Source organism: Murinocardiopsis flavida (genome assembly GCF_003014485.1).
GTDB lineage: Bacteria > Actinomycetota > Actinomycetes > Streptosporangiales > Streptosporangiaceae > Murinocardiopsis > Murinocardiopsis flavida.
In genome coordinates, this window is the sequence record NZ_PYGA01000009.1 from 1 (window position 1) to 57,671 (window position 57,671).

Consider the following 57,671-nt stretch of genomic DNA (forward strand, 5'->3'; position numbering starts at 1 on the left):
GGCAACAACGCCGAGCAGGGCCGGGCGATCCTGGCCGAGCGGGCGCATCCGGCGGTGCGCCGGGTGGACACGATGGACGGCGCCGCCGCGCAGGCCGCCGAACTCGCGGCCAAGTAGGGGACGGGACTCAATCATGTCGATTTTTCTGAACAAGGACAGCAAGGTGCTCGTCCAGGGCATGACCGGCTCTGAGGGCACCAAGCACACCCGCCGCATGCTGGCCTCGGGCACCGCCGTGGTGGGCGGGGTCAACCCGCGCAAGGCCGGCACGAGTGTGGACTTCGACGGCACCGAGGTGCCGGTGTTCGGGTCGGTGGCCGAGGGCATGTCCGCCACGGGCGCCGATGTCACGGTGATCTTCGTTCCGCCGAAGTTCAGCCGCGACGCGGTCGTGGAGGCGATCGATGCGGGGATCGGCCTGGCGGTGGTGATCACCGAGGGCATCCCGGTGCACGACACGGCCTACTTCTGGGCTTACGCCGGCCAGAAGGGCAACAAGACGCGCATCATCGGCCCCAACTGCCCGGGTCTGATCACCCCGGGGGAGTCCAACGCGGGCATCATCCCGGCCGACATCACCAAGCCGGGGCGGATCGGGCTGGTCTCGAAGTCGGGCACGCTGACCTATCAGATGATGTACGAGCTGCGCGACATCGGTTTCTCCACGGCGGTGGGCATCGGCGGGGACCCGGTGATCGGCACGACCCACATCGATGCCCTGGCGGCGTTCGAGGCCGATGCGGAGACCGACGCGATCGTGATGATCGGCGAGATCGGCGGCGACGCCGAGGAGCGGGCCGCGGAGTTCATCAAGGCCAACGTGACCAAGCCGGTGGTGGGCTACGTCGCGGGCTTCACCGCGCCGGAGGGCAAGACCATGGGCCACGCCGGCGCGATCGTGTCGGGCTCGGAGGGGACCGCCCAGGCCAAGAAGGAAGCCCTTGAAGCCGCCGGCGTCAAGGTCGGCAAGACTCCGAGCGAGACCGCCCAACTCGCACGCGAACTCTTCTGACGCCTCCCACGCGTCCGCGGCGAACGCACGGCATCGGGGCCGCCACCCGCACGGGTGGCGGCCCCGCGCCATGTCCGCACCCGCGCCCGGCACCCGCGCCGCACCGCCGCTACCACATCCGCCTCCCAAGCGCCCGGCGACACGCCCGTGTCAATCGGCGGTCCCAAGGGGTCGGACTGGGAGCATGGGGCGGGTGAGCGCCCCTACACGTCCCACCTCATCCCGAGGCCCCGCCGCCAAGAAGCCGGCCGGTGCGAAACCGCGGGGGCGCCGACCCCTCCCCTTGGGCCGCGACCCGCGCCCACCCGGCGACGCCCCCCGCCCGCTCTACACCGCGGGCGGGATCGCCGCGGCATGGGCCGCGGCGATCGGCCTCGCCGTCCTCATGACCATCGCACTCATCGGCTGGGTCGCCGCGCCGCACGCCACGTTCGGCGAGGACATCGGCGACGTGTTCCAGGTCGCCGTGCAGGGCTGGCTCGTGGGGCACCAGGTCGGCTTCGAGATCCCCGGCGGGCACGTCGGGATGCTGCCGCTCGGGCTCGTCGTCCTGCCGGGGATGCTGCTGTACCGGTCGGGGCGCTGGCTGGCGCGCAGCTGCGAGCCCACAGAGCGCCACCATCTGGTCCACGCGGCGCTGGCGCTCGCCGGGCCCTACGCCGCCATCTCCGGGACACTGGCGCTCCTCGGGCAGAACGACACCGTCCGCCCCGGCATGTTCCAGGCGCTGCTGGCGGGGTTCCTGCTCGCGTTCATCGCGGGCGGCCTCGGCGTGCTCCGCCAGGTCCTCAAGGACCGCGACATCGCGCGCCGGCGGCTGCTGCACGTCCTGTCGCCGCGCGTGCGCGCGCTCCTCCTCGGCACCATCGGCGCGACCGCGACCCTGCTCCTCACCGGCACACTGCTGTTCCTCACGGCGCTCATCCTGAACATGGGCGACGCCATCGCGCTGACCCGCGCCCTCTCGCCGGGGATCATCGGCGGCACACTGCTGATCGTCCTCCAGGCGCTGTACCTGCCCAACGCCGTGATCTTCGGCGCGTCCTACGCGGTCGGCCCCGGGTTCGCGGTCGGAGCGGACACCATGGTCGCGCCCACCGGGGTCGCACTGGGCCCGCTGCCGCAGCTGCCGATGCTCGCGGCGCTGCCCGACAACGGCCCGGCCCCGGTCCTGTCGCTGGCGGCCCTCGCCGCCCCGTTCCTGGCCGGCGCCATCGGGGGAGCGCTCACCCTGCGGCGCGCGCCGACACAGGTCAACGAGGCCGCCCCGATGTGGGGGTTCGCCTGCGGTGCCGCGACCGGGCTCGTGTGCGCCGCGCTCGCCCAACTGGCCGGCGGGCCCGTCGGGGCCCAGCGCCTCGCCGACGTCGGCCCGTCGGCCTGGCAGGTCGGCCTGGTCACCGCGCTCGAAGTCGGCCTGTCGGCGGCCGTCGTCGCATGGCTGGCGAACTGGTGGCACTTCCGCACGGCCCGGCGCGCGGCCGCCGCGGAGGCGAAGGCCGCGCGCGCCGCCGAAGCCGAGGCCGCCGCTGCCGAACGCGCCGAGGCGGGCGTCGAGGACGGCGAACCCGCCTCCCCCGCGCCGCGCAAGCGCGGGAAGCGCGGCGCGGGCACCGGCGAGCGCCCGCTCGCCGACGTGGTGTCGCTGCCGGATCGGCGCCCGGTCGCGGAGCGCACCGGGGCGACGTCATCGAGGGCCAAGGCGGCAGCGGCCAAGGCTGAAGCGAAGGCCGAGGCGAAGGCGGCGGCAGAGGCCGACGCGGCAGCCGAGTCGGCCGCGGTCGAAGACACCGCGGCCGAGGACGCCGGGACCGAAGGCGGAGGGGCGCCCGGCGGCACCGCCGCCGCGCGCCCGCGCCGCCGCTGGTGGCCCCGGCGCCGCCGCGCCGAGCAGGCGGCCGAGGAGTCGCACAACCGCGACGACGACGTCGAACTGTTCGGGATCACCTACGAGGCCGACGGCCCCCAAGACACCGAGGAACCCCGCTAGCAGTACTGCGCATCCCCCGCTGAGCTTGACGAACGGGTTCCCTCAATCACAGCGGTGAGGGAACACCTTCATTAAGATCAGCGGGGAAATATGGCGGAACCGGACATCGGGAAGGAGGTCACCGCCTCAGGGCTCGGGTCAGGGGGTGAGGTTCGCGGGGAGTTGGCCTTCGAGCATGGGGTAACGCTCGACGACCTGCTTCTCGAAGGCGGTGTCGCATTCGGTCTGCGAGATCTCGGTGTGGGCGCGCGCCGTGCACTGCTGGTACTCGGAGTACTCGTCCCAGAACATCCACTGCCCGAGGATCACCAGCAGCGAGAACAGCACGCCGATCCCGCCGAGGATCATGCTCAGCAGCGCGCCGGGCGCCTGGGCGTTGTTGGCCTTCGCGGCCTTGCGGGCGCGGCGCCCCTGGGCGATTCCGAAGATCGAGAGCAGCATGCCGTAGGGCGGCAGCAGCAGGCCCGCTGTGGAGAAGAAGAGCCCCCAGAGTCCGCCTCGTTCCACGGCGGGCCGCTGCCCTTCCGCGTTCGGTGTGGACGACGGCTCATTCGACACGTGCGTACTCCTTCGTGGCTCGGCGGGGCGGAGGACCGGGACGCCGGCGCGGCGGGGCCGCCCGCCGCGACACCGGATCCTCTTGGGGTAGACGCTACCTGGCGGGATAGGCTGTCCAGGCGAACGGGGCCGCATGCGTTCCCGTGCATCGCCCGCCGTCGGCGGGTGCGCCCTCCCGGATGCCGCGCGGTCCCCCCGCGCCCCCGGGTGCGGGCGGTCCCGTACTGCTGTCGAGGAGGGAACCATACTGCCGGCGCGAATAGTCGTCCTCATCTCGGGCGCTGGGAGCAACATGGCCGCGTTGGCCGACGCGGCCGCCGACCCCCGTTACGGCGCGCGCGTCGTCGCGGTCGGAGCGGACCGTGAGAGCGCGGCGGGTCTCGGAACCGCCGCCGCGGCAGGGATCCCCACGTTCGTCACCCCGTTCTCCGAGTTCCCCGACCGCGACCGGTGGAACGCCGCACTCGCCGAACGCCTCGATGAGCACCGGCCCGACCTCGTGGTCTCCGCCGGGTTCATGCGCATCCTGGGTTCGGCGGTGCTCGGCCGCCACACGGTCGTCAACATCCACCCCGCGCTGCTGCCCGCGTTCCCGGGGGCGCACGCCGTCCGCGACGCGCTGGCGTACGGGGTGCGGGTCAGCGGCGCCACGGCGCACTTCGTGGACGAGGGTGTCGACACCGGCCCCGTCATCGACCAGGTGACCGTCCGGGTCGAGCCCGGCGACACCACCGAGACCCTGCACGAACGCATCAAGACAGTGGAGCGCCGGATGCTCGTGGACGTCGTGGGGCGCCTGGCGCGCGACGGCTGGTCCCTGGAGGGGCGCCACGTGCAGCTCGGCCCGGGTGCGCCCGGTCCGGACCCCGCTGCGTCAGTCACTACAGAGGAGAACCGGTGAGCGAGCAGCCAATTCGCCGCGCGTTGATCAGCGTCTACGACAAGACCGGCCTGGCGGAGCTCGCCACGGGCCTGGCGGACGCCGGGGTGGAGATCGTCTCCACCGGCTCGACCGCGACGGCCATCACCGCGGCGGGGGCGCCCGTCACCCCGGTCGAGTCGGTCACCGGGTTCCCCGAGTGCCTGGACGGCAGGGTCAAGACCCTGCACCCCGGTATCCACGCCGGGCTGCTCGCCGACCGCTCCGACGCGGCGCACACCGCCACCCTGGCGGATCTGGACATCGCGCCGTTCGACCTGCTGGTGGTGAACCTGTACCCGTTCGCCGACACGGTCGCCTCGGGGGCGACCCCGGCCGAGTGCATAGAGAAGATCGACATCGGCGGCCCCGCCATGGTCCGCGCCGCGGCGAAGAACCACGGCAGCGTCGCGGTGGTGGTCGACCCCGCCGGCTACGGTGCCGTGCTCACCGCGGCGCGCCACGGCGGGTTCACCCTCGCGCAGCGCAAGCGGCTGGCCGCCGGCGCGTTCGCGCACACCGCCGCCTACGACGCGGCCGTCGCGTCCTGGTTCGCGTCCGCGCACGCGCCCGACGACACCGCCGAGGAGTCGGGCTGGCCCCTGTTCAAGGCCGCCGCGTACGAGCGGGCCGCCACCCTGCGCTACGGGGAGAACCCGCACCAGCGGGCCGCCCTGTACCGGCCGGCCGGCGCCGCGCCTGCGGGCCTGGCGGGCGCCGAGCAGGTGCACGGCAAGGAGATGTCGTACAACAACTACGTCGACGGCGACGCGGCGCTGCGCGCGGCCTTCGACTTCGACGAGCCGTGCGTCGCCATCATCAAGCACGCGAACCCGTGCGGGATCGCCGTGGGCGGCGACGTCGCCGAAGCGCACCGCAAGGCCCACGCGAGCGACCCCGTTTCGGCGTACGGCGGGGTCATCGCGGTGAACCGGCCGGTGTCGGTGGCAATGGCCGAGCAGGTCGCCGAGGTGTTCACCGAGGTCGTGGTGGCGCCGGGGTTCGAGCCGGGCGCCGTCGACATCCTCACCCGCAAGAAGAACCTGCGGCTGCTGCGGGTGGACCCGGTGCGGCGGGCGGTGGAGGAGCGCACGATCAGCGGCGGCGTGCTGTTCCAGGACGCCGACGCCATCGACGCGCCCGGCGACGCCCCCGACGCGTGGGAGCTGCGCGCGGGCCCGCCCGCCGACCCGGAGACCCGCGCCGACCTGGCGTTCGCGTGGCGGGCGGTGCGCGCGGTGAAGTCCAACGCGATCCTGCTCGCCGCCGACCGCGCGACCGTTGGTGTCGGCATGGGGCAGGTGAACCGGGTCGACTCCGCGCGGCTGGCCGTCAAGCGCTCGGGCGACCGGGTGGCGGGCTCGGTGGCGGCGAGCGACGCGTTCTTCCCGTTCGCCGACGGCCTCGACGTGCTCCTTGAGGCGGGGGTGCGCGCGGTGGTGCAGCCCGGCGGGTCGGTGCGCGACGAGGAGGTCATCGCCGCCGCGGAGCGCGCGGGGGTGTCCCTGTACTTCACCGGGACCCGGCACTTCTTCCACTGAGGGACGCCATGCCCGGCGCTGATCGGGGCGGCCGGCGCCGCCGGCCGCCCCGATCAGCGCCGGGATCCCCGATGCCTGGTGGGGGCTGGGGTGCGGATGGAACAATGGCGCGGTGAGCGCACAGATTCTTGATGGCAAGGCGACCGCCGCCGCGATCCGGGCGGAACTGAAGAACCGAGTGTCGGCACTGCGCGCCCGCGGCGTCGTGCCGGGCCTGGGCACGGTGCTGGTGGGCGACGACCCCGGGAGCAGCACCTACGTGGCGGGCAAGCACCGCGACTGCGCCGAGGTGGGAATCGAGAGCATCCGGCGCGACCTCCCCGCCACGGCGACCCAGGCCGAGGTCGAGGACGCCGTCGCCGGGCTCAACGCCGACCCCGCGTGCACCGGCTACATCGTGCAGCTCCCGCTGCCCAAGGGCCTCGATGAGAACCGGGTGCTGGGGCTCATCGACCCCGACAAGGACGCCGACGGCCTCCAGCCGGTCAACCTCGGCAAGCTCGTGCTGATGGAGGACGGCCCCCTGCCGTGCACCCCGCGCGGCATCGTGACGCTGCTGGAGCGCTACGGGGTGCCGATCAAGGGCGCCGAGGTGGTCGTCGTGGGCCGCGGTGTGACCGTGGGGCGCCCGCTGGGCCTGCTGCTCACCCGCCGCAGCGAGAACGCGACCGTGACCCTGTGCCACACCGGTACGCGCGATCTCGCCGCGCACACCCGCCGGGCCGACATCGTGGTCGCCGGTGCGGGGGTGCCGGGGCTGATCACCGCCGACATGGTGCGGCCGGGCGCCGCGGTCCTGGACGTCGGCGTGACCCGGACCGACGAGGGGCTCAAGGGTGATGTCGCGCTGGAGGTGCGCGAGGTCGCCGGGTTCTTCTCGCCCAACCCCGGGGGAGTGGGGCCCATGACCCGGGCCCAGCTGCTCGTCAACGTGGTCGAGGCGGCCGAGCGACGGCTCGGCTGACGGGGCGGGGCTGACTGGGCGAAAAGGTCGTCCGTTGAGGCCCGCCGAGGGGAAGGCAGGCCCCGTCCGGGATCAGCTCGCCTGGCGTTCGAGGTTCGGCAGTGGGCGTACCAGGCCCAGTGCGACGACCTCGTTCGCGAGGCGGGTGCGCCGGTTGACGCCCTCGGGAATGCGGAACTTCTGGTAGAGGCGCAGCAGGTGCTGCTTGACGGCGGCCTCGGTGACCACCAGGTCCTCGGCGATCTCGCGCGCGGTCGCGGGGGCGACGAACGCTTCGTCGGACAGTGCCGGGCGGCACAGCGAGGTGAGGACGTCGAGCTCGCGTCGGGTGAGTTCGGGTGCGGCACCCTTGCGGAGCTCGACCTCGGGGTTCAGCTCCTCGCGGGGCAGCCCGCCGACCTTGCATCGCGCGGCGCCGAAGCTGACGACGTCGCCTTCGCCGAGGACGCGGCGGGCGATCGGGCGCCCGTTGACCCGCGTGCCGTTGCGTGAGAGGCCGAGGTCGACGACGTAGAGGTAGGGGCCGCGCCGCACCAGTTCGGCGTGCAGTTGCGACACGCTGGGGTCGGCCAGCCTGATGTCGGCTCCCTGCCCGCGGCCAACGGTGGTGACGTCGGGGTTCAGCGGTGTTGTGTCACCGTTCTCCTCGACCCGTATGTAGGGCCCGTCCACGGTTGTTCCTCCCAACGTGGGGCGCGACCGATTCGAGTGCATGCGACGGGGCGGGGGTTGGCGCGCTGCCGCTGACACCGCTTCGCGGGTGGGGGCTGCTCGTCGAGTGGCGTTCATCAGGGGGTCTTCCTCGCTCACCGTGGCACTCATCTCATGACGGGTTACCCGGACCGCGGCGCTTCTACGCTCTTACTGACAGGTAAGGCGGGCATGACGGGTGGTTTCACGCATAGGTGCGGTATACGGTCGGGCCACTGCGAGGGGGAGGACCGTGGGTCGCGGGCGGCCGGGGCCGGTGCTCCTCGTTAGACTCGGCGGTGGCTGTGGCCAGTGGTGCGGGTGTCCGTGCGGGTGACTCCACCCGAACCTCCGGAGCGCCCCGCACCGCCGTTTCGGTCTCGGCATAATCGCTGATGGCCGGTCCGCGCCAGGACGGTCCGCAGTGTGCCTGCGGCCGCCCGGGTCAGTGGCCTGCCCCCAATCGGTGTGCGCTAGCGTGAGGTTACGGTGAGCCAGAAATTGGTGCGGGACCACGGAGGCGCCAACGGGCGCGCGGAACGGCTTCCCTCTGAAGCGGACGACGCCGACCCGCGGGCGGAGTCCCCCGGAGCGGCGGAAGCGGAACCGGCCGTCGCAGCGGAGGCAGCGGAACCGGTCGTGGCACCGGTCGGCGCCGAGGAAGCCGAGGAACCGGCCGCGCCCGAGCCGGACACCGGCGAGGAGCCGGCCGGCGCCGAGCGCGACCCCGCCGGCACGCCGCCGGCCTGGCTGGTGCAGGTGCCCTACTTCCTGGTCCTGGCGACCCTGGGCGCGGGGACCGTCGTGGTGGCCGCCGCCTACTTCAAGCGCGGACCGGCGCTGATCGCCATCGCGCTGCTGCTCGCCGCCGGGTTCCGGCTGTTCCTGCCACCGGAGCGCGTGGGGCTCCTCGCCGTCCGGGAGCGCTGGACCGACGTCGCCACGCTGGTCACGCTGGCGGTCCTGTTGATCGTGCTGGCTTGGGTCGCCCCCCAGCTCTGATTTTGCTCGCTTGAATTAAGCTTGACATCGAGATACCTGGAGAAGGGACAGCCACACAGCCATGGCCAAGATCAAGGTTGAGAATCCCGTCGTCGAACTCGACGGCGATGAGATGACCCGCATCATCTGGTCCTTCATCAAGGACCGGTTGATCCTGCCCTACCTCGACGTCGACCTGAAGTACTACGACCTCGGCATCGAGGAGCGCGACCGCACCGACGACCAGGTCACGGTCGACTCCGCCAACGCCATCAAGCAGTACGGCGTCGGCGTCAAGTGCGCCACCATCACCCCCGACGAGGCGCGGGTCGAGGAGTTCGGCCTGAAGAAGATGTGGCGCTCGCCCAACGGCACCATCCGCAACATCCTCGGCGGTGTGGTGTTCCGCGAGCCCATCATCTGTTCCAACGTCCCCCGGCTGGTACCGGGCTGGAGCAAGCCGATCATCATCGGCCGCCACGCCCACGGCGACCAGTACAAGGCCACCGACTTCAAGGTCCCCGGCCCCGGGACGGTCACCATGACCTACACCCCCGAGGACGGCGGTGAGCCGGTCGAGTTCGAGGTGGCGAACTTCCCCGAGGGCGGCGGGGTCGCCATGGGGATGTACAACTACCGCAAGTCCATCGAGGACTTCGCGCGCGCCAGCCTGAACTACGGGCTGGACCGCAACTACCCGGTGTACATGTCCACCAAGAACACCATCCTCAAGTCCTACGACGGCATGTTCAAGGACGTGTTCGCGGAGATCTTCGAGACCGAGTTCAAGGACCGGTTCGACGCCGCGGGCCTCACCTACGAGCACCGCCTCATCGACGACATGGTCGCCGCCGCGCTGAAGTGGGAGGGCGGCTACGTCTGGGCGTGCAAGAACTACGACGGCGACGTCCAGTCCGACACCGTCGCGCAGGGCTTCGGCTCGCTCGGCCTCATGACGTCGGTGCTGCGCACCGCCGACGGCCGCACGGTCGAGGCCGAGGCGGCGCACGGCACCGTCACCCGGCACTTCCGCCAGCACCAGCAGGGCAAGCCCACCTCCACCAACCCCATCGCGTCCATCTACGCCTGGACCCGCGGGCTGGAGCACCGCGGCAAGCTCGACAACACCCCCGCGGTCGTCGAGTTCGCCGACACCCTTGAGGACGTCGTCGTCAAGACCGTCGAAGGCGGCCAGATGACGAAGGACCTCGCCATGCTCGTCGGCGGCGACCAGGGCTACCTCACGACCGAGGAGTTCCTCGCCGCGCTGGACGAGAACCTCTCCAAGCGCCTGGCCTGAGCGCCCGGCCCGAGCCCGCGGCCGGCACCGCCCGGTCGCGGCGCCGGGGCCCGGTGAATATTGCCCGGCCTTGGGACTGTCGGGGCGGTGTTCTTTACCCGGCGGTCCGTAGTGTCGTCAGTGGAGGTCAGCGGGGTCGGGAACGACTCGTCGCTGCTCCGCGGACCAATTGCCGACGTACCGGAGGCGCGCCCGCTGGGGGGTAGGTCGCGCCGCACGGAACGTCACGAAGGGCCCGCATGCCCGCTCAGCGAGCATGCGGGCCCTTCGTTCTGCGCGGGGCTCCCAGCGCCCATGACATCCGTCATGGCGGGCCGGGGTGAACTTCACGGGTCTGCGATGACAGCGCCCTCTACAGCGGCCGCGGCCCGGACCGGCAGGCTTGTCGCATGGCCACCGCACCGACCGCACCGACGCCCCCGACCGCACCGCCCCGCGCCCCGCGCGCCTCCGGGCGCGCCTGGCTCCTGGCGCTCCTCGTGGGGCTGCTCACCGCGGCCCTCGCCTACGCGCTCATGCCCGTCGGCTCCCGCGGGCCGCTGGAGTTCACCGGGCCGGAGGCCGTGGCCGAACCGGTGCGCGCGTCACTGGACGGCGTCGAACACCAGGTGCAGGCGCTGGAGGTGGGCCGCGACACCGGCACCGGACGCGAGTACGTGGCCGCCGGCGAGGTCGGCGGGCCGGGCGGCACGGCGGCGCCGGGCCCCGTCACCCACTTCGAGACCGGGTCGGTCTTCAAGGTGTTCACCGCCATGACGCTGGCCGACATGGTCGACAAGGGCGAGCTGGAGCTGGACACCACTCTCGGGGAGGTGTTCGACGAGGTCGAATTCGCAGACCCCCGCATGGCCGGCGTCACCCTCGAAGAGCTGGCCACCCACCGCTCCGGGATGCCCGCCGTGCCGACCGGCTACGAGGCGGCGGGGACGGGGTCGATGACGATGGGCATGGACCCCTACCGCGCGATGCCCTCGGCGGAGGAGGGGCTCGCGGTGACGCGCCTGGGCGCGCGGGACGAGTTCGCCTACTCCAACCTCGGGTTCATGGTGCTCGGCCGGGCCTTGGCGCGCGTCAGCGGCACCGACTTCCCCGACCTGGTCCGCGAGCGGATCTTCGACCCGGTGAAAATGGACGACACCTTCGTCCTCGGCGCCGACCGGGCCGAGGTGCCCGAGGACACCGCGCTGCCGCACCGGGAGATGGGCCAGCGGGTGCAGACCTGGCGCGCCCCGGACTGGGCCCCTGCCGGGGTCGGCACCTTCACGACAGCGGACGACCTGCTGCGCTTCGGTGCGGCCGTGCGCGACGGCGAGGCGCCGGGGATGGCGGCGGTCGAGCCGCGCGCCGAGGCCGGGGGCAAGGTGCGCATCGGGTTGGCGTGGTTCACCGCGAAATCGCCGGGCGGCGCCGTCCGCACCCTGCACGACGGGAAGACGGGCGGCTCCTCCAGCCTGCTCGCCTTCGACGACGACCAGGTCGTCGTCGCGCTGTCCAACAGCGGGCAGGTGTCGGCGGGGCAGGCCGCACTCGCCGCGCTGGGCGAGCAGGACATCCCCTTGGCGTCCGAGGACCCGTTCGTCGTGGACACAGGGACGGCGGCGGCGTCGACCCTGCCGCTGGTCGTGCTCCCTCCGCTGTTCGCACTGGCGCTGATGCTACGGCGCCGGACCCTCGTCGGGCAGCGCCACCTGGACCGGCTGCGGGTCGTCTCGATGCCGCTGGGCGCGTTCGCGCTCGTCCTGAGCGGGCTGACCGGGTTCGGCTGGGCGATCTTCCCGCACGCGCTGTGGGCGGGCGCCGTCGGCGCGGTGGCGGCGGCCCTGACCGTCGGGCTGTCCCTCGCCCCGGCGCTACCGACGGTACGGGCCCGCTGGGCGTGGCTGCGTGTCGCGTTCTTCGCGGTGTCGGTGACGGCGTCGCTGCTGCTGATCGCCTTCACCGGCTGGACGCTCGCCGTCCTCGACTCCTGAGGCCCGACGCTCCCGCGTCGGACCGTGCCGCGCGGCTGGGTCCGGTGTCGCCGCCGGGCGGCCGCAGCGGAGGGCGCGCGGCACGGCCCCGTCGTTCTGCGTGTCGGCGTACGGCGGTACGCGCGCGCCTCCGTACCGCCGCGTCGCCGTCCCCGGTCCGCTCCCGGTGCGGCCATGGGCGTCCGCCGCGCGGGGGCGCCGCCACGATGCGCGATAATGCGGGCGTCACGCCGCTCGGGATCACGCGTCGAGGGGCAGGGGCCGCGACGGCGCCCCTCCCTGCCGTCGGCGCGGTCCGCTTTCATCGGGGAGGGGCCGGTGCACGCCGACGACGGTTACGCGCATCGCGTCGTGCTGGGCCGGGCCGCGCTGAACGACGCGCGTCTCACGGAGGCCGTGCGGCTGCTGGAGCAGGCGGTGGAGCTGAGCCCGCACCAAGCCGACGCCTACCTGCACCTGGGCGCGGCCCTGCGAGGGCTTGGACAGGCCGAACGCGCGCGACTGGCCTACGCCCGCGCGCTGGCCACCGCCCCCGAGGGCCACGCGACCGCCGACGCCGTGGACGAGGGGCTGCGCGCGCTGCGTCCGGTGCGCACGGACCGGCGGGAGCGCGGCAACTTCCGTCGCGGGCAGCTCGTGGAGAGCGAGCGCAACGGACCGTGCACGGTGCTGGAGGTGCGCAAGGGCGGGTTCGGCGTCGTGTACGTCGTCCGGGTGGAGTCGAGTGGGGCCCGGATGGCGTTCAAGACCCTGGACGCCCGGCTGGTGTGGAGCGACGAGGACCAGGACCGGTTCGCCCGCGAGGCGCTGACCTGGGTGCGGCTGGACCCGCATCCCAACGTCGCGCAGGCGGAGGGGGTGGAGTGGATCGAGGGGATGCCGTGCGTGATCACGGCCTACGCCGAAGGCGGCGACCTGATGCACCTGCTGGCCCGGAGCGGGCCGCTGATGCTCCGCGGGGCCCTGCGCCACGCCCGGCAGTTGTGCGACGGGCTGCGGCACGCGCACGAACAACTCGGCATCGTGCACCGCGACGTGAAACCGGCGAACTGCCTCCTGGACGCGGACGGCACCCTCCGCGTGACCGACTTCGGGCTCGCCCGCGTCTTCGACGGCGTGCATGAGACCGGCGCGGCACCCGGCCGGGGGCGGTCCGCGCCGTCGCCGGGCACGGCGGCGCTCCTCACCAGTGTCGCGGGGACACCGCCCTACATGGCGCCCGAGCAGTTCGTCCCGGGTGCCGTGCTCGACACCCGGGCGGACGTGTACGCGTTCGGTGTCGTGCTCTTCCAGATGATCACCGGCCGGATCCCGCCCGGCGACGGCCGAGCCCGCGCCCACATCGACCGGGCCACACCCCGTAGGGAGCGCCGCACCGCGCTCTACCGCCTCATCCGGGGCTGCACCGCGCCGGACCGCGCGGACCGCCCCCCGGACTTCGCAGCAGTGCGCGAACTGCTGGACACGGCGCACCGCGAGCTGACCGGCGCCCCCTCTCCCGCCCCGGCGCGGGCGCAGCGGGCCCGCGCCGAGGACCGGCTGTCCCAGGCGTTGTCCCTGCGCCACCTCGGACGGAACGACGAGGCGCTGGCGGCCGTGCGGGAGGGGCAGGAGCTCGCCGAGCGGAACCGGGACGGGGACGTTGCCTTGGGGCGGCTGTGGCAGGTGCGCGGCATGGTGTTGGAGTCGCTGCGGCGTTACGACGACGCCCTGGCCGCGCACGACCGCGCGGTGGAGCTGAACCCGGACGAGGCCACCGCCTGGCTGGCCCGGGGAACGGTGCTGCGGACATTGGGGCGCGGCGACGACGCCATGGAGAGCTTCGACCGCACACTCGCCCTGAAACCCGGGGAGGAGTTCGCATGGAGCAACAAGGCGGAGGTGCTGGGGGGCCTGGGGCGGGACGAGGAGGCGGAGGAGGCGTTCACCCGTTCCCTGGAGCTGAACCCGCGCCGCCACGGCGTCCTGTGTGATCGGGCGGAGCTGCGCCACCGCGCGGGTCGGTCGACCGAGGCGCTGGCCGACCTCGACCGCGCCCTGGAGATCTCGCCGCGCGACTTCGGAACGCTTGTCGCCAAAGCGAAACTGCTGCGCGACTTGATGCACTACACCGAGGCGCTGGAGGTGCTGCGCCATGCCGCTGAGATCGAACCCGACGACCCCGTGCTCTGGGGGCTCAGGATGCACGTCCACGGCGAACTCGGGCAGCACGAGCAGGCACTGGAGTGCATGGAGACGGCGCTGCGCCAGCGGGAGGCGCTGACGGGCCGCGATGATGGTGACCAGGGCCGGAACAGCCTGGGACGCGCGCACCTCTGGCGGTACAGGGGCACCGTGCTGGCCCGGCTCGGCCGTCCCTCCGAGGACGTCCTGGCCTGCTGTGACCGGGCCGTCGGCCTGGCGCCGGAGGTGGCCGAGTTCCGGCTGCACCGGGCGGCCGTCCTGGGAGAGCTCGGCCGGATCGAGGAGGAGCTGGCCGACTGCGAGCAGGCGTTCGCCCTCGAACCGGACGAGCCCCGCTCCTGGCGCCGCACGGCCAACACCCTGCGCCGGATGGGCCGTATGGAGGACGCGCTGGCGTGGTGCGAGGAGGCCGTCGCGGCGTTCCCCGGCCACAACGGCATCCTGAACGAGACGTGCGCCGCACTGATCGGACTGGGGCGCCTTGACGACGCGTTGCTCTGCGCACAGGAGTGGCGCGAGCGGCACCCCATGGACGCTGACGCGTGGATGCAGTTCTCCTTCGTCCTGTGGCGGCTGGGCCGCGACGAGGAATCGCTCGCGTGGGCCGATGAGGCGCTGGAGACCTGGCCCGACGAGCCCTACCTCTGGTACCGCCGGGGTCACGCACTGGAGCCGTTGGGTCGGACGGAGGAGGCCGCCGCCGCCCTTGAGCGGTCGGCGGCGCTGAAGAACGCCGACTGAGTCCCGGTGTCCGCCGGCCCGGGTGTCCGCCCGTGCGACCGCGACCGCACCCCCGCGGCGGCCGCGCCGATGCGGGCCGCCAGCACGGCCCCGCTGACCACAGCGGTGACGGCGACGGCGACCAGCAGGGTAGGGGCGTAGTAGCCGACCTGGAGCCAGGTGATGTCGCGCCCGGCGGCCGGCAGCCCCAGCAGCTCGGTGACGCCCAGGCACACCGCCACGGCGGCGACGCGGGGGAGGCAGCGGACGAAGGCCCGCCACACGGGACGCCCGGTCCGGAGATCTCGTACTGGCTGAGCTGGCCGTGGTGCGTCCGGACCCTGTCGGGGCCGAGAAACCAGTTGCAGCGGCCGGACGCGGTCTGCTGCACTTGGCCGCGACACCAGGCCGACCAGAGGAGAACGTCAATGCGCCGAGCGCTCATGTCCAACCACGCGGAAATCTCCACCCTTCCGAAGGACATGACGCTTCGTGCCTACGCTGAACTTGGGAATCCTGGCGCACATCGACGCCGGTAAGACGAGCCTGACCGAGCGGCTGCTGTACTCCGCCGGTGTCATCGACCGCATCGGTCGGGTCGATGACGGCAGCACCCAGACCGACTCGCTGGCGCTGGAGCGCCAGCGAGGCATCACCATCAAGTCGGCGGTCGTCTCGTTCGCCGTCGGCGACACCACCGTGAACCTGATCGACACCCCCGGCCACCCGGACTTCATCGCCGAGGTCGAGCGGGTGCTCAGCGTGCTCGACGGCGCCGTGCTCGTCGTTTCCGCCGTCGAGGGCGTGCAGGCGCAGACCCGCGTGCTGATGCGGACGCTGCGGCGGCTGCGCATCCCGACGCTGATCTTCGTCAACAAGATCGACCGGCGCGGCGCGCAGTACGAGGCGCTGTTGCGGAGCATGGCCGAGAAGCTGACTCCGGCCGTCGTCGCCATGACGTCCGTCGCGCGTGCCGGAACCCGTGAAGCGTCCGCCGAACCGTTCGGCGCGGCGGACCCCGCGTTCACCTCCCGGCTCGTGGACCTGCTCGCCGAACGGGACGACGCGCTCCTCGCCCACTACGTCGAGAACGAGGCGGCGGTCGGCCACGCCCGGCTCCGCGCGGAGCTGGCGGCGCAGACCGGCCGGGCGCTGGTGAGCCCGGTGTACTTCGGCTCGGCGGTCACCGGCGCGGGGACCGACGCCCTGATCGGCGGGATCAGGGGACTGCTGCCCCCGGCCGCAGGCGACGCCGACGGTCCGGTGTCGGGCACCGTGTTCAAGGTCGAGCGCGGCGCGGCGGGGGAGAAGCTGGCCTACGTCCGTATGCGGTCGGGGACGGTGCGGCTCCGGGACCACGTGCCGCTCGGTAGCGGCGGCACCGCTGAGGGCGGTGCGAGCGACGAGGCCAGGATCACCGGAATCGAGGTCTTCGCCGACGCCAGCGCATCGCGGAGCAACGCGGTGGCCGCCGGGCAGATCGGCAGGTTGGGGGGCCTGGGCGCGGTCCGGATCGGGGACAGGATCGGGGAGTCCGCCGGTGCCGTGGCGGCGGACGGGCACTTCGCGCCGCCGACCCTGGAGACCGTGGTCGTCCCGTGCCGCGCATCCGACAAGGCCGCGCTGCATCTCGCACTCAGTCAGCTCGCGGAGCAGGACCCGCTGATCGACCTGCGGCAGGACGACGTTCGCCGCGAGATATCGGTCTCGCTCTACGGCGAGGTACAGAAGGAGGTCATCCAGGCGACGCTGGCGGCCGACTTCGGGCTCGACGTCACGTTCCGGGAGACGACGACGATCTGCCTGGAGCGGCCGGTGGGCACCGGGGAGGCCGTCGAGATCATCGACAAGGACCCGAATCCTTTCCTTGCCACCGTGGGCTTGCGCGTGGAGCCGGTGCCCGTGGGCAGCGGGGTGGAGTTCCGGTTGGGCGTCGAGCTCGGATCGATGCCGTCCGCGTTCATCAAGGCGGTCGAGGAGACCGTGTACGCGACCCTGGGCCAGGGGGTCCACGGGTGGCAGGTCACCGACTGCACGGTGACCATGACGCACTCCGGCTACTGGGCGCGGCAGAGCCACGCGCACGGGACCTTTGACAAGAGCATGTCGAGTACGGCGGGTGATTTCCGCTCGCTGACACCGCTGGTCCTGATGAGCGCGCTGATGCGGGCCGGGACCCGGGTGTACGAGCCGCTGCACGGCTTCCACCTGGAGATCCCGGCCGACACCTTCGGCACGGTGCTCCCGGCGCTGGCGCGGCTGGGCGCCGTCCCGCACGAGCCGTCCCTTCGCGGCACGACGTGCACGCTGACGGGGGAGGTTCCGGCGGCGTCGGTGCATGAGCTCGGGCAGCGCGTGCCCGGTCTCACCCGTGGTGAGGGGATGCTCGAATCCGCCTTCGAGAGCTACCGGGAGGTCCGGGGCCCGGTCCCGGACCGCGAGCGCACCGACCACGACCCGCGCGACCGCAGGGCCTACCTGCTGCGCATCGGCCGGACGCTCGACCGCTCGACGGGGTGAGGCGACGGGCCGCACCGCTGTGCGGAACGGCTCGTCCGCTCACCCCCGTGCGCGAGCATCGGGCACCCGGCGTCCGTCGCGGCGCGGAGTCCGCGCGGGCGCCGCCGTCAATCCTGCATGGCCGACTTGGGGATGGCCTTGCCCTGCTTCATCGCGTCGAACATCTGGCCCGAGCGGGTCTCGTCCCACACCACGACGTCGCCGATGCTGCCGCCGACGTTGGGCAGCGAGCCGATGGGGATGCCGGTGGTCTGCGGGTTCTCGCGCATGGCCAGCGCCATGCCGGCGAGGTCGGTCAGGTGGTCGCCCTCGTCGACGGTGAACGTGTCGGTGCCGTTGATGACCAGCGGCACCGAGCGGAACGGGTTGGCGAGGGTCCCGGCCGCGGTGGACTGCTCGACCAGCGCGCCGAAGAACTCCCGCTGCCGCTTGATGCGGTCGAGGTCGGAGCGGCCGCCCTCGCGGGTGCGCACGTAGCCCAGCGCCGTGGGGCCGTCCATGTCCTGGCAGCCGGCCTTGATGTCGAGCCCGGCCTTGGGGTCCTTCATGTCCTCCTTGGGGCAGAGCTCGACGCCGCCGACGGCGTCGACGATGCCGACGAACCCGGAGAACCCGACCTCGATGTAGTGGTCGATGCGGACGCCGCTCTTCTGCTCGAAGGCCTGCACGAGGGTCGAGGGGCCGCCGCCGAGTTCGCTGGAGAACGCCGCGTTGATCTTGTTCTCGCCGATCTCGGGGATGTTCACGTAGGAGTCGCGGGGCACGCTGATGATGGAGGGTCGGCCGCCGTCGTCGGGGACGTAGAGCACCATGATGGTGTCGGTGCGCTTGCCTTCGGCCTTGCCGGTGCGCAGGTTGTCCATGTCGCCGTCGGTGAGGCCCTCGCGGCTGTCGGAGCCGACGATCAGGTAGGTGGAGCCCGGCTGGTCGTCGGGCCGCCCCTCGTAGTCGGGCAGCGCGGCGACCCGGTTCAGCCGGGAGTCGGCCCAGAAGTAGAACACGACGGGCACGAGCAGCAGGACCACCAGGACCACCGCGAAGATGCGGCGGCGCCGCTTGCGGCGTTCGCGCAGCCGCCGCTGCGAGGAGCCCTTGCCGCCGCCGTACTCGCGGCCGGGCGAGCGGCCGCCGGAGTCGCGGCGCCCGCCGCCGCTGCGCGACTCGCCGGCTTCGTCGGCCGCCGGCATGCGGCGGGTCGCCGACTCGGAGCGGCCCCCGGAGCGCGATTCGCCTTCGCGCGGCCGGTAGAGGCTGTCGAGCTTGTCGGGCTCGGGGAGCCCGCCGCCGGGGTCGCGGCGGAACACCGCTGTGCGGTCCTGGTCGCCGGAGTCCCTCCCGCGCCCTTGGCCGCGGTCTGCTGACCTGTCACCCATCGTTGTCGCCCATCCGTCGCGGAAGCATGCCCCGGTACCCTATGACTGATTCGACGTGACTCATGCCATTTCGGTTCGGCCTTCCGGTCCGGTTGGCGGGCCTCCGTGCGCGCGGTGGTGCTCCGGCGCCACCGGCCGAACCGGGCCCGTCTGCGGCAACCTGCGCCGCCGTCGCAGGTCAGCGCAGGCGCTCGGCGCCCTGCGACGGAACGGCGTCGCGGAACTCCGGTGCGGTCAGGCCCTTGGCGGCGAACGCGTCGGCGACGGCGTCGCGGACCCGGTCGACGCGGTCCTCGGCGATCAGGGCGACGGCGCTGCCGCCGAACCCGCCGCCGGTCATCCGGGCGCCGCGGGCGCCGGCCCGGCAGGCGGTCTCCACGGCGAGGTCGAGTTCGGGGCAGGAGATCTCGAAGTCGTCCTTCATGGACAGGTGCGAGGCGGTGAACAGCGCACCCAGTTCGCCCGGCTGTCCGGCGCGCAGCAGGCCGACGGCGGCGTTGACGCGGTGGATCTCGGTGACGATGTGCTTGACCCTGCGGCGCAGGACGGGGTCGCCGCCCAGCGTCTCCAGCGCCGCTGCGAGGTCCTCGACGTCGCGCAGCGCGTCGACACCGAGCAGTTCGGCGGCCTTCTCGCACTCGGCGCGGCGCTGGGCGTAGCCGCCGCCCGCGGCGAGCCGGTGCTGGACGCGGGTGTCGATGATCAGCAGCCGCAGCCCCGCGTCGTCCAATCCGAGCGCGACGTTGCGGCCGCCCTCGCTGCGGCAGTCGAGGTACAGCGCATGGCCCTCCTTGCAGCGCAGGGACGCGCTCTGGTCCATGATCCCGGTGGGCGCGCCGACGTAGGCGTTCTCGGCGCGCCGCGCGATGCGCGCCATGGCCGGCCGGTCGGCGGCGAGCGCGCCGAGCTCGAACGTCTCGGCCGCGGCGAGGAGCACCGCGCATTCCAGTGCGGCGGAGGACGACAGCGCCGCGCCGACGGGGAGGTCGGAGTCGACGCGGATGCGCGCGCCCGCCGTCCCGTCGGCGAGGTGGCCGGCCTCGCGCAGCGCCCAGAACACGCCGGCGACGTAGGCGGCCCAGCCCGGTACCGAAGGGCGGTCGGCGTCGAGCGACGCGGGGCGGAACCGCACGGTGCCGTCCTCGGGCCGCTGGGCGCTGGACACCTCGACCACGCCGTCGTCGGTCGGGGTGAACGCCGCCGTCACCCCCCACGGCAGCGCCATGGGCAGCACGAGGCCGTCGTTGTAGTCGGTGTGCTCGCCCATCAGGTTCACTCTGCCGGGGGCGCGCCACACGCCGTCGGGGGCGACGCCGTGGTCGTCGCCGAACGACGACACGAGTTGTCCGGTGATGACGCCTTCACTCACGTTCCACTCCAGTTCCGGTGCGCCGGCTGCTGTTGCGCGGCGCCTGCCGAAGAGCCTGCGCAGCGCGTTCACGCCCGGCCTCCCTCTGCCGCCGCGACTCCGCTGTGGAAGGACCAGGCGTCGGCGACGATGCGGCGCAGCCCGGTGTATTGCGGGGTCCAGCCCAGTTCGGTGCGGGCGCGTTCGCTGGAGGCGACCAGGGTGCCGGGGTCGCCGGGCCGCCGCGGCGCGGCGACGGCGGGGATGGGGTGCCCGGTGACCTCGCGGCAGACGCCGATGACGTCGCGGACCGAGAATCCCGCGCCGTTGCCGAGGTTGTAGACGCGGTGCCGGCCCGGTGTGCACGCCTCGAGCGCGCGCAGGTGGGCGTCGGCGAGGTCGGTGACGTGGATGTAGTCGCGCACGCAGGTGCCGTCGGGGGTCGCGTAGTCGTCGCCGTAGACCGCGACCGAGGGGCGTTCGCCCAGGGCGACGCCGAGCACGATCGGGATGAGGTGGGTCTCGGTGGTGTGCCGCTCGCCGTGGGGGCCGTAGGCGCCGGCGACGTTGAAGTAGCGCAGGCTCACCGCCGCCAGGCCGTGCATCCGGGCGTGCTCGGCGAGGGCGGCGTCGATGGCGGCCTTGGTCGCGCCGTAGGGGTTGCCCGGCCGGACCGGGGCGTCCTCGGTGATGGGGACGGTCTCGGGCTCGCCGTAGACCGCCGCGGTGGAGGAGAACACCAGCGTGCGCACGCCGGTGGCGCGCATGGCCTCCAGGAGCGCCAGGGACGCGCCGACGTTGCCGTCCCAGTACCGCTCGGGGTGCGCGACCGATTCCGGGACGACGGACTTCGCGGCGAAGTGCAGAACGGCGTCGACGCCGGTGGAGAGGACCTCGTGGGCGCGGTCGCGGATGCCGCCCTCGACGAACGCGCAGCCGTCGGGTACGGCGTCGCGGTGCCCGGTCGACAGGTCGTCCAGGACGACGACGTCGTGCCCCGCGTCGCGGAGCCGCGCGGTGGTGGCGCCGCCGATGTACCCGGCGCCGCCGGTGACCAGTATCCGCACTGTCTCAGGTGTCCTTCCGCTCGGTCGGCCGTGCGGTCGAGTCTGCCAGGGGCCGCGGCCGGTTCACGGCGCCCCCGCGGCTTCGCGGAGCCGCTGCGCGGCGTCCTCGGGTGCGATGTCGTTGATCCAGGCGGCCATGCCCGACTCCGAGCCGGCGAGGTGCTTGAGCTTGTGCTCGGCGCGGCGCAGGGTGAACAGTTGGAGGTGCAGGCCGAAGTCGGGGTCAGGGCGGCCGGCCTCGTCCACGGGCGACTGGTTCCACGCGGAGATGTAGGGCGCCGGGGTGTCGAACAGCCGGTCGAAGGCGCGCAGCAGGGCGAGGTAGACGTCGGCGAGGTCGGCGCGCTGGGCGTCGTCGAGCGCGGGCAGGTCGGGGACCCGGCGCAGTGGGGACAGCTGGACCTCGTAGGGCCAGCGCGCGGCGGAGGGGACGAACGCGGTCCAGTGCTCGGTCTCGGTGACGATGCGGACGCCCGCCTTGCGCTCGGCGGCGACGACGTCGTCGAACAGGTTGGCGCCGGTGCGGGCGCGGTGGCGTTCGGCGCTCTGGCGGATCCGCGCGATCCGCGGGGGGACGAACGGGTAGCCGTAGATCTGGCCGTGGGGGTGGCCGAGGGTGACGCCGATCTCCTCGCCGCGGTTCTCGAACGGGTACACCGACTGGACCTCGGGCATGCGGTTGAGGGCGGTGGTGCGGTCGGCCCACGCCTCGATGACGGTGCGCGCGCGGTGCGGTGTGAGCGTGCCGAACGAGGCGTCGTGGTCGGCGGTGAAGCAGACCACCTCGCAGCGGCCCACGCCGGGCCGAGAGACGAGGCCGGGGTCGCCGGGGTCGGCCGCCGGGGCACCGCCGCGGGGGGTCGCCAGGGATGGGAAGCGGTTCTCGAACACCACGACGTCGTAGTCCGCTGCGGGGATCTCGGTGCGGCGCCCGTCGCGCGAGGGGTCGAGGGGGCATTCGTCGGGCGGCGGCAGGAAGGTCCGGTCCTGCCGGTGCGCGGCGATGGTCACCCATTCGTCGAGCAGGGGGTCGTGGCGGAGCCGGGCGGACGGCGAGAACGGGTCGAGCGGGCGGTGGTCGGCCGCCGCGCCGCGCCGCTGGTCCGGGGACTCGTCGTAGTAGAAGATCTCACGGCCATCGGCGAGCCGGCCGACTGATCGCCACACCTGGTGTTTACGCACCTTTTCAATCTAAACCATAAGCAATAGAGCTTTCGAGTAGTCGCATTCGATCTTTTTCGATCAAGCGGGGGATGTTCGTCACTTTGCGCCGGGTCCGGGGCCGCGCCGCCGCCCGCGCACGATCGGGAAACACCGGGCGTGGCCTCCGCTCCGCCGCGGCAGCGGGGGGTTACGCTCGGTCGGCCGCCCCCCGCGGCGCGCACGGCACCCGCACCCCCGGGGAGAGCGAGGACCCGACATGGCAGCCGCAGGACGGGTCAAGGACCGGATCCGGCACTACGGCCGCGTGGCCATGGAGACGTACTGGTCAATGCGCCGCCGCCGCCCGTGGTTCGACCACGTGGTGCGCTCCTACGAGCGCTACGCCGACCGGCGCGGCGACCAGCTGGCCGCCTCCGTCACCTACTTCGCGTTCCTGTCCTTCTTCCCGCTGCTCGCGCTCGCGTTCTCCGTCCTCGGCTACATCGCGGCGTTCGACCTCGACGCCCGCGCGTCCATGGAGGAGGCGATCGACTCGGTCCTGCCGGGGATCGGCGCCCAGCTCCCGCTGGACGAGGTCGCCAACGCGCGGACCGGCGCGGGGATCATCGGCCTGCTGGGCCTGCTCTACACCGGGCTCGGCGCGATCGGGGCCCTGCGCGAGGCGCTGCACGTCATCTGGATGAAGAGCGTCACCGACGGCCCCAACTTCCTCGTCGCCAAGCTCCTCGACGTCGTCATCGTCGCGGTGCTCGGGCTGGGCCTGCTCGGCTCGGTGGCGCTCACCAGCGTCGCGCAGGCCGCCACCGGGTGGCTGCTGGCGTGGGTGGGGCTGGACGGCTCGCTGGTGGCGGTCGGCGCGACCCGGCTGCTGGGCCTCGCCATCGCCATCGGCGTCGACATGGCCATCTTCCTGGTGCTGTTCAGCCGCCTGTCGGGGTCGCGTCGGCCGTGGCGGCTGATGTGGCGCGGCGCGCTGCTCGGCGCGGTCGGGTTCGAGGTCCTGAAGTCGGTGGGGGCGCTGCTCATCGGCAGCACGCTCAGCAACCCGGTGTACGCGTCCTTCGCCGTCGTCGTCGGGCTGCTCGTCTGGATCAACATCGTCATGCGGTTCGTGCTGTTCAGCGCGGCGTGGACGGCCACATGGCTGCCGGTGCCGCCGCCCTACGAAGGGTCGGTGCCGCTGAACGTCCCCGTCACCACCACCCGCGACGAACCCGCGCGGCTGGGCGTGCGCGACGAGTACGGCGCGCGCGGCGCCGCGACGCTGCCCGCGCGGCCCACCGGCGCGATGGTGGCGGCGTCGCGGGCGCGGGCCCGCCGCGGCGCGCGGGCGGCCGCGCTGCGCCGCTGGGCGCCGGCCGCGGCAGCGGGCGCCGGCGCTGTCGCGCTCGCCCTTTGGCTGCGGTCCCGGAAATCGCGAATCGGCGCGGGAGTCATTACGTGATGGTCACAGTGGCTCCGCGCGGCGGTGTATTGGGTACCGTGGCGGCACTCCGATAACCGGGGTGTGCGGGCGGGGAATGAGTCGGCGTATTGCACGGGCATTCGCCATCGTGACCTCTGGGCTATGAACCAGAAGCGCGCATGGTCCTTTCGGATCATGCTTCACCGTTTTCCGGCGCGATCGGCGTGATGTCTGTAATCCTCAGCGGGTAGCTGTACCTCTGTAGGGCCACATGGGCACGCCTCGTGCATCTGAATATGCATCGGGACATGCATCCGACAGTGCAGCACGTGGCCCGCACCGCCCTGGAAAGGAGGGTCGCTCCCGAAATGTCTGCCATCCGGTATTCGGGCGCCGCCTCGCCTAGGGTGCGGCTGTGGACGGTCGAGCGACCGTCCGGCGAACAGCGCGGAGGTTGATCGTGGCCATCGAATTCAACACCTCGGAGCGAGCCACCCTCGGTGTGGAGTGGGAGCTCCAACTCGTCGACACCGGTACCCGCCACCTGCGGCAGGAGGCCCAGCAGGTGCTGAACGAGCTGCCGGAGCTCAGCGGCTCCGGCAACCCGCCGCTGCGGCACGAGCTCATGCAGTGCCAGGTCGAGGTCGTCACGGGAATCTGCGAGACCGTCGAGGAGGCTCGCGCCGACCTCGCCGGGAACACCAGGCGCCTCACAGAGGTGCTCGAACCCCGCCAGGCGATGCTCATGTGCGCCGGCACGCACCCCCTCGACGACTGGCGCGACCAGACCCTGTCGCCGGTGCAGCGCTACGGCGAGCTCATCGACCAGATGCAGTGGCTGGCCCGCCGCATCCTCACCTTCGGCGTGCACGTCCACGTCGGCGTCCGGTCCCAGGACAACGTGATCCCGGTGGTCAACGCCCTGGCGAACTACCTGCCGCATTTCCTCGGGCTGACGGCGTCGAGTCCTTTCTGGAACGGGCACGACACCGGGCTCGCGTCGAGCCGGTCGATCGTATTCGGCGCCCTGCCCACATCGGGGCCCCCGCCGAACCTCCCGCATTGGCGCGCGTTCGAGGAATACATGGAGACCCTGCTGCGCGCCGGAACGATCTCCACCATCAAAGAGGTGTGGTGGGACGTCCGGCCGCACGCCGACTTCGGCACCGTCGAGATCCGGATGTTCGACGGAATTCCCACATTGCGGGAAGTGGGAATGGCGGCGGCGATGTCGCAGTGCCTTGTCCATATGTTCGAATCGCGTATCGAGCGCGGATATTCCTTGCCGAGCCCGCCGACGTGGGTCGTCAACGACAACAAATGGCGTGCCACCCGCTACGGCCTCGACGCCCGCGTCATCACCGACGAGCGCGGCACCACCATGCCGCTGCGCGACGACCTGTACGAACTGGTCCGCGAACTCGCGCCGATCGCCGACCGCCTCGGCTGCGCCGAGGACCTCGACGTGGTGACCGAGGTGCTGGAGAAGGGCGCGTCCTACGAGCGGCAGCGGGCCGTCATCGACCAGGGCGGCACCCTGAACGACGTCATCGACCTGCTGGGGGCCGAGTTCCGGGCGGGCGGGTTCGGTTCGGACGCGCTGGGGGCCGCCGTTCAGCCGTCCCGCGACAGGGGCCGCGCGAACGGCGCTCCGACGGGCGGCGCGGGCACCATCACCCGAGAACAGACATGAGGGGGGACTTTGCATGCAAGGTCGTGACCTGCGGGAGCAGTTGACCGTTTTTCTGGCGCGCAGGGAGCGGGAGTTCGTCGAATTCCGGCGTGACCTCCACCGGCACCCCGAACTGGCGTTCGCCGAGCACCGCACCACCCAGCGGGTGGCGGACCGGTTGCGCGGTTTCGGGTTGGATCCCGCGCTTCTTCCCCAAGGGACCGGACTCACCTGCGACATCGGCTCCGGGGACGGTCCCGTGGTGGCGCTGCGCGCCGACATCGACGCGCTGCCCCTCGCCGACGAGAAGGACGTCGACTACCGCTCCACCGTCCCCGGCATCGCGCACGCCTGCGGCCACGACGCGCACACCGCCATCCTGCTCGCCACCGGACTCTTCCTCGCCCAGCAGGACAAGGCCGGTGTGCTGCCGGGGCGGGTCCGGCTGATCTTCCAGCCGGCCGAGGAGCTGCCCGGCGGCGCCAGGGAGGTCATCGACGCAGGGCGGCTCGACGGGGTCGACCGCATCTTCGCGCTGCACTGCGATCCCCGGCTGCCGATCGGGCAGGTGGGGCTGCGCAGCGGGCCCATCACCGCGGCCTGCGACCGCCTCATGGTGCGGCTGTCGGGCCCCGGCGGCCACACGGCACGCCCGCATCTGACCGCCGACCTGGTCTACGCACTCGGCAAGGTCGTCACGGAGCTGCCCGCTGCGCTGTCGCGCCGGGTCGACCCCCGCGCGGGCCTGAGCCTGGCATGGGGCCGGATCAGCGCGGGCACGGCGCCCAACGCCATCCCGGACGACGGCGTGGCCGAGGGGACGGTCCGCTGCCTGGACGACGCCGCGTGGCACGCGGCCCCCGAGCTGATCAGGGAGCTGCTCGACACCGTCGTCGGCGCCTACGGGGCCCGCGCCGAACTGAGCTACGTGCGTGGGGTCCCGCCGACCGTCAACGAGGTGACCAGCGTGCAGGTCCTGCGCGACGCGTGCTCCGGTGTCCTGGGCCCGGACGCGATCGCGTCCACGCCGCAGAGCCTCGGCGGCGAGGACTTCGCCTGGTACCTGGAGCGGGTGCCCGGTGCGCTGGCGCGGCTGGGCACCTACAACCCGGAGTCCGGCACCCCGCCGCTGGACCTGCACCGGGGCACCTTCGACATTGACGAGCGCGCCATCGGCATCGGCGTGCAGCTGATGGCGGCCACGGCGCTCACCGCCCTGTGGGACGTCCGCCGCGCCGGCAGCGGGGACCCCCGCCAGGACCCGGCCCTCGCCTGATTCCGGGTTTCCCCATCCAGCCCCCGTGGGGACCTCGGAACCACGATCAAGCAAACCCAGCCCCGCCCCGGGGAGCTTTGACCTCGCCCCCAGGGTTTTGAACCCCTGCCCCGGGGAGCTTTGACCTCGTCCCCAGGGGGTCTTGAACCCCCGCCCCGGGAGTTTGTGCCCCCGCCCGAGGGGGTGTTTCCGGGAGTCGCGGTGGAGGGGCGCGCCGGTGTCTGGACTGAGGAGCGGGGTGCGACCGAGGTACGAGGGAGCGCCACGCGACGAGGGAAGGCATCGGCCTGAAGCGCCCCGGAACCGCGACGACCAAGCAAGCACAGGAGTCGCGATTGGGGGCGCGCCGGTGTCTGGACTGAGGAGCGGGGTGCGACCGAGGTACGAGGGAGCGCCACGCGACGAGGGAAGGCATCGGCCTGAAGCGCCCCGGAACCGCGACGACCCAGCAAGCAGAGCGCGACGACCCAGCAAGCACGAAGTGGCATGCTGATTCTCATGGACCACTCGCTTAATCTCGACCGGATCCGGGTCGCGCCCAAGGTGCTGTTGCACGATCATCTCGACGGCGGACTGCGGCCGCAGACCATTGTCGACCTTGCCGCGGAGACCGGGTATGACCGGTTGCCCGCCGATGAGCCCGAGCGGCTCGGTGCGTGGTTCCGCGACGCCTCCGATTCCGGTTCGCTCGAACGCTATCTGGAGACTTTCGCGCACACGGTCGCGGTGATGCAGACCCGCGACGCGCTGGTGCGGGTCGCCGCCGAATGCGCCGAGGATCTCGCCGCTGACGGTGTCGTGTACGCGGAGGTCCGCTATGCCCCGGAGCAGCACCTCGAGGCGGGTCTCAGCCTGGTCGAGGTGATCGAGGCCGTGCAGGAGGGGTTCCGTGTCGGGCAGCGCCGGGCGGCAGCGGCGGGTTTCGCGATCCGGGTGGGCACTCTGCTCACGGCCATGCGGCACGCCGCCCGTTCCAGGGAGATCGCGGAGCTCGCGGTGCGCTACCGGGACGACGGGGTGGTGGGTTTCGACATCGCGGGGGCCGAGGCGGGGTACCCGCCGACCCGGCACCTCGACGCGTTCGAGTACATGCGGCGGGAGAACGCGCATTTCACCATCCACGCCGGCGAGGCGTTCGGGCTGCCGTCCATCTGGGAGGCCATGCAGTGGTGCGGCGCCGACCGGTTGGGCCACGGGGTGCGCATCGTCGACGACATCGAGACCCCTGCCGACGGCGGCAAGGCGCGGTTGGGGCGGCTCGCGAACTATGTGCGCGACACCCGGCTGCCGCTGGAGATGTGCCCGAGTTCCAATGTGCAGACCGGCGCGGTCGAGTCGATCGCGGCGCACCCCATCGGCCTGCTGCGGCGGTTGAACTTCCGGGTGACGGTGAACACCGACAACAGGCTCCAGAGCCACACGTCGCTGTCGTTGGAGTTCGCCAAGCTCGCCGAGGCGTTCGACTACGGCTGGGACGACATCCAGTGGTTCACGGTCAACGCCATGAAGTCGGCGTTCCTGCCGTTCGACGAGCGGTTGGCGCTCATCAACGGGCAGATCAAGCCGGGGTTCGCGCAACTCAAGTGGGCGGAGTGATGAAGCCGCTCTTCGCGCCGTTCTCCCGGGTCCTGGGCTGGGTGTGGGTCGTGGTGGCGGCGCTGCTGCTCATCGACGTGTTGCTCAACGGCCGCGACCACGCGTCCGTCATCGCCGCGGCCGTGCTGCTGGTCACGCTCGGCGGCGACTACGTCCTCTGGCTGCGCCCGCGGGTCGTGCCGACCGAGGCGGGGGTGCGCATCATCAACCCGATGCGCGAGGCGTTCGTCCCGTGGTCGGCGTTCACCTGGGCCGACGTCACCGATGTGCTGCGCGTGCATGCGGGCGACCAGGTGTTCCGGTCGTGGCCGCTGCGGGAGACCAAGCGCGCCAAGGTCCGCGAGAACCTGCGCCGCGCCGACGGGCCCATCGACCTCGGCGCCGACACCGACGTCCGGGACCTGCGGCCGGTGGAGCTGGCGGCCCGGCAGCTGCGCGAGGAGGCCGAGCGCCGCAAGGCCCGGTCGGCGCCGCCCGCGGGGGAGGGCGGCGTCGCGACGGCGGAGGGTGCCGTCGCGGGGGAGCCCGCGGTGCTGTGGTCACCCGACGCCGTCGTCGCGGTCGGTGTCCCGCTGCTGCTGCTGGTGGCGGCGATCCTGCTCGGTTGATGCGGGCGCATGGGTGGATCCCCTTGATCCGCTTGATCCGCGCCCGGGGCTTGACCGCCCACCGCCTGTTTGATTAGGTTAGGCACGCCTAAGGAAAAGTGGGAACGGCGGCTGCGCGGATCGCCGGCTCCCGCACCGAAGGCGCGAAGGGTCAACTGAATAGCGGGCGCGCCCGGAGCCCTGATCGCCACTCGCGGTCTCCCGGCGCGCAGCACCTTCACACGCGGCACACGCCGAAGTCCGGTCTGCGGGGACCGGGGCGGAGCCGCACGAGGGCGCCGGCCGCCGCCGGACCCCGCGGCGCGAACCATCCCTGGCCTCGGGATGCTGCTCGCCACGCACGCGCCGCGGGCCGACGGCGGCGGCCGACCGCCGCCACGGGCCGGGGCGGAGCGCACGGACTCCCGACGCGGACGGGAGCGGCGCTCCCCCCGGACCCGAGGGCCGTCAGATCCGCAGCAGGATGCGGTGCAGCAGGCCGCCCAGCTCCGAGGCCTTGTCGTGCACCACCCCGAGCATCGCGTCGCCGTTCACCGGCCCCCGGCCGGGGTCGACGGCGTCGTTGGTGACCAGCGCGAGCGCGAGCACCTCCGCCTCCAGGCGGGCCGCCGCGATCGTCTCCAGCGCCACCGACGTCCCCACCAGGTCGGCGCCGCTCATGCGCACCATCCGCAGTTCGGCGGGTGTCAGGTGCTGGGGCCCGGGGACCGAGGCGTACACGCCTTCGGCGAGCGCGGGGCCGGCCTCGCGCGCGACCTCGCGCAGCCGCGGGCTGTAGGCGGCCGTGAGATCGACGAAATCCGGGCCGACCAGCGGCGAGGTCCCCGTCAGGTTGATGTGGTCGCGGACGATCACGGGCTGCCCGACCGCGAAGTCAGCGCGCAGCGAGCCCGCACCGCTGGTCAGGACCACCCGCTTGGCGCCGGCGGCGATCCCCGTGCGCACCGCGTGGACCACCTCTGCCGCAGTGCGCCCCTCGTAGAGGTGGGTCCGCCCGTGGAACACGGCGACCCGGTGGGACCCCGCCCACAACGACGTCACCTTCGTCGAATGCCCGGAGGCGGTGGGCGGGGCGAAGCCGGGGAGCTCCGCGACGTCGGTCTCTGCGTCGGGTGTGCCGAGTGCGTCGGCACCGGCGGACCAGCCGGAGCCGAGGACCACAACGGCGTCGTAGGTGTCTGCGCCGGTCCGCGACCGCAACTCGTCGGCCGCCGCGGATGCGCGCTCGCTTGCTTCGGCGGTCGCCTCGATCGGGCGATCGTGCGTGGATTCGCTCACAGTTCCGGAGGCTACCCCGATGTAACCGGAATGCCCTCGACCGCAACGCTGCGTGTCCGAAAACGGCGTTCAGGTATCGGGGTCGCGTTCCGCCGCGCATTCCGGGCATCGGACCCGCCGGTGGGACACCGCCCGCCGCGCCGCTCCGCGCGCGGCCCCGCCCCCGCCATGCGGATGCGCACTGGCCGGATGGACCACAATGGGAGGTGGAAGAGGGCTGTGGACGACGCCGGCGGGCCGTCCCGGCAGAGCGGTGCCCGTACCGGCGCCGGCGACGCGGAACCGCCGAAGGAGTGGATGTAGACGTGACCAAGGTCGTGATCATCGGTGGCGGTCCAGGGGGCTACGAACCCGCGCTCGTCGCCGCCCAGCTCGGGGCCGACGTGACCGTGGTGGAGCGCGAGGGCATCGGCGGGGCCTGCGTGCTGACCGACTGCGTGCCGTCCAAGACCCTCATCGCGACCTCGACGCGCATGACCTATGTCACCGACGCCGCCAAGCTCGGCATCCGGGTGGGCGACGAACCCGAGGTCGACAAGGACATCGTCGACATCGACCTGCACATGGTCAACCAACGGGTCAACAGGCTCGCCGACAAGCAGTCGGAGGACACCGCCGCGCGCCTGGTCAGCGAGGGCGTGGAGATCATCGAGGGCGAGGCGCGGCTGGTCGACCCGCACATCGTCGCAGTGGGCGACCGGCGGCTGCGCGCCGACGTCGTCCTCGTCGCCACCGGTGCGCACCCCCGCGAACTGCCCTCGGCCGTGCCCGACGGCGAGCGGATCCTCACCTGGCGCCAGCTCTACGACCTCCCCGCGCTGCCCGAACGCCTCATCGTGGTGGGCTCCGGTGTCACGGGCGCCGAGTTCGCCAACGCCTACCAGGCGCTGGGCTCCCAGGTCACCCTGGTTTCCTCGCGCGACAAGGTGCTGCCGACCCAGGACCAGGACGCCGCCGGGGTGCTGGAGGACGTGTTCCGCCGCCGCGGCATGACCGTGCTGAGCAACTCCCGTGCGGAGTCCGTGACCCGCGTCGGCGACGGCGTGCGGGTCGAACTCGCCGACGGGCGCACCGTCGAGGGCAGCCACTGCCTGATGACGGTCGGCATGATCCCCAACACCGCCGGCCTCGGCCTCTCCGAGATCGGGGTGAACCTCGACAACGCCGGGTTCATCCAGGTCGACCGGGTGTCGCGGACCTCGGCCGGCGGCGTGTACGCCGCGGGCGACTGCACCGGCGTGAACATGCTCGCGTCGGTCGCGGCCATGCAGGGGCGCATCGCCATGTGGCACGCCCTCGGCGAGGCGGTGTCGCCGCTGAAGCTGTCCACCGTGTCCTCCACGGTGTTCACCAACCCCGAACTGGCGGCGGTCGGGTGCAGCGAAGCCGACGTGCGCAGCGGCAAGGTCGACGCCCGCGTGGTGAAGCTGCCGCTGAACACGAACCCGCGCGCCAAGATGCACGGCACCAAGGAGGGCTTCGTAAAGCTCATCTGCCGGCAGCACACCGGGATCGTCCTCGGCGGGGTCATCGTCGGCCCGCGCGCCAGCGAACTCATGCTCGCCGTCTCGCTGGCGGTCCAGCAGCGCCTCACGGTCGACGAGATCGCGCACACCTTCGCGGTGTACCCGTCGCTGTCGGGCAGTGTGACCGAGGCGGCACGCTCCCTCATGCAGGCGTCGCCCGAGTAGCGCAACGGAAGCCGCCCGAGCAGCGCAACGCAAAAAGGACCCCCGGCCCGAAGGCCGGGGGTCCTCTGCTGCGCTGGGAGTGCGGTCAGAAGTCGCCGAAGCCGCCGAAGTCGCCGCCGCCGAAATCGCCGCCGCCGAAGTCGCCGAACCCGCCGCCGCCACCGAAGTCGCCGCCGCCGAAGTCGCCGCCCCCGGCGTCGCCACCGCCCATGTCGCCGCCGCCGAGCATGCCGCCGCCCATCATGGACCCCATCATCGAGCCCATCATCATGCCGGTGAACATGCCCATCATCATGTCGCCGCCGAAGTAGCCGCCGGCGTAGGGCGAGTACGCCGGGCCGGCGTCGTAGTACGGCCGCCGCTGGCCGTCGACCTCGACCATGCGGACGTCGGGGTCGTGGCCGGAGAGGACGGCCTGCGCGCAGGTGCGGCACGCCGTGACCGAGCGGGGGGTGCCGCCGGGAGGCGCCCACTCGACGTCCTGCTCAGAGGGGCCGTGCTGCGGGTTGAAGAAGCAGGGGCCGCGCCGTTCGGGCACCTCTTGGCCGTCGATGCGCGCCCGGGTGGCGGTCATGTAATAGCGGCCGTCTTCGAGCGAGGTCGTGATCTTCTTGACGTCCTCGGCCCGCTGGATGGTGTCGAGCTCGACCTTCGCGCGGTCGTAGGAGTCCATGGCGTGGGTGTAGTCGACCCGGGTGGGGTCGTCGACGGCGGTGAGGTCGATCTCCAGGCGTGCGATGTCCTCGCCCAGCCGGACGACGTCCTCGGTGGCCATCTGCTTGATCTCGGCGAGCTCCTTGGCCCGCTGCGCCTCGCGCTTCTTCTTGGAGTTGTACAGGAAGAAGCCGCCCCCGACGACGGCGAGCGCCAGCACGCCGAGGAGCACCATGCCGAACATGCCGGAGGTCTCGGCAGCGGACGCCTCACTGTCGGCGGTCTGCACGAACGCGACGAGGCCGTCGGTGGGGTTGGTCTGCTCCTTCGCCGCCGCGTCGACGGCGTCGGTGGCGCTGTCGCTCAGCACGGTGGAGTCGATGGCGAGGGAGTCGCCCTGGACGAGGGCGTAGGTGCCTTCGCCGACGTCCTGCTGGATCTCGCCCATGTAGGTGCCGGCCTCGGCGCGGGAGCCGAAGGCGTCATCGGGCACGATCACCACGTAGATCGGGGTCTCGGCCTGCTCGATCTGGCCCTTGACCACGTCGGTCTCGGACGCGTCGAGGACGTCGGACGCCGGGTCGACGAAGATGCTCTCGCTCTTCAGGTCGTCGGCGACGCCGTTCGCCGGGGGCGCCTGAGCGACGGCCGGTGCGGCTCCCATTGCGGTGAAAATCCCTGCGGTGAGCAGGGCCGGAATTACCAAGCGGCGCAACATATCGGTTCCTCTCGCCTCCCTCACCCGTGTAGGACGAACGGCCCTGGCCGAGGGTTCCCGGGTGGTGTCCGACAGCCTAAGGGCGGACCGCCGCTCCGGCCGTCCGCCCTCAGAACCGTTTCCGAATCCTCCGTCCGGAGGGTGCCCGGCTACGCCGAGCCGCTCGCCGAGGAGGCGCCGGCCTTCGCGTCGCGGGAATCGTCGTCGCCGTCGGCCGATTCGCCCGCCTCGCCGGTGCCGTACACGGCGGCGTCGGCGTCGGACGGCGGCTCGTCGGCGACGAAGCCGTCGAGTCCGCGCGGCGCGTTGTAGCGGGCCATGTCGATGATCTTCTCGCGCTTGGACACGATCGCCGGGACGAGCGCCTGGCCGGCGACGTTCACGGCGGTGCGGCCCATGTCGAGGATGGGGTCGACCGCGAGGAGCAGGCCGACACCCGCGAGGGGCAGCCCGAGCGTCGACAGGGTGAGCGTGAGCATCACCGTGGCGCCGGTGGTGCCGGCGGTCGCGGCCGAGCCGATGACGCTGACGAACACGATCAGCAGGTAGTCGGTGATCCCGAGGTTCACGTCGAAGAACTGGGCCACGAAGATCGCCGAGATCGCCGGGTAGATGGCGGCGCAGCCGTCCATCTTCGTGGTGGCGCCGAACGGCACGGCGAAGCTGGCGAAGTGCCGCGGCACGCCGAAGTTGGTCTCGGCGACCCGCTGGGTGACCGGCATGGTGCCCATCGATGAGCGCGACACGAAGCCCAGCTGGACCGCCGGCCACACGCCACTGAAGAACTTGGAGATCGACAGGCCGTGCATCAGGGCGAGCAGCGGGTACACGACGAACAGCACCAGCGCCAGGCCGATGTAGATGGCGAGGGTGAACTTGCCGAGGGCGCCGATGGTCGTCCAGCCGTAGCTGTAGACCGCGTTGCCGAGCAGCCCGACGGTGCCCAGCGGCGCGAGGCGGATGACCCACCACAGGACCTTGAGCACGATGTCGAGCGCGGATCGAGTGAAGGCGAGGAACGGCTCGGCCTGCTTGCCGACCTTGACCGCCGCGACGCCGATGGCGATCGCGATGACGATGAGCTGGAGCGCGTTGAAGTCCAGCGACGTGGCCAGCGCACCCTCCTCCTCGCCGGTGCTCGCCGTGAGGCCGAGGAAGTTCGAGGGGACGATGCTCTCCAGGAACGCCATCCACGACCCGGTCTCGTCCGGCCGCTCGGCCGTGCCCGGGTCGACGCCGCTGTTGATGCCGGGCTGGATGAACGAGCCGAGGCCGATGCCGATGGCGACGGCGATCAGGGCGGTGATCGCGAACCACAGCAGGGTCTGGCCGGCGAGGCGGGCCGCGTTGGTGACCTGGCGCAGGCTCGCGATCGAGGTGATGACGGCGAGCAGGATCAGCGGCGGCACGATCGTCGTCAGCAGCGTGACGAACGTCGAACCGATGGTGTCGAGCGCGGTGGCGAGCCAGTTCGGGTTGTCGGCGTCGCCACCGAGTTGGCGGGCGACGACACCGAGGGCGATACCGACGAACAGCGCCGCGATGACCTGCGCGGCGAAGGGGATACGCCTGAGTGCGGACAGCACGAGGTGACTCCTGTGGTCAGGGCGGGAAACGGCCGCCTGCTGCGGCGCGTTCCGGGAGATGGGGCGGTGCACCGTGCGGGTGCGCGGGTGCGTGCGATGCCCGTGACGGGCGCGCGGGGTCGTCGGACTGCGGGGTCAACGACGACAGGCGTGGCTGGCGAAACGGCACAGGTCCACGTGCCACCGCCGAGTCAGGCCCCAAACATTCGTCACAAAGAGAGACAATAACTGACACGCGGCTTTTATTCCCGACCGCCCCCGCGTCAATCGGGCCACTGCGCAGACGGCGGCCGTGGTCCCGTCGCGGATCTGCGTGCCGAGCCCGGAGGCGAGCAGGCCGGTGAGGATGGCGGCGACGAGCACGATGGCGGCGCCGTACTCGACGAGCAGCAGCGCGGTCCCGTGTCGTAAGCCCGGGGGCTCAGCGGGGGTCCCGTTCACGGTGCGCGAGCGCGTTGCCACGGCGGCCGCGCAGCGCCCGCCGTGGCAACGCGTGGGGGTTCCCCACACGCCGCCGGGGCTCAACCGGCCGCGGCCCGCTCGGGGTCGCCTGCCCCGTCAACGGGGGCGGACCCGTCCGGCGGCGGGGCGGCCCGCAGCATCGTCGCCGCGAGTACCGCGGCCCCGGCGAGCAGTGCCGCGCTCAGCCACGCCGCGGCCTGCATGCCGTCGGCGAAGGCGTGCCGGGCCGCCGCCAGCAGGGCGGCCCCCGCCTGGTCGGGCAGGCGCGCCGCGACGTCCGCCGCCGCGCCGATCGTCCCCTGGGCCTGCTCGAGCCGGTCCGCGGTGACGCCCGCCGGCGCCGCCTCGGCGAGCCGACCCTGGTAGACCGCCATGGCGATGCTGCCGAGGATCGCCATGCCCCCTGCCAGGCCGAGTTCCGCGCCGCTCTGGGCGACGCCCGACGCGAGCCCGGCGCGCCGCGGCGGCGCGGCACCGACGATCGAGTCCGTGGTGAGCGCGAGCGTGGGGGTCACACCGGTGTACAGGACCGTGAAGCCCGCCACCGTCCAGAACAGGTCGGCCTGCGGCGCCGTCAGCGCGACCGTCGCCGCGCCGGCGGCCGCGACCGCCAGCCCGCAGCCGATGACGATCGCGGGGCGGACACGGCGGACGATCCGGGGCGCCAGCAGGGTGGCGCCGATGCCGAAGACGACCGATGGGACCGTCCACAGCCCGGCCGCCAGCGGCGACAGCCCGAGGACCCCTTGGAGGTACTGGGTCAGCAGTAGCTGCGTGCCCGCCATCGCGAACACGGCGGTGGTCTGCGTCCCGAGCCCCGCCGTGAAGGCGCGGAGCCGGAAGAGGCCCAGGTCCACCATCGGCTCGTCCAGCCGCCGCTGGCGCCGCAGGAACACGGCGCCGATGGCGGCCCCCGCCAGGACCCAGGCCAGGGGGGCCGCGCCGAGCCCAGACTCCGCCGCCCGCTTGATCCCGTACACGATGGACAGCACCGCCGCCAGCGACATCACGGCGCTCGGCAGGTCGAACCGGCCGGAGAGGCGGTCCCGGTGCTCCGGCAGCAGGAACGGCCCGGCGGCGAGCAGCAGGAGCATCACCGGGACGCCGATCAGGAAGACGGCGCCCCACCAGGTGAACTGGAGGAGGGCGCCGCCGACCAGTGGGCCGATCGCCTCGCCCACCGTGAAGAACGTCATCCACACCGCGATCGCGAACGTGCGCTGGGCCGAGTCGGTGAACATGGTGGCGAGGAGCGCCAGCGTGGACGGCATCAGCGTCGCCCCCGCCACGCCGAGGACCGCGCGCGCGGCGATCAGCAGCTCCGCCGTCGGCGCGAACGCGGCGGCAACGGATGCCGCCGCGAACGCCGCGGCGCCGATCAGCAGCAGCTGGCGCCGCCCGATCCGGTCGCCGAGGGTGCCCATGGTCATCAGGAAGCCGGCGACGAAGAACCCGTAGACGTCGAGGATCCACAGCAGCTGGCCGCCGGTGGGCGCGAGGTCGGCGCTGATGCTCGGCGCGGCCAGATGCAGCACGGTCAGGTCCATGGACAGGACCATGGTGGGCAGGGTAAGGACGCCCAAGGCGATCCATTCGCGTCGGCCGGCGCGCCCGGTGCCGGCCGGTGCACTGGTGTTCACGGCACACTCCTCCACACTGCGGATGATGGGATGGGTGCGGCCCGGCAACGCGGAGCGTCGTCACGGGGGCCGCGCGCCGACCACGCTAAACTCTGACATCGGTGTGAGAGTCAATTCCCGGGAGGCGAGCGGCGTGCGCATCGGAGAACTGTCCAGGCGGACCGGCGTCAGCGTGCGGCTGCTGCGGTACTACGAGGAGCAGGGGCTGCTCCGGCCCGAGCGGCAGCCGAGCGGGTACCGCGAGTTCCGCGAGGCCGACGTCGCGACGGTCGGCCGGATCAGGAGCCTGCTCGGCGCCGGGCTCGGCACGGCGGAGATCAGCGGGGTGCTGGACTGCTTCGTCGAGGACTGCGAGCGCCTCGTGCCGACCTGCGCCGAGATGCTGGGCGACCTCGAACGCGCCCGCGAACGGATGACGGGCATGATCGACGACCTCCAGGAGTCGCGGCGCATGCTCGACGCCGTCATCGCCGCCGGCCCCAGCGAGGAGCCCGAGCGGGCCATGCTGTACCGCCCTTGAGTGATGGGGGTCGGCTGCCGTCGCGGCTGCGAAGCACCCGCGACGGCAGCCCACCCCCTTCTCGCCACATCGCGTGAACCGCACGCCCCTGCTGTGTCCGCTTCGCGGAGTACCGCGCAGCGGGGGCCCGCGGCGGCAGCCTTCCAGGTGCCCGGGGTCTGGCGATCGAGGCGGGCCGTGGAGTTTCGTGCCGCTCGCGCTTCGCGCGGAGCGGCAGCCCGCCCTCTCGTTCACGGCTTCTTCGAACGCAGCCCGGGGTCAACCGGTCGTGTCGTCCTCTTTGTCGTCCTTGATCTCGCAGAGGACGGCGCCGTTGGCGATGGTGTCGCCGGCGGTGGCGGACAGGCCCGTGACCGTGCCCGCCTTGTGCGCGGTGAGGGGCTGCTCCATCTTCATCGCCTCGATGACCACGACCGGGTCGCCCTCGTCGACGTGGTCGCCGTCGCCCGCCACCACCGTGACCACCGTGCCCTGCATGGGGCTGACGAGGGCGTCGCCGCTGACCGCGGCCTTGGCGCGGCCGCCGCGCCGCGCGGGCCTGCGCGCCGCGGGCGCCCCGCCGAGGCCGGCCGGCAGCACGACCTCGATCCGGCGGCCGCCGACCTCGACGGTGATGTGCTCGCGCTCCCCGTTCCCGGTGTCACCGGCCTGCCCGGTGTCGCCGCCGTAGGGCTCCACGGTGTTCGCGAACTCGGTCTCGATCCACCGGGTGTGCACGTCGAAGGGGCGCTCGGGGTCGGCCGGCGCGAACGCGGGGTCGGCGGTCACGAGCCGGTGGAAGGGGATGACGGTGGGCATGCCGCCGACCTCGAACTCGGCGAGGGCACGGCGCGACCGCTCCAGGGCCTCGGTGCGGGTGCGGCCCGTGACGACGAGCTTGGCGACCATCGAGTCGAACGCCTGCGGGACGGTGAACCCGACCTCGCACCCGGTGTCGACCCGGACGCCCGGCCCACCCGGCAGGGTGAGCGAGGTGATGGTGCCGGGTGCGGGGAGGAAGCCGCGCCCGGCGTCCTCGGCGTTGATGCGGAACTCGAAGGAGTGCCCGCGCAGCTCGGGGTCGGTGTAGTCGAGCCGCCCGCCCTCGGCGATCCGGAACATCTCGCGTACCAGGTCGACGCCTGCGACCTCCTCGGTCACGGGGTGCTCCACCTGGAGGCGGGTGTTGACCTCGAGGAAGGAGACGGTGCCGTCGGTGCCGACCAGGAACTCGCAGGTGCCGGCGCCGACGTAGCCCGCCTCGCGCAGGATCGCCTTGGAGGAGTCGCGCAGCAGCCGCTCCTGCTCCGCCGACAGGAACGGCGCGGGGGCCTCCTCGACCAGTTTCTGGTGGCGGCGCTGGAGCGAGCAGTCGCGGGTCGACACCACCACGACGTTGCCGTGCTCATCGGCCAGGCACTGGGTCTCGACGTGCCGGGGGCGGTCGAGGTAGCGCTCGACGAAGCACTCGCCGCGGCCGAACGCCGCGACCGCCTCGCGCACAGCGGAGTCGTAGGCGTCGGGGACCTCGTCCAGGGTCCTGGCGACCTTCATGCCCCTGCCGCCGCCGCCGAACGCGGCCTTGACCGCGATGGGCAGGCCGTGCTCCGCCGCGAACGCCGCGGCCTCATCAGCCCCCGACACCGGGTCGGCGGTGCCGGCGACCAGGGGCGCGCCGACCTTCTGCGCGATGTGGCGCGCCTGCACCTTGTCGCCGAGCGCGGTGATCGCGGTCGGCGGCGGGCCGATCCACGTCAGCCCGGCGTCGAGAACGGCCTGCGCGAAGTCGGCGTTCTCGGCGAGGAAGCCGTAGCCGGGGTGGACGGCGTCGGCCCCGGTGCGGGCCGCCACCGCGAGGATGCGCTCGATGTGCAGGTAGCTGTCGGCGGGGGTGGCGCCGCCGAGGGAATGGGCCTCGTCGGCGATCTTGACGTGCAGGGCGTCGCGGTCGGGCTCGGCGTAGACGGCCACGCTCGCGAGGCCGGCGTCGCGGCAGGCGCGCGCCACCCGGACCGCGATCTCGCCCCGGTTGGCGATCAGAACTTTACGCACGGTCGTACAACTCCTCCTGCCGCGCCGGAACGGCGCCGGCTGGGTCGAAACGATACGGTTCGGCGGCCCCTGGCCGCCGGCCGGGTCAGCGGGTGCTCATGCGCCAGGCCCCCGGGCCGGGCCGCAGCGGTGCGCGGACCAGGCGCGCGCGGTCGCGCCACGCCGACCGCGGGGCGTGCGCCCCGCCGCCGCGCCCGGCGCGGGCCGCCCTGGCGCGCGCGGCGAGCACGGCGACCAGGGCCGCGACCTCGTCGGCCGTCGGCTCGCCCCGCACCACGCGCAGGAACGGCGCGCCGCCCCCAACGTCCGATCCGCCGGGGCCTTCGGTTCCGCTCACCGTTCCTCGCTCTCCGCGCGGCCGTGCCGCGCCGGACCGTCGGCGCTCACAGGGGGATGTTCCCGTGCTTCTTCGGCGGGAGCTGCGTGCGCTTGCCGCTGAGCGAGCGCAGGGCCCGCGCAACGGACTCGCGGGTCTCCGACGGCAGGATGACGCCGTCGACGTAGCCGCGCTCGGCCGCGGCGTACGGGTTCAGCAGCTGGTCCTCGTACTCGCCGACGAGCCGGGTGCGCTCGGCCTCGACGTCGTCGGCCGCCGCGAGGGCGCGACGGTGCAGGATGTTCACCGCGCCCTGGGCGCCCATGACGGCGATCTGCGCGGTGGGCCAGGCGAGGTTGACGTCGGCGCCGAGGTGCTTGGAGCCCATGACGTCGTAGGCGCCGCCGAACGCCTTGCGGGTGATGACCGTGATGAGCGGCACCGTGGCCTCGGCGTAGGCGTAGATGAGCTTGGCGCCGCGCCGGATGATCCCGTTCCACTCCTGGTCGGTGCCCGGCAGGAAACCGGGCACGTCCACGAAGGTGAGGACGGGGACGTTGAACGCGTCGCAGGTCCGCACGAACCGGGCGGCCTTCTCGGCCGCGTCGATGTCGAGGCACCCGGCGAAGCTCATGGGCTGGTTGGCGACCACGCCGACCGGCCGCCCCTCGACCCGCCCGTAGCCCACCACGATGTTCGGCGCGAACTGCGCGTGCACTTCGAGGAAGTCGCCGTCGTCGAGGACGCGCTCCACGACCTGGTGCATGTCGTAGGGCTGGTTGGCCGAGTCGGGGATGAAGGTGTCGAGGCCGAGGTCGTCGTCCGAGGCTTCGGTGGCGTCGGGGGCGTCGAGCACGGGCGGGTCGGTCAGGTTGTTGTCGGGCAGGAACGACAGCAGCGACTTGACGTAGTCGAGCGCGTCGTGCTCGTCGGCGCCCATGTAGTGGGCGACACCGGACTTGGTGTTGTGCGCGCGCGCTCCGCCGAGGTCCTCCATCGACACGTCCTCGCCGGTGACGGTCTTGATGACGTCGGGGCCGGTGATGAACATCTGCGAGGTCTGGTCGACCATGACGACGAAGTCGGTGAGCGCGGGGGAGTACACGTGGCCGCCGGCCGCCGCGCCCATGATCAGCGAGATCTGCGGGATGACCCCGGATGCGTGGGTGTTGCGCTTGAAGATCTCGGCGTAGAGGCCGAGCGCGACCACGCCCTCCTGGATACGCGCGCCGCCGCCCTCGTTGATGCCGACGACGGGGCAGCCGACCTTCAGGGCGTGGTCGAGGACCTTGACGATCTTCTCGCCGTAGACCTCGCCCAGCGACCCGCCGAACACGGTGACGTCCTGGCTGAACACGGCGACGGGGCGGCCGTCGACGGTGCCGTGGCCGGTGACCACGCCGTCGCTGTAGGGGCGGTCGCGCTCCAGGCCGAAGCTGGTCGACCGGTGCCGCGCCAGTGCGTCGAACTCGACGAAGGAACCGGGGTCGAGCAGGGCGTCGATGCGTTCGCGCGCGGTCATCTTGCCCTTGGCGTGCTGCTTCTCTGTTGCCCGCTGCGAGCCGGCGTGCACGGCTTCGTAGCGGCGGCGCTGAAGGTCGGCGAGCTTGCCCGCTGTCGTGTGGATGTCGATCTCCGCCGCGGGCAGCGGTTCGGGGGCTTCGGTGGCCATAACGCCCCAGGGTAGCGCCGCCGGGTCCGGCGGCAGCGCCGCGGTCCCGTTCGGCCGCGCCTGTGTCGGGGGAACCGCGGGCCGCACGCGGAAGGCCCCGGCCCTGCGTACGCGGCCGCGCGGCGGCGGGCGCCGGCGGTTTCGGGCCCCTTGGGGCGAGTTCGTCGCACGCGCACCCGGTTTCGGTGGTTAACGTTCTCCCATGAATGGCAGCGCGGTGCGGGCACGCGGGCTCGTCAAGCAGTTCAAGCGGACCACGGCGGTCGCGGGGATCGACCTCGACGTCCCCACAGGGAGCTTCTTCGGCCTCGTGGGCCCCAACGGGGCGGGCAAGACCACGACCCTGTCCATGCTCACCGGGCTGCTGCGGCCCAGCGCCGGCGAGGTGTCGATCCTCGGCGCCGACGTGTGGGCCGACCCGGTGCGCACCAAGGCGCGCATCGGCGTGCTGCCCGAGGGTGTGCGCCTGTTCGACCGCCTTTCAGGGCGCGAGCTGCTGCTCTACACCGGCGGCCTGCGCGGCCTCGGCGCCGACGCCGTCGCGCAGCGCGCCGAGGAGCTGCTGTGGGTGCTCGACCTGCGCGAGGCCGCCGACCGCATGGTCCTCGACTACTCCACCGGGATGCGCAAGAAGATCGGCCTGGCCGCCGCGCTGCTGCACAACCCCGGTGTGCTGTTCCTGGACGAGCCGTTCGAGGGCGTCGACCCGGTCTCGGCCGGCACCATCCGCGCCGTCATGGAGCGCTACACCGCGTCCGGGTCGACCGTCATCTTCTCCAGCCACGTCATGGAGCTGGTGGAGCGCCTGTGCGACCGGGTGGCGGTGCTCGACCGGGGACGGGTGGTCGCCGCGGGCGAGATCGCGGAGGTGACCGACGGGCGCCCCCTGCACGAGGCGTTCCTGTCCATCGTGGGCGCGCGGGCGCGGGCACAGGAAGGGGGCCTGGAATGGTTGGGATCGTCTGCCGGCTGAAGCTGAGCCTGATCGCCGCCGGGCTGCGGGGCAACCCTGCGGGCACGGTCGGTTTCGTGATCTCCCTGTTCGTGGGGTTCGTCGTCGCGGCGTCCGGCTTCTTCGTCACCATGCGCATGGGCCTGGCGTTCGAGTTCGGCGCCCACCTCATGGTCATCACGTTCGCGCTGGTCGCTCTGGGCTGGGGGATCGTGCCGATCCTCGCGTTCCGCTCCGACGAGACCCTCGACCCGGCGCGCTTCGCGCTGCTCCCGGTGCCGCCGGGACCCATGGCGGGGGCCCTGCTCGCCGCGTCGGCGATCGGCGTGCCGCCGATCGCGTTCACGATCGCGCTGACCGGGGCGCTCGCCGGGTTCGCGGCGACACCCGCCGCGGTGCTGGTCGGCGCGCTCGCCATCGTCATCACCATGCTGATGAGCCTGCTGCTCGGGCGGATCCTGCCGCTCGCGCTGGCGCCGGTGCTGCGCGGCAGGCGGGGCACAGACGTGATGATCGGCGGCCTCGTCGGGGCGACCGCGCTGGTGCTGCTGCTGGAGTGGGCGATCATCACCTCAGCGGCGTCCGACGTCGACGCGATCACCGCCGCGCTGGCCGGCGCGGCGGGGTGGACCCCGCCGGGGTTCGCCGCGCTGGCGCTGCTCGACGCCAGGGACGGCGACTTCGGCATTGCCGCGCTGCGGCTGGCCGTCGCCGCGGCGGCGGTCGCGGCCGTGTGGTGGCTGTGGGCCCGGATGCTCGGCCGCGCACTGGCCGACCTCCGCGTGAGCGAGGCGGGCGACATGAAGGTCCGCGGCCGCCTCGGCGCGCCGGGGCTGTTCGGCCTGGCCCCGCGCACGGCCGCCGTCGTGGGCAGGGAGCTGCGCTACCAGCGCAGGGAACCGCGCCGCAAGGCCGGGATCGCCACCATGATGCTGCTGTTCGGGGTGGTGTTGACCATGCTCGCGCCGATCAGCTCCGGCGAGCTGGGGGTCGGCACCTCGATCCTGGTGACCAACGGGGCGCTGACGGCGCTCACCCTCGTCGGCAACCAGTTCGGCCTCCAGGGCTCGGCGCTGTGGAGCGTGCTGGCGTCGACCGCGTCACCGCGCGAGCTCCGTTCGGAGCTGCTGGGGGCGTCCCTCGTCGCGGCCCTCATCGGCACCCCGTTGCTGCTGCTCTTCGCGGCCCTGAACACGGTCGGCGTGGCGGGGGGTGCGGCCGAACCCGAGGTGTGGGCCGCGTCGATCGGCTCGACGCTCGGCGCGTTCTACCTGGCGCTGGGGGTATCGCCGCTGATCAGCGTGTACTTCCCCTACGCACTGCCGGACCGCGGGCACAACCCGTTCGCCGGGCCGGGGCCGGGCCGGGGCATGGTCGTCACCTTGACGATGCTCGCCGCGATGATCACGGTCAACGCGCTGGCGATCCCGTTCTACCTGCTGGCGGCCGACCTCGACGCGTGGACGGCCGCACCCTACGCCCTCGGCGCCGTCGTGTACGGGCTGGCGGTGGCCTGGACCGGCATCTCCCTCGCCGCCCGCGCGGGGGTGCCCCGCCTCCCCGAGATCCTGGCGACGGTGAGCCGCCCGGTGACCTGAACCGGGCGCCCGCCGCCGTCCCTGCCCCCGTCCCCGGGGCGTGTCCCGCGGACCGTTCCGCGGTCCGCATCGACAAGTCACGCCCTTGTCCGCAGTGGTTCATACCAATCTGACTAGGCTGTGCGCCATGACATCGGTAAGCGCGGAACGCGACAGTGCCCGCCAGGAGATGCCCGACCAGCTCCGGGGCGACGTGCGGCTACTCGGAGGGATGCTCGGCACCGTCCTGGCCGAGACCGGCGGCGAGGACCTCCTCGCCGACGTCGAGCGACTGCGGCGCGGCGTCATCGGCGCCAGAGAGGGCACGGCCTCCGCCGCCGACATCACCGCCCTGGTCGACTCCTGGCCGCTGGACCGGGCGAACGAGGTCGCGCGGGCGTTCACCGTCTACTTCCACCTCGCGAACCTCGCCGAAGAGCACCACCGCATGCGCGCCATCCGGGAGCGCGACGACGCCGTCGACCCGCCCGCCGGGTCCCTGGCCGCGGCGGTCCGCGACGTGCGGGCCGACGGCGGCGAGGAGCGGCTCCGCGCGTTCATCGACGGGATGGAGTTCCACCCCGTCCTCACCGCGCACCCCACCGAGGCGCGGCGGCGCGCGGTCTCGACCGCCATCCAGCGCGTCAGCGTGCAGCTCGACCGGCTGCGCGGGGCCTACCCGGGCAGCTCGGTCGAGACCGAGGCGCACCGCAGGCTCATGGAGGAGGTCGACCTGCTGTGGCGCACCTCCCAGCTGCGGTCCACCCGCCTCGACCCGCTCGACGAGGTCCGCACCGCCATGGCGGCGTTCGACGAGACCGTCTTCCGGGTCGTCCCGGAGATCTACCGGGCGCTCGACACCGCGCTCGACCCCGAGGGCGCCGGCCGCCGCCCGCCGCTGGCCAAGCCGTTCGTCCGCTACGGGAGCTGGATCGGCGGCGACCGCGACGGCAACCCCTTCGTCACCCACGAGATCACCCGCGAAGCCATCTCCATCCAGTCCGAGCACGTGCTCCGCGCGCTGGAGAACGCCTGCGGGCGCATCGCGCGCACCCTCACGGCCCACGCCGACCTCACACCCGCGACGGAGGACCTGCGCGACACCCTGGCGACCGCGCAGGCCGGGTACCCGCGCCTGGCCGCGTCGATCAGCAAGCGCTCACCGGACGAGCCGCACCGCCAGCTCCTGCTGTTCGCGACCGAGCGGCTGCGCGCCACCCGCGAACGCGACGCCGACCTCGCCTACCCCGGCCCCGAGGCGCTGCTGGCCGACCTGCGCGTCGTCCAGGACTCCCTTCAGACCGCGGGGGCCGTCCGCCAGGCGTTCGGCGAGCTCCAGCACCTCATCTGGCAGGCCGAGACGTTCGGCTTCCACCTCGCGGAACTGGAGGTGCGCCAGCACAGCGAGGTGCACGCGAAGGCGCTGGCCGAACTGCGCTCCGACGCCGAACCCTCCGAGCAGACCAAGGAGGTCCTGGCGACGCTGCGGGTGGTGGCGTGGATCCAGGAGCGGTTCGGCGTCGAGGCGTGCCGCCGCTACATCGTGAGCTTCACCCGCTCGGCGGCCGACGTCGCCGCGGTGTACGAGCTGGCGGCCTACGCGCTGCCCACAGGCAAGGCCCCCGTGCTCGACGCCATCCCGCTGTTCGAGACCGGCGCCGACCTGGAGGCGTCGCCGCGGGTCCTCGACGGGATGCTGGAGCTGCCCGACGTCCAGCGGCGGCTGGAGCAGTCCGGTCGGCGCCTGGAGATCATGCTCGGCTACAGCGACTCCGCCAAGGACGTCGGCCCGGTGAGCGCCACCCTGCGGCTCTACGACGCCCAGGGCGAACTCGCCGACTGGGCCGTGCGCAACGACGTCCGGCTCACCCTGTTCCACGGCCGCGGCGGCTCGCTGGGCCGCGGGGGCGGGCCGGCGAACCGGGCGCTGCTGGCGCAGGCGCCCGGCTCGGTCGCCGGCCGGTTCAAGGTCACCGAGCAGGGCGAGGTGATCTTCGCGCGCTACGGCCAGGCCGAGATCGCGCGCCGCCACATCGAGCAGGTCGGCAACGCCGTGCTCATGGCGTCGACCGACGAGGTGCAGGACCGGGCGCGCGCGGCCGCCGACCGCTTCCGGGCGCTCGCCGACGGCATCGCGGCCGCGGCGCACGACGCCTACCGCGGCCTCATCGACGCCGACGGCTTCGCCGAGTGGTTCTCCCGCATCAGCCCGTTGGAGGAACTGGGCGACCTGCGGCTCGGCTCGCGCCCGTCGCGGCGGTCCGCTGCGCGCGGACTGGACGACCTGCGCGCCATCCCGTGGGTGTTCGCGTGGACCCAGACCCGGGTCAACCTGCCCGGATGGTTCGGCCTCGGCAGCGGGCTCGCCGCGGTCGACGACACCGACCGGCTGCGCGCCGCCTACGCCGAGTGGCCGCTGTTCTCGTCGCTGCTGGACAACGCGGAGATGAGCCTGGCGAAGACCGACCGCAGCATCGCGGAGCGCTACCTCGCCCTCGGCGACCGGCCCGACCTCACGGAGCTGGTCCTCGCCGAGTACGACCGCACACGCGACCTCGTGCTGAAGGTGACCGGCCACGAGCGGCTGCTGGAGAACCGCACGGTCCTGTCGCGCGCCGTCGACCTCCGCAACCCGTATGTGGACGCGCTGTCGCACCTCCAGCTGCGCGCGCTCGGCGCGCTGCGGTCGGCACCCGAGGGGATGTCGGAGCGCGACCACGAGCACCTGGAGCGGCTGCTGCTGCTCTCGGTCAACGGCGTCGCCGCAGGGCTCCAGAACACCGGCTGACGCCCCCGGCGCAGGACCGCGCGCCCCGGGGCCCGGGCACGGGCACCGGGGCGCGCGCGGTTCAATAGGGGCATGGCCTCCGCACCCTCGCCCTTCAGCGACCTCGACCGGCCCCCTCTGCGTGAGGCCGCGCTCACCCGGGCCCTCGTGCGGCCGGGCGGGCTGTGGCGCGGCATCGAGGTGGTCGACGAGCTCGCCTCCACGAACACCGAGCTGGTGCGCCGCGCGCGCGGCGGGACGCCGGGCGGCCATGTCCTCGTCACCGAGCACCAGACCGCCGGACGGGGGCGGCTCGACCGCTCCTTCCACACGCCGAACCGCGCCGCGCTGACCTTCTCCGTCCTCGTGCGGCCCGACGTGCCCCTTGAGCGCTGCGGGTGGCTCCCGCTGCTCATGGGGGCCGCCGCCACGCGGGGGATCGGGCGCGTCGCCGAGCTCACGACCACCCTCAAATGGCCCAACGACGTCCTCGCCACCGGCGCCGACGGGCGCGAGCGCAAACTCGCCGGGATCCTCTCCGAGGCCGAGTCCGCCGGCCCGGCCGGTCCGGGCTTCGTCATCGGGATGGGGCTCAACGTCTCCCAGCGCCGCGCCGAACTGCCGGTCGACACCGCCACCTCGCTGGCGGTCGAGGAGGCGCCCTGCGTCGACCGCGACCCGCTGCTCCGCGCCGTGCTGCGGGCGTTCGCCGAGTACTACGAGGCGTGGCAGGCGTGCGGGGGCGACGCGGAGCAGAGCGGGCTCGCGGCGGACTACCGCGCCCGCTGCGGGACCCTGGGCCGCGCGGTGCGGGTCCACCTGCCCGGCGACCGGACCGCCGAAGGCGAGGCGATGGGGGTCGACGCCGCGGGCCGCCTCCTCGTCCGCGACGCCGACGGGGTCGACGCGGTCAGCGCCGGCGACGTCGTCCACGTCCGGCCCCGCGAGTGACGCCGGTGGGGCCCGCGGCGGGGCCGGCGGCGGGGACGGCGCGGGCGCGGCGCGGAACGACACTGGTCGCGGGTCCGCTTGACGCGCCGCGGGCGGGATACTAGACCGAGAGTCACGAATCCCCGTACTGCCGCTCGCACCGGTACCGGACCGCCCGGGCCGCGCCACGAACCCGAACACGAGAGAGTGTATGCCGCCGCGTCCCGACCCCAAGGAGATCGAATCCGCCCTGATGGGTGGGGAGGCGCGCTACACCCGCGATGAGGCGATCCGGCGCGCCGGCGCCGCACCGGAGGTCTCCACCCGGGTCTGGCGGGCCCTCGGGTTCGCCGCGCGCGGCGACGACGCGGTGGCGTTCACCGATGGCGACGTCGAGGCGCTGCGCATCACCGCCCGGCTGCTCGACCGCGGCCTCCTCGACGAAGAGGCCGCTGTCCGGCTCGCCCGCGCCATGGGGCAGACAATGGCCCGCCTCGCCGAATGGCAGACCAGCATCCTCACCACGCTCAGCCACACACCGGGCAAGACCCCCGAAGAGGAGCGCCTGGGCCCGCTGGTGGGCCTCGCCACGGAGCTGCTGCCCGACATGGAGCAGCTCCTCACGCACATCTGGCGGCGCCAGCTCGCCGCGTCGGCGGTGCGGACCCTCGCCGTCATGGAGAGCAGCGACGACGCCGCACCCACCTACTTTCCACTGGTGGTGGGGTTCGCCGACCTCGTCTCGTTCACCACGCTGAGCCGCGAGCTCGACGAGGTGGGGCTCGCCGAGGTGGTCGAGGGCTTCGAGGCGACGTCGGCCGACATCGTCGCGTCGGGCGGCGGCCGGGTCGTCAAGACCCTGGGCGACGAGATCCTGTACGTCACCAGCTCGGCCCGGCAGGCGGCGGAGATCGCCCTCCAGCTCGCCGACGGGGTGAAGACCCACGTCGAGGTGCCCGACGTCCGGGTGGGCCTGGCCTGCGGCCCGGTCCTCGCGCTGCTCGGCGACGTCTTCGGCACCACCGTCAACCGCGCGGCCCGGCTCACCTCCTTCGCCCGCCCCGGGACCGTGCTCATCGACGACGCCCTCGCCGAGCAGCTCGCGGGCGACGACGCCCTCCAGGTCGTCGGCGTGCGCCCCCGGCACGCCCACGGCCTCGGCCAGCTCCAGCCCTACGCGCTCCGCCGCAGCTTCGAGGCGGCCCGCCACCCCTGACCCCCCGAACCCTCGCCCCTCGGCGCGCGGCGGGCATTGAACGCGCTGCCACCAACGCGCATGCGGCACAGCCGGTGAGGGCAGGAATCCGGGACGGTGCGCACGGCGTGGCAGCGCCGAGTACGGATCAGGTCCAAGGCGAAGGAGCCGTCTATGCCGCAGGAAGTCAGCGCCGTCATCGCGCGGGAGCGGAACGCCCCGGTCGAGGTCACCACGATCGTCGTGCCCGACCCCGGTCCGGGTGAGGCGGTGGTGGCGGTGCAGGCGTGCGGGGTGTGCCACACCGACCTCCACTACCGCGAGGGCGGTATCAGCGACGAGTACCCGTTCCTGCTGGGGCACGAGGCGGCCGGGGTCGTGGAGTCCGTCGGCGAGGGCGTCACCGATGTGGCCCCGGGCGACTTCGTGGTGCTGAACTGGCGCGCGGTGTGCGGCACCTGCCGGGCGTGCGCGCGGGGGCGGCCCTGGTACTGCTTCGACACCCACAACGCGGCACAGAAGATGACCCTCCTCGACGGGACCGAGCTGACACCGGCGCTCGGGATCGGCGCGTTCGCCGAGAAGACCCTCGTGGCGTCGGGCCAGTGCACCAAGGTCGATCCCCGGGCCGACCCCGCGGTGGCCGGGCTGCTCGGCTGCGGGATCATGGCCGGCCTGGGCGCCGCCATCAACACGGGCGGGGTCTCCCGCGGCGACTCCGTCGCCGTCATCGGCTGCGGCGGTGTGGGCGACGCCGCGATCGCCGGGGCCGCGCTCGCGGGCGCGGGGCGCATCATCGCGGTCGACATCGACGACCGCAAGTTGCAGACCGCCCGCCGGTTCGGCGCCACCCACACCGTCGACTCCAGCGGCACCGACCCCGTGGCCGCGATCCGCGAGCTCACGGGCGGCAACGGCGCCGATGTCGTCATCGAGGCCGTGGGCCGCCCCGAGACCTACGAGCAGGCGTTCTACGCGCGCGACCTCGCCGGCACCGTCGTACTCGTCGGGGTCCCCACTCCCGAGATGCGCATCGACCTCCCGCTACTGGACGTCTTCGGCCGCGGCGGGTCGCTGAAGTCGTCGTGGTACGGCGACTGCCTGCCGTCGCGCGACTTCCCCATGCTCATCGACCTGTACTTGCAGGGCCGGCTGGACCTCGCCGGGTTCGTGACGGAGCGGATCCCGCTCGACGGCGTCGAGGAGGCGTTCGCCCGGATGCACCGCGGCGACGTCCTGCGCTCGGTCGTTGTCGACGCCGCGAACCGCACCGCGACCGACCCGCCCGTCGCGGGGGTCGAGTCGCTCGTCACCTCGGGCGTGTTCGCGCTCGACGGCGGCGAGTGGGAGGTCGACAACAACGTGTGGATCGTCGGCGACGACCGCCGCGCCATCGTCATCGACCCCGCGCACGACCACGAGGCGATCGCAAGGGCGCTGGGCGACCGCGAGCTCATGGCGATCGTGTGCACCCACGCCCACAACGACCACGTGAACGCCGCTGCGGCCCTGGCCGACCTCAGCGACGCGCCGGTGCCGATCATGCTGCATCCCGACGACGCCGTGCTGTGGCACCAGACCTACCCCGACAGGGAGCCCGACGGCCCCCTCGTCCACGGCGAGGTGCTCCAGGTCGGCGAGGTGGAGCTGAAGGTCCTGCACACCCCGGGCCACGCGCCGGGCGCCGTGTGCCTGTACGCCCCCAAGCTCGGCGTCGTGTTCAGCGGCGACACCCTTTTCCAGGGCGGCCCCGGCGCCACCGGGCGCTCCTACTCGGACTTCCCGACCATCATCGACTCGATCCGCGAGCACCTGCTGCCGCTGTCCGACGACACGGTGGTGTACACCGGCCACGGGCCGGCCACGACCATCGGCGCGGAGCGGCCGCACCTGGCCGAGTGGATCGAGCGGGGCCACTGAGGCGCCCGCCCCGGGCCGGATCCGTGGCCCGTCCGCGGCCGGCCCGGGGCGGCGCGTTCAGACCGGCCCGGTGGCGCGGGCGAGCCCGCCCGCGCCCAGGGGCAGGAACAGCGCGAAGGTGGTGGGCGCGCCCGAGACCAGTTCCACCCGGGCGCCCTCGGACTCCGCGATGTGGCGGGCCAGCGCCAGCCCCAGTCCGGTGCCGTTGCCGCCGGTGACCTCTCTGTCGAATATCCGCCCCGAGAGCGCCTCGGGGATGCCCGGGCCCTCGTCGCGCACCTCGATGCGCACCGACTGCCCGGTCTCGACCCTGCGCACCGACACGATGCCGGCCCCGTGCTTGTGGGCGTTCTCCACGAGCGTCGCGAGGATCTGCGACAGGTCGGCGGGGACGGTCATCGCGCTGAGCCCCGCCTGACCGGTCAGGACGAGGTCGCGGCCCTCCTTGGTGAACATGGGGCGCCAGTCGGCGACGAACTGCGCCAGCACGACGTCGATGTCGATCGCCTCGACCTCGGGGTTCTGGCTCTTCCGCGCCCGGCCCAGCAGGTTCTCCACGATCTCGACCAGCCGCTCGGCCTGCGCGATCGCCGCGGCGCCCTCTTCGCGGACCACCTGCGGGTCGTCGGCCTCGGCGACGATCTCCTCCAAGCGCATCGACAGGGCGGTGAGAGGCGTCCGCAGCTGGTGGGACGCGTCGGTCGCGAAGTGCCGCTCGGTGGCGATGAGTCCCGCGATGCGTTCGGCGCTGCGGTCGAGGACCTCGGCCACCCGGTCGGCCTCGGGGATGCCGTAGCGGTGCCCCCACGGGGTGGCGACGCCCGACCCCAGGCGTTCGGCCGTCACGGCGAGGTCGACCAGCGGCAGTGTCAGGCGGCGCGCCTGGAGCATGGCCAGGCCCACCGCGACCCCGATGGCGAGGAGCGACAGCGACGCGATGCCGCTCCACGCGTTGATGATGTTGTCGCGCACACCCCGTGTGTCGCGCCAGAGCGTGACCTTGACGCCCGACGGCGTCGCCGCCGTCGCCCGGAGGGTCGCCGTGCCGTCGGGGTCGTCGGGGTCGTAGGACCAGCCGCCGGCGCTGATGGTCTCCGGCTGGTCCGGCAGGGTGATCGCGATCCGCCGTTGCGGGTAGACGAGGGAGAAGTGGTCGACGTCGACCTTCCCGTCGCTGCTGAGCTGGGAGTCGACCTCGGCCCCGATGACCTCGGCCTCGCGCCGCAACTGGCTCACGTTGTCGTTGTAGACCGTCTGGTAGGCGAGCGCGCCGAGCGGCAGGCCGAGCAGCATCACCGCGATGATCGCCACCACCAGGGTGGAGAACAGCATCCGCCTGCGCATGGATCCCCTCGTTCACGCGGCACCCGGAGTCCCTCCCTAGGGTGGCACGCCGAGGGGCGGGGGCCAGGGAGTATGTCGTGGATGTGGCCGCGACGACCCGCAGGCGCGGCCTAATCCCGTTCGAACCGGAAGCCCACGCCACGCACCGTGGTGATGTAGGAGGGCTGGTTGGCGTCGTCGCCGAGCTTGCGCCGCAGCCAGGAGATGTGCATGTCGAGCGTCTTGGTCGACCCCCACCAGTTGGTGTCCCACACCTCGCGCATGATCTGCTCGCGGGTGACGACCTTGCCGGCGTCGCGGACCAGCACCCGGAGCAGGTCGAACTCCTTGGTGGTGAGTTGCAGTTCGTGCTCGCCCAGCCAGGCGCGGCGCGAGTCGTTGTCGATGCGGACACCGTGCACCACGGGCACCTCGGCGCCGCCGCGGCGCAGCAGCGCCCGGACCCGGGCCAGGAGTTCGGCGAGGCGGAACGGTTTGGTGACGTAGTCGTCGGCGCCCGCGTCCAGACCGACAACAGTGTCGACCTCGTCGGCGCGGGCCGTGAGGATCAGTATCGGCGTGCCGTGGCCTTCGGCGCGCAGTCGGCGGGCGACCTCCAGGCCGTCCATTTCGGGCAGGCCGAGGTCCAAGACCATGAGGTCTATATCCCCGGCACGGGCACGGTCCAGGGTCTCCACGCCGTCGACGGTCACGTCGACCGAGTAGCCCTCGCGACGCAATGCGCGGGCGAGCGGCTCGGAGATCGAGGTGTCGTCTTCGGCCAGCAAAACGCAGGTCATGGGCAAGATCGTATGTGGAGTCGCGAGGTTTTCCCTATTATGCGCGCCGCTTGACCAAGGGTTGGCCGAAAATGCGCGTGCACCATAACCGACAAAGCGCACCAAGCGGAATCGGCGGCATTCTTTTCGTCCGCAATTGACGCTTTCATAGTCGCGGCGGGGAAAAGGCCGACGCGGTGGCACCGGTACCGCATTCAGGCCCCGTGCGGTTGCCCGGTGTCGGCCGTGTCGCCGTCGGGGCGGGCCGGCGGCCCCTGCTCGGGAAACACCCACTTGCGGTAGGACCAGAAGCGGAACAGCGAGCCGAGCCCCACGCCGATGACGTTGCCCGCGAGGTTCAGGGCGAGCGGGCTGGTCAGCCCGAGCACCGATTCGGCCACCCACACGCACACGAGCTGGATCCCCAGCCCGACCCCGTTCAGCAGGAAGAACAGCACGTATTCGCGGCCGAGCCCGGTGCGGGCCCGGTGGCCGAACGTCCAGTACCGGTTGCCGAGGAACGCCACGACGGTGGCGCATAGGGTGCCCAGTGCCTGCCCGGCGAGGGGCGGCATGCCCAGGCCCCACCAGAACAGGTTGGTGGTCGCGAGCTGCACGGCGTAGGCCGCGGCCCCGACGGTCCCGAACTTCGCGAGCTCGTGGATGAGGTGCCGGAAGCGCTGGTAGAGCGCTCGGATGAGTCGCACGAGCCGTACCGATCCTTCGCATGGGGAGGTCACTAGAATCCCTGGGGTGCCCCGTCGTCCGCAACCGCTGCGCGCGGCAGGGCCCCGCGACACCCCGGCATCCGCTGTGAATGAGTTGAGGAACTGTGAGCGAGCGTAATCAACCGGCGCCCTCCGTCGGCATCATCGGAGGGGGCCAGTTGGCCCGCATGGCGCAGCAGGCCGCGATCCCACTCGGCGTGGACCTCCGGGTCTTCGCGAAGTCGGGGACCGAGAGCGCCGCGCTCGTCAGCGCGGGGGTGCGGCTCGGCGACGAGCGGAGCGTCGGCGACCTCACCGACTTCGCCAAGACCTGCGACGTCCTGACATTCGACCACGAGCACGTGCCCCAGCCGGTGCTCCGCGCGCTGGTCGACTCCGGCGCGGCCGTGCGCCCCGGCCCCGACGCGCTGCGCTACGCCCAGGACAAGCTGCTGATGCGGCGCCGCGCCGAAGAGCTCGGCGCGCCGTGCCCGCGCTGGCGCGAACTCCCCGCCGGGCCGGACGCCGCGGCGGAGCTCGCCGCGTTCGCCGCCGAAACGGGGTGGCCGGTCGTGCTGAAGGCCGCGCGCGGCGGCTACGACGGCAAGGGCGTGTGGGTCGCCGACGGCCCCGACTCCGCCGCCGAGGTCATCCGCGGCGCGGCGGCGGCCGACGTCCCCCTGCTGGTCGAGGAGCGGGTCGGATTCACCCGCGAGTTGGCGGTCCAGGTCGCCCGCTCGCCCTACGGGCAGGTCGCCGCCTACCCGGTCGTGGAGACCGTGCAGCGCGACGGCATCTGCCACGAGGTCCTCGCGCCCGCTCCGGGCCTCGACGACGACACCGCGGTCGCGGCGCAGCGCCTCGCCATCGACATCGCCCACGAGCTGGACGTGGTCGGCATGCTCGCGGTGGAACTGTTCGAGACCCCGGGCGGGGTGCTCGTCAACGAGCTGGCCATGCGCCCGCACAACAGCGGGCACTGGAGCATGGACGGCGCCGTCACCGGCCAGTTCGAGCAGCACCTGCGCGCCGTGCTGGACCTGCCCCTCGGCTCGCCGCGCACCACCGCACCGGCCACCGTCATGGCGAACGTGCTCGGCGGTACCGACCCCGACGTGTTCTCTCGGTACATTCATGTCATGGCCAAGGACCCCGAGCTGAAGGTGCACTTCTACGGCAAGGAGGTCCGCCCCGGCCGCAAGATCGGGCACGTCACCGTGTCAGGCGACGACCACCGCGACCTGCTCGCCCGCGCACGCGACGCGGCGGCCTACCTCAAGGGAGACCTCTGATGACCAGCGCCAAGGACGCGGCCCCCGTGGTCGGCGTCGTCATGGGCAGCGACTCCGACTGGCCGGTGCTGAAGGACGCCGCCGCGGCACTGGACGAGTTCGGGGTCCCCTACGAGGCCGAGGTCGTCTCGGCGCACCGGATGCCGCACGAGATGATCGCCTACGGCGAGGGCGCTGCGGCGCGCGGCCTGAAGGCCGTCATCGCGGGCGCCGGGGGAGCGGCCCACCTGCCGGGCATGCTCGCCTCCGTGACCCCGCTCCCGGTGATCGGCGTGCCGGTCCCGCTGAAGTACCTCGACGGCATGGACTCCCTGCTGTCGATCGTGCAGATGCCGTCGGGGGTGCCCGTGGCGACCGTCGCCATCGGCGCGGCCCGCAACGCCGGACTGCTCGCGGTGCGCATGCTCGCGGCGCACGACCCGGAACTGAGCGAGCGCATGACGGAGTTCCAGGAGGAGCTCACCAAGCACGCCCAGGCCAAGGGCGAGCGGCTGCGCCGCCAGACCTCGGCGGATTCGGGCGGTGTGGGGTTCGGCCGGTAGCGGCGCCGCGCCCTATCGGGCCCAGCGGGCCCAGGCCGCGACGGGCACCTGGTCGACGACGTCGTTCAGCGCGGTGAGCTTCGCCTCGATACCCTCGGGGCCGCCGTCGGCGCCGGTGCAGATGAGTTCGTTCTCGTCGATGATGATGCGCCGGAACCCGTGCCTGCTGATCGCCGCGCTCACCGCCTCCGAGAGGAGCTCGAGCGCGAAGTGCGGCTCGGGGCTCTCGGCGTAGATGTCGGAGCCGCCGTCGTTCTCGGTGATCTCCAGGTAGGGCATGTGCGCCGGCAGCGCCACCGTCCACACGGGCAGGATCTGCCACTGGCCGTCAGTGCCGCTGCGGTGGACGTAGTCGAACATCCGGAACGGCCGCCGCTGGTGGCGCCCCGTCACCTCGTTGTGGACGCGCCCCAGCGGCCCCGGCGGCAGCGCTGTACGCGGCCAGCCCTGGATGGCGCGCTGGTGCTCTGGGGCGAAACCCCAGCCGTGCTCGACGGCAATGGCGCGCCGCTCGGCACGCCGCTGCTGGTCGAAGGGGGGTGCGGAGCCCGCGGCGGAGGGTGCGCCGCGCTGGGAGCGAGAAAGGAATCGCGGACGTCGCATGTCTGCCTTTCTACCCCCGCCGCCCGCGCCTCACGCGCCGGGGGCCCGGGTCCGGCGCCGCGCCGCGGGAGGGGTCAGCCCAGCAGCCGCGGCCACTCGATCGCCGGGCAGCGGTCCATGACCATCGTCCGGCCGGCGGCGCGCACGCGTTCGGTCGCCGCGTGGTCGACGACGTCCAGTTGGAACCACACGGCCCGCACCTCGGGGCGGGCCAGCGCCTCGTCGGCGACGCCCCCGGCGTCGGGCCGAGCGGCGGAACACGTCGACCACGTCGACGTCGAACGGGATGTCGGCCAGCGAGGCATAGCCCGGCTCGCCGTGCACGGTCGCGGCGGAGGGGTGCACGGGGACGACGCGCTTGCCCTTCGACCGGAGGAACAGCGCGACCCCGTACGCCGCCCGCGCGGGATTGTCGCCCAGGCCGACCACGGCCCACACGTCGTTGTCGGCGAGGACCCGCCGGACGGTGTCGTCGTCGGGGCCGCGCTCGCCGCCGCTCACGGTCGGCCCAGCGCGCGGTAGACCCAGCCGCGCGCCCTCCAGCGCTCGGGGTCGAGGGCGTTGCGGCCGTCGACGATCCGCGGCTCCTGCACGACCTTCGCCAGTTCGTCGGGGTCGGCGTCGCGGAACTCGCTCCACTCGGTGAGCAGCAGGACGACCTCGGCGTCCCGTACGGCCTCCAGCATGGAGTTCGCGAAGTTCAGGCCGGGGTGCGCCCTGCGGGCGTTGGCGAGGGCCTCCGGGTCGTACACGGTGACCCGCGCGCCCAGCGAGCTGATGGTCGCGGCGACGTCGAGCGCGGGGGAGTCGCGGATGTCGTCGGAGTTGGGTTTGAACGCGGCCCCGAGTACCCCGACGGTCCGCCCGTCGAAGCTGCCGCCGATGAGGCTCCTGGCGATGTCGGTCGTGCGGGCGCGCCGCCGCTGGTTGATGGCGTCGACCTCGCGCAGGAACGACAGGGCCGGTTCGACCCCCAGTTCGTCGGCGCGCGCCATGAACGCGCGGATGTCCTTGGGCAGGCAGCCGCCGCCGAAGCCCAGACCGGGGCCGAGGAACTTGCCGCCGATCCGGTCGTCGAAGGACAGCGCCTCGGCGAGCTTGATGACATCGGCGCCCGCGGCCTCCGACACCTCGGCCATGGCGTTGATGAAGGAGATCTTGGTGGCGAGGAACGCGTTCGCCGACACCTTCACCAGTTCGGCGGTCTGGAGGTCGGTGACCAGGAACGGGATGCCGTCTTCGAGCTGCCGCGCCGACGCCGCCCGCATGACGGCCTCGACCCGCGGGGAGTCGGTGCCGATGACGATCCGGTTGGGGTTGAGGGTGTCCTGCACCCCGAACCCCTCGCGCAGGAACTCGGGGCTCCACCCCAGTTCGACGTCTGCCCCGGCCGGGGCGAGCGCGCTCAGCCGCGCGGCGGCCTTGGCGGCGGTGCCCACGGGGACGGTGGACTTGCCGATGACCACGGACGGGCGGGTGAGGAGCGGGGCGAGGCTGTCGATCGCGGCGTGCACGTAGGTGAGGTCGGCGGCACCGGAGTCGTCGCGCTGCGGGGTGCCGACGCAGATGAAGTGGACGTCGGCGAACTCGGCGACCTCGGTGTAGTCCGTGGTGAACCGCAGCCGGCCCGTTGCGAGGTTGCGGGTCAGGACCTCTTC

Annotated in this window: 45 protein-coding genes and 2 pseudogenes (1 of these 47 running past the window's edge); 26 read left to right on the forward strand and 21 right to left on the reverse strand. The window is 72.8% G+C overall.

Features of this window, described 5'->3' with window-relative positions; genetic code table 11:
* Positions 1-133: 133 nt before the first annotated feature.
* Positions 134-1,012, forward strand: a complete 879-nt coding sequence (gene sucD, locus CLV63_RS13780; RefSeq protein WP_106583411.1) for a succinate--CoA ligase subunit alpha — start codon at positions 134-136, stop codon at positions 1,010-1,012.
* Positions 1,013-1,205: 193 nt separating this feature from the next.
* Complete coding sequence (locus tag CLV63_RS13785) at positions 1,206-3,002, forward strand: cell division protein PerM (protein ID WP_342751403.1); 1,797 nt, start codon at positions 1,206-1,208, stop codon at positions 3,000-3,002.
* Positions 3,003-3,140: 138 nt separating this feature from the next.
* Here CLV63_RS13785 and CLV63_RS13790 read toward each other — a convergent pair whose 3' ends face one another.
* Positions 3,141-3,560, reverse strand: a complete 420-nt coding sequence (locus CLV63_RS13790; protein ID WP_106583413.1) for a hypothetical protein — start codon at positions 3,558-3,560, stop codon at positions 3,141-3,143.
* Positions 3,561-3,819: 259 nt separating this feature from the next.
* Between CLV63_RS13790 and purN the strand changes: the two genes are divergently transcribed.
* From purN to CLV63_RS13805, 3 genes are all read left to right on the forward strand, one after another.
* Positions 3,820-4,461, forward strand: coding sequence for a phosphoribosylglycinamide formyltransferase (purN, locus tag CLV63_RS13795; protein WP_106583587.1), 642 nt, complete (start codon positions 3,820-3,822; stop codon positions 4,459-4,461).
* Positions 4,458-6,020 carry a bifunctional phosphoribosylaminoimidazolecarboxamide formyltransferase/IMP cyclohydrolase gene (purH, locus tag CLV63_RS13800; RefSeq protein ID WP_106583414.1) on the forward strand — a complete coding sequence of 521 codons (1,563 nt, stop codon included), beginning with the start codon at positions 4,458-4,460 and terminating at the stop codon, positions 6,018-6,020. Before purN ends, purH begins: the two co-directional genes overlap by 4 nt.
* Positions 6,021-6,132: 112 nt before the next feature.
* Positions 6,133-6,984: a bifunctional methylenetetrahydrofolate dehydrogenase/methenyltetrahydrofolate cyclohydrolase gene (locus CLV63_RS13805; RefSeq protein ID WP_106583415.1), complete on the forward strand. Its 852-nt coding sequence runs from the start codon at positions 6,133-6,135 to the stop codon at positions 6,982-6,984.
* Positions 6,985-7,056: 72 nt separating this feature from the next.
* On the opposite strand, the gene CLV63_RS13810 is transcribed toward CLV63_RS13805, so the two are convergent.
* Complete coding sequence (locus CLV63_RS13810; protein ID WP_106583416.1) at positions 7,057-7,656, reverse strand: FHA domain-containing protein; 600 nt, start codon at positions 7,654-7,656, stop codon at positions 7,057-7,059.
* A 657-nt stretch (positions 7,657-8,313) separates the two neighbouring features.
* Here CLV63_RS13810 and CLV63_RS13815 point away from each other — a divergent pair.
* The 4 genes from CLV63_RS13815 to CLV63_RS13830 all read left to right on the forward strand — a co-directional run bounded on the left by CLV63_RS13815 (position 8,314) and on the right by CLV63_RS13830 (position 14,850).
* Positions 8,314-8,676, forward strand: a complete 363-nt coding sequence (locus CLV63_RS13815) for a DUF3017 domain-containing protein (protein WP_106583588.1) — start codon at positions 8,314-8,316, stop codon at positions 8,674-8,676.
* Between the two features lie 61 nt (positions 8,677-8,737).
* Positions 8,738-9,955: an NADP-dependent isocitrate dehydrogenase gene (locus CLV63_RS13820; RefSeq protein WP_106583417.1), complete on the forward strand. Its 1,218-nt coding sequence runs from the start codon at positions 8,738-8,740 to the stop codon at positions 9,953-9,955.
* A 389-nt stretch (positions 9,956-10,344) separates the two neighbouring features.
* Positions 10,345-11,925 carry a serine hydrolase domain-containing protein gene (locus CLV63_RS13825; protein ID WP_106583418.1) on the forward strand — a complete coding sequence of 527 codons (1,581 nt, stop codon included), beginning with the start codon at positions 10,345-10,347 and terminating at the stop codon, positions 11,923-11,925.
* A 318-nt stretch (positions 11,926-12,243) separates the two neighbouring features.
* A complete protein-coding gene (locus tag CLV63_RS13830; protein ID WP_170134220.1) occupies positions 12,244-14,850 on the forward strand; it encodes a tetratricopeptide repeat protein in 2,607 nt (868 codons plus the stop codon).
* Here the strand turns inward: CLV63_RS13830 and CLV63_RS13835 are convergent.
* The gene (locus CLV63_RS13835) at positions 14,769-15,113 is read right to left on the reverse strand and encodes a hypothetical protein (RefSeq protein WP_106583420.1); all 345 of its coding nucleotides are present in this window, start codon (positions 15,111-15,113) and stop codon (positions 14,769-14,771) included. The genes CLV63_RS13830 and CLV63_RS13835 overlap by 82 nt on opposite strands.
* Positions 15,114-15,321: 208 nt before the next feature.
* Here CLV63_RS13835 and CLV63_RS13840 point away from each other — a divergent pair, with 208 nt between their 5' ends.
* A complete protein-coding gene (locus tag CLV63_RS13840; RefSeq protein ID WP_106583421.1) occupies positions 15,322-17,349 on the forward strand; it encodes an elongation factor G in 2,028 nt (675 codons plus the stop codon).
* Between the two features lie 107 nt (positions 17,350-17,456).
* On the opposite strand, the gene CLV63_RS13845 is transcribed toward CLV63_RS13840, so the two are convergent.
* The 4 genes from CLV63_RS13845 to galT all read right to left on the reverse strand — a co-directional run bounded on the left by CLV63_RS13845 (position 17,457) and on the right by galT (position 22,319).
* Entirely contained in the window at positions 17,457-18,722 is a 1,266-nt protein-coding gene (locus CLV63_RS13845) for an LCP family protein (protein WP_106583422.1), read from the reverse strand.
* 178 nt (positions 18,723-18,900) lie between these two features.
* Complete coding sequence (galK, locus tag CLV63_RS13850; protein WP_394339772.1) at positions 18,901-20,163, reverse strand: galactokinase; 1,263 nt, start codon at positions 20,161-20,163, stop codon at positions 18,901-18,903.
* On the reverse strand, positions 20,160-21,137 hold the full coding sequence (galE, locus tag CLV63_RS13855) for a UDP-glucose 4-epimerase GalE (RefSeq protein ID WP_106583423.1): 978 nt from the start codon (positions 21,135-21,137) through the stop codon (positions 20,160-20,162). Before galE ends, galK begins: the two co-directional genes overlap by 4 nt.
* A 63-nt stretch (positions 21,138-21,200) precedes the next feature.
* A complete protein-coding gene (galT, locus tag CLV63_RS13860; protein ID WP_394339773.1) occupies positions 21,201-22,319 on the reverse strand; it encodes a galactose-1-phosphate uridylyltransferase in 1,119 nt (372 codons plus the stop codon).
* A gap of 238 nt (positions 22,320-22,557) precedes the next feature.
* On the opposite strand from galT, the gene CLV63_RS13865 reads away from it, so the two are divergent.
* From CLV63_RS13865 to CLV63_RS13885, 5 genes are all read left to right on the forward strand, one after another.
* On the forward strand, positions 22,558-23,745 hold the full coding sequence (locus CLV63_RS13865) for a YihY/virulence factor BrkB family protein (protein ID WP_106583425.1): 1,188 nt from the start codon (positions 22,558-22,560) through the stop codon (positions 23,743-23,745).
* Positions 23,746-24,166: 421 nt separating this feature from the next.
* Complete coding sequence (locus tag CLV63_RS13870; protein ID WP_106583426.1) at positions 24,167-25,399, forward strand: glutamate--cysteine ligase; 1,233 nt, start codon at positions 24,167-24,169, stop codon at positions 25,397-25,399.
* A 13-nt stretch (positions 25,400-25,412) separates the two neighbouring features.
* A complete protein-coding gene (locus tag CLV63_RS13875) occupies positions 25,413-26,654 on the forward strand; it encodes a M20 family metallopeptidase (RefSeq protein ID WP_106583427.1) in 1,242 nt (413 codons plus the stop codon).
* A 498-nt stretch (positions 26,655-27,152) separates the two neighbouring features.
* Entirely contained in the window at positions 27,153-28,250 is a 1,098-nt protein-coding gene (locus tag CLV63_RS13880) for an adenosine deaminase (RefSeq protein ID WP_106583590.1), read from the forward strand.
* Complete coding sequence (locus CLV63_RS13885) at positions 28,250-28,858, forward strand: PH domain-containing protein (protein ID WP_211301313.1); 609 nt, start codon at positions 28,250-28,252, stop codon at positions 28,856-28,858. Before CLV63_RS13880 ends, CLV63_RS13885 begins: the two co-directional genes overlap by 1 nt.
* Positions 28,859-29,305: 447 nt before the next feature.
* Here CLV63_RS13885 and CLV63_RS13890 read toward each other — a convergent pair whose 3' ends face one another.
* Positions 29,306-30,109, reverse strand: coding sequence for a purine-nucleoside phosphorylase (locus tag CLV63_RS13890; RefSeq protein ID WP_106583591.1), 804 nt, complete (start codon positions 30,107-30,109; stop codon positions 29,306-29,308).
* Between the two features lie 332 nt (positions 30,110-30,441).
* Between CLV63_RS13890 and CLV63_RS13895 the strand changes: the two genes are divergently transcribed.
* Entirely contained in the window at positions 30,442-31,827 is a 1,386-nt protein-coding gene (locus tag CLV63_RS13895) for an NAD(P)H-quinone dehydrogenase (RefSeq protein WP_106583429.1), read from the forward strand.
* A gap of 85 nt (positions 31,828-31,912) precedes the next feature.
* Here CLV63_RS13895 and CLV63_RS13900 read toward each other — a convergent pair whose 3' ends face one another.
* The 3 genes from CLV63_RS13900 to CLV63_RS13915 all read right to left on the reverse strand — a co-directional run bounded on the left by CLV63_RS13900 (position 31,913) and on the right by CLV63_RS13915 (position 36,806).
* Positions 31,913-33,145 carry a chemotaxis protein CheA gene (locus CLV63_RS13900; protein WP_245928803.1) on the reverse strand — a complete coding sequence of 411 codons (1,233 nt, stop codon included), beginning with the start codon at positions 33,143-33,145 and terminating at the stop codon, positions 31,913-31,915.
* A 203-nt stretch (positions 33,146-33,348) separates the two neighbouring features.
* Entirely contained in the window at positions 33,349-34,785 is a 1,437-nt protein-coding gene (locus CLV63_RS13905) for a dicarboxylate/amino acid:cation symporter (RefSeq protein ID WP_106583431.1), read from the reverse strand.
* Positions 34,786-35,306: 521 nt separating this feature from the next.
* Entirely contained in the window at positions 35,307-36,806 is a 1,500-nt protein-coding gene (locus tag CLV63_RS13915) for an MFS transporter (RefSeq protein ID WP_106583592.1), read from the reverse strand.
* A 214-nt stretch (positions 36,807-37,020) separates the two neighbouring features.
* Here CLV63_RS13915 and CLV63_RS13920 point away from each other — a divergent pair, with 214 nt between their 5' ends.
* Positions 37,021-37,407 (forward strand): MerR family transcriptional regulator, encoded by a 387-nt coding sequence (locus CLV63_RS13920; RefSeq protein WP_106583433.1) that lies wholly within the window; start codon positions 37,021-37,023, stop codon positions 37,405-37,407.
* Positions 37,408-37,665: 258 nt separating this feature from the next.
* Here CLV63_RS13920 and CLV63_RS13925 read toward each other — a convergent pair whose 3' ends face one another.
* The 3 genes from CLV63_RS13925 to CLV63_RS13935 form a co-directional block, all read right to left on the reverse strand.
* A complete protein-coding gene (locus tag CLV63_RS13925) occupies positions 37,666-39,438 on the reverse strand; it encodes an acetyl/propionyl/methylcrotonyl-CoA carboxylase subunit alpha (protein ID WP_106583434.1) in 1,773 nt (590 codons plus the stop codon).
* Positions 39,439-39,523: 85 nt separating this feature from the next.
* Positions 39,524-39,775: an acyl-CoA carboxylase subunit epsilon gene (locus CLV63_RS13930; protein WP_106583435.1), complete on the reverse strand. Its 252-nt coding sequence runs from the start codon at positions 39,773-39,775 to the stop codon at positions 39,524-39,526.
* A 46-nt stretch (positions 39,776-39,821) separates the two neighbouring features.
* Positions 39,822-41,426 (reverse strand): acyl-CoA carboxylase subunit beta, encoded by a 1,605-nt coding sequence (locus tag CLV63_RS13935; protein WP_106583436.1) that lies wholly within the window; start codon positions 41,424-41,426, stop codon positions 39,822-39,824.
* Between the two features lie 202 nt (positions 41,427-41,628).
* Here CLV63_RS13935 and CLV63_RS13940 point away from each other — a divergent pair, with 202 nt between their 5' ends.
* The 7 genes and pseudogenes from CLV63_RS13940 (at position 41,629) to CLV63_RS34565 (ending at position 50,767) form a co-directional block, all read left to right on the forward strand.
* Positions 41,629-42,399 (forward strand): ABC transporter ATP-binding protein, encoded by a 771-nt coding sequence (locus CLV63_RS13940; RefSeq protein ID WP_106583437.1) that lies wholly within the window; start codon positions 41,629-41,631, stop codon positions 42,397-42,399.
* The gene (locus CLV63_RS13945) at positions 42,375-43,976 is read left to right on the forward strand and encodes a hypothetical protein (protein ID WP_106583438.1); all 1,602 of its coding nucleotides are present in this window, start codon (positions 42,375-42,377) and stop codon (positions 43,974-43,976) included. Before CLV63_RS13940 ends, CLV63_RS13945 begins: the two co-directional genes overlap by 25 nt.
* Before the next feature lie 169 nt (positions 43,977-44,145).
* Positions 44,146-46,743, forward strand: a complete 2,598-nt coding sequence (locus CLV63_RS13950) for a phosphoenolpyruvate carboxylase (RefSeq protein WP_281260735.1) — start codon at positions 44,146-44,148, stop codon at positions 46,741-46,743.
* A 72-nt stretch (positions 46,744-46,815) separates the two neighbouring features.
* Positions 46,816-47,673, forward strand: a complete 858-nt coding sequence (locus CLV63_RS13955; protein ID WP_106583440.1) for a biotin--[acetyl-CoA-carboxylase] ligase — start codon at positions 46,816-46,818, stop codon at positions 47,671-47,673.
* A 190-nt stretch (positions 47,674-47,863) separates the two neighbouring features.
* Positions 47,864-48,868, forward strand: coding sequence for an adenylate/guanylate cyclase domain-containing protein (locus CLV63_RS13960; RefSeq protein WP_106583441.1), 1,005 nt, complete (start codon positions 47,864-47,866; stop codon positions 48,866-48,868).
* A 153-nt stretch (positions 48,869-49,021) separates the two neighbouring features.
* Positions 49,022-50,098 (forward strand): annotated as a pseudogene (locus CLV63_RS33550) (S-(hydroxymethyl)mycothiol dehydrogenase); the annotation flags it as partial.
* Between the two features lie 69 nt (positions 50,099-50,167).
* The gene (locus CLV63_RS34565) at positions 50,168-50,767 is read left to right on the forward strand and encodes an MBL fold metallo-hydrolase (protein ID WP_245928828.1); all 600 of its coding nucleotides are present in this window, start codon (positions 50,168-50,170) and stop codon (positions 50,765-50,767) included.
* A gap of 57 nt (positions 50,768-50,824) precedes the next feature.
* Here the strand turns inward: CLV63_RS34565 and CLV63_RS13970 are convergent, their stop codons facing one another.
* The 3 genes from CLV63_RS13970 to CLV63_RS13980 all read right to left on the reverse strand — a co-directional run bounded on the left by CLV63_RS13970 (position 50,825) and on the right by CLV63_RS13980 (position 53,576).
* The gene (locus CLV63_RS13970; protein WP_106583443.1) at positions 50,825-52,111 is read right to left on the reverse strand and encodes a sensor histidine kinase; all 1,287 of its coding nucleotides are present in this window, start codon (positions 52,109-52,111) and stop codon (positions 50,825-50,827) included.
* 110 nt (positions 52,112-52,221) lie between these two features.
* Positions 52,222-52,890, reverse strand: coding sequence for a response regulator transcription factor (locus CLV63_RS13975; protein ID WP_106583444.1), 669 nt, complete (start codon positions 52,888-52,890; stop codon positions 52,222-52,224).
* Positions 52,891-53,084: 194 nt separating this feature from the next.
* Positions 53,085-53,576 carry a GtrA family protein gene (locus CLV63_RS13980; RefSeq protein ID WP_106583445.1) on the reverse strand — a complete coding sequence of 164 codons (492 nt, stop codon included), beginning with the start codon at positions 53,574-53,576 and terminating at the stop codon, positions 53,085-53,087.
* A 125-nt stretch (positions 53,577-53,701) separates the two neighbouring features.
* Here CLV63_RS13980 and CLV63_RS13985 point away from each other — a divergent pair, with 125 nt between their 5' ends.
* On the forward strand, positions 53,702-54,868 hold the full coding sequence (locus CLV63_RS13985) for a 5-(carboxyamino)imidazole ribonucleotide synthase (protein WP_106583446.1): 1,167 nt from the start codon (positions 53,702-53,704) through the stop codon (positions 54,866-54,868).
* Positions 54,868-55,410 carry a 5-(carboxyamino)imidazole ribonucleotide mutase gene (gene purE, locus CLV63_RS13990; RefSeq protein ID WP_106583447.1) on the forward strand — a complete coding sequence of 181 codons (543 nt, stop codon included), beginning with the start codon at positions 54,868-54,870 and terminating at the stop codon, positions 55,408-55,410. Before CLV63_RS13985 ends, purE begins: the two co-directional genes overlap by 1 nt.
* Positions 55,411-55,422: 12 nt before the next feature.
* Here purE and CLV63_RS13995 read toward each other — a convergent pair whose 3' ends face one another.
* From CLV63_RS13995 to CLV63_RS14005, 4 genes and pseudogenes are all read right to left on the reverse strand, one after another.
* Positions 55,423-56,013, reverse strand: a complete 591-nt coding sequence (locus tag CLV63_RS13995) for a hypothetical protein (RefSeq protein ID WP_245928805.1) — start codon at positions 56,011-56,013, stop codon at positions 55,423-55,425.
* A 74-nt stretch (positions 56,014-56,087) separates the two neighbouring features.
* Positions 56,088-56,318, reverse strand: coding sequence for a CoA-binding protein (locus tag CLV63_RS35135; protein ID WP_342751405.1), 231 nt, complete (start codon positions 56,316-56,318; stop codon positions 56,088-56,090).
* Positions 56,314-56,514, reverse strand: a pseudogene (locus CLV63_RS35140) (CoA-binding protein); the annotation flags it as partial. The pseudogene CLV63_RS35140 and the gene CLV63_RS35135, both read right to left, overlap by 5 nt.
* Positions 56,511-57,671: the 3' portion of a UDP-glucose dehydrogenase family protein gene (locus CLV63_RS14005; protein ID WP_106583448.1), read on the reverse strand. The gene runs 171 nt beyond the window's last position; 1,161 of the gene's 1,332 nt are visible here — the last part of the coding sequence; its start codon lies beyond the right edge, outside the window — the gene reads right to left on this strand; it ends in the stop codon at positions 56,511-56,513. The pseudogene CLV63_RS35140 and the gene CLV63_RS14005, both read right to left, overlap by 4 nt.

Bases quoted from the DNA above. Each gene is read 5' to 3' on its own strand.
- CLV63_RS13950 (WP_281260735.1), top strand. From the start codon at position 44,146: ATGCCCGACCAGCTCCGGGGCGACGTGCGGCTACTCGGAGGGATGCTC.
- CLV63_RS13880 (WP_106583590.1), top strand. From the start codon at position 27,153: ATGGACCACTCGCTTAATCTCGACCGGATCCGGGTCGCGCCCAAGGTG.
- sucD (WP_106583411.1), top strand. From the start codon at position 134: ATGTCGATTTTTCTGAACAAGGACAGCAAGGTGCTCGTCCAGGGCATG.
- CLV63_RS13875 (WP_106583427.1), top strand. From the start codon at position 25,413: ATGCAAGGTCGTGACCTGCGGGAGCAGTTGACCGTTTTTCTGGCGCGC.
- CLV63_RS13900 (WP_245928803.1), bottom strand. From the start codon at position 33,145: ATGGGAGCCGCACCGGCCGTCGCTCAGGCGCCCCCGGCGAACGGCGTC.
- CLV63_RS13885 (WP_211301313.1), top strand. From the start codon at position 28,250: ATGAAGCCGCTCTTCGCGCCGTTCTCCCGGGTCCTGGGCTGGGTGTGG.
- CLV63_RS13940 (WP_106583437.1), top strand. From the start codon at position 41,629: ATGAATGGCAGCGCGGTGCGGGCACGCGGGCTCGTCAAGCAGTTCAAG.
- CLV63_RS13960 (WP_106583441.1), top strand. From the start codon at position 47,864: ATGCCGCCGCGTCCCGACCCCAAGGAGATCGAATCCGCCCTGATGGGT.
- CLV63_RS13970 (WP_106583443.1), bottom strand. From the start codon at position 52,111: ATGCGCAGGCGGATGCTGTTCTCCACCCTGGTGGTGGCGATCATCGCG.
- CLV63_RS13935 (WP_106583436.1), bottom strand. From the start codon at position 41,426: ATGGCCACCGAAGCCCCCGAACCGCTGCCCGCGGCGGAGATCGACATC.
- CLV63_RS35135 (WP_342751405.1), bottom strand. From the start codon at position 56,318: ATGCCTCGCTGGCCGACATCCCGTTCGACGTCGACGTGGTCGACGTGT.
- CLV63_RS13975 (WP_106583444.1), bottom strand. From the start codon at position 52,890: ATGACCTGCGTTTTGCTGGCCGAAGACGACACCTCGATCTCCGAGCCG.
- CLV63_RS13955 (WP_106583440.1), top strand. From the start codon at position 46,816: ATGGCCTCCGCACCCTCGCCCTTCAGCGACCTCGACCGGCCCCCTCTG.
- CLV63_RS13995 (WP_245928805.1), bottom strand. From the start codon at position 56,013: ATGCGACGTCCGCGATTCCTTTCTCGCTCCCAGCGCGGCGCACCCTCC.
- purE (WP_106583447.1), top strand. From the start codon at position 54,868: ATGACCAGCGCCAAGGACGCGGCCCCCGTGGTCGGCGTCGTCATGGGC.
- CLV63_RS13820 (WP_106583417.1), top strand. From the start codon at position 8,738: ATGGCCAAGATCAAGGTTGAGAATCCCGTCGTCGAACTCGACGGCGAT.
- CLV63_RS13865 (WP_106583425.1), top strand. From the start codon at position 22,558: ATGGCAGCCGCAGGACGGGTCAAGGACCGGATCCGGCACTACGGCCGC.
- CLV63_RS13845 (WP_106583422.1), bottom strand. From the start codon at position 18,722: ATGGGTGACAGGTCAGCAGACCGCGGCCAAGGGCGCGGGAGGGACTCC.
- CLV63_RS13915 (WP_106583592.1), bottom strand. From the start codon at position 36,806: ATGGTCCTGTCCATGGACCTGACCGTGCTGCATCTGGCCGCGCCGAGC.
- CLV63_RS13825 (WP_106583418.1), top strand. From the start codon at position 10,345: ATGGCCACCGCACCGACCGCACCGACGCCCCCGACCGCACCGCCCCGC.
- CLV63_RS13945 (WP_106583438.1), top strand. From the start codon at position 42,375: ATGGTTGGGATCGTCTGCCGGCTGAAGCTGAGCCTGATCGCCGCCGGG.